This is a genomic window from Paenibacillus tritici, from assembly GCF_018207515.1.
In the GTDB taxonomy this organism is placed as follows: domain Bacteria; phylum Bacillota; class Bacilli; order Paenibacillales; family Paenibacillaceae; genus Paenibacillus_AQ; species Paenibacillus_AQ tritici.
Map to the genome: position 1 here is coordinate 1,672,148 of NZ_CP073365.1, position 57,671 is coordinate 1,729,818.

38 protein-coding genes and 1 pseudogene (2 of these 39 running past the window's edge) are annotated in these 57,671 nt (G+C 45.0%); 38 read left to right on the forward strand and 1 reads right to left on the reverse strand.

Going from position 1 to position 57,671, the window contains the following annotated elements:
- The 17 genes from KDC22_RS07205 to KDC22_RS07285 all read left to right on the forward strand — a co-directional run.
- Window positions 1–122, forward strand: the 3' end of a protein-coding gene (locus KDC22_RS07205) for a carbohydrate ABC transporter permease (RefSeq protein ID WP_246553360.1). 715 nt of this gene lie to the left of the window's left edge; the window shows 122 of its 837 coding nt (coding positions 716–837); its start codon lies beyond the left edge, outside the window; the stop codon is at window positions 120–122.
- 49 nt (window positions 123–171) lie between these two features.
- Window positions 172–1,875 (forward strand): ABC transporter substrate-binding protein, encoded by a 1,704-nt coding sequence (locus KDC22_RS07210; RefSeq protein WP_211722533.1) that lies wholly within the window; start codon window positions 172–174, stop codon window positions 1,873–1,875.
- A 137-nt stretch (window positions 1,876–2,012) separates the two neighbouring features.
- Window positions 2,013–2,564, forward strand: coding sequence for a CBM35 domain-containing protein (locus KDC22_RS07215; protein WP_211722534.1), 552 nt, complete (start codon window positions 2,013–2,015; stop codon window positions 2,562–2,564).
- Between the two features lie 51 nt (window positions 2,565–2,615).
- Window positions 2,616–5,132, forward strand: coding sequence for a glycosyl hydrolase (locus KDC22_RS07220; RefSeq protein WP_281425111.1), 2,517 nt, complete (start codon window positions 2,616–2,618; stop codon window positions 5,130–5,132).
- 40 nt (window positions 5,133–5,172) lie between these two features.
- Window positions 5,173–6,147, forward strand: coding sequence for a glycosyl hydrolase (locus KDC22_RS07225; protein WP_211722536.1), 975 nt, complete (start codon window positions 5,173–5,175; stop codon window positions 6,145–6,147).
- Window positions 6,148–7,177: 1,030 nt separating this feature from the next.
- On the forward strand, window positions 7,178–8,149 hold the full coding sequence (gene sbnA, locus KDC22_RS07230) for a 2,3-diaminopropionate biosynthesis protein SbnA (RefSeq protein ID WP_173130886.1): 972 nt from the start codon (window positions 7,178–7,180) through the stop codon (window positions 8,147–8,149).
- 7 nt (window positions 8,150–8,156) lie between these two features.
- Window positions 8,157–8,621: a glycoside hydrolase family 88 protein gene (locus KDC22_RS07235; protein WP_211722537.1), complete on the forward strand. Its 465-nt coding sequence runs from the start codon at window positions 8,157–8,159 to the stop codon at window positions 8,619–8,621.
- Window positions 8,618–9,280 carry a glycoside hydrolase family 88 protein gene (locus tag KDC22_RS07240; RefSeq protein ID WP_211722538.1) on the forward strand — a complete coding sequence of 221 codons (663 nt, stop codon included), beginning with the start codon at window positions 8,618–8,620 and terminating at the stop codon, window positions 9,278–9,280. The genes KDC22_RS07235 and KDC22_RS07240 overlap by 4 nt, the downstream gene beginning before the upstream one ends.
- Entirely contained in the window at window positions 9,280–9,552 is a 273-nt protein-coding gene (locus KDC22_RS07245; protein WP_173130892.1) for a hypothetical protein, read from the forward strand. Before KDC22_RS07240 ends, KDC22_RS07245 begins: the two co-directional genes overlap by 1 nt.
- A complete protein-coding gene (locus KDC22_RS07250) occupies window positions 9,549–10,277 on the forward strand; it encodes an HpcH/HpaI aldolase/citrate lyase family protein (RefSeq protein ID WP_211722539.1) in 729 nt (242 codons plus the stop codon). Before KDC22_RS07245 ends, KDC22_RS07250 begins: the two co-directional genes overlap by 4 nt.
- A gap of 9 nt (window positions 10,278–10,286) precedes the next feature.
- Window positions 10,287–11,528 (forward strand): hypothetical protein, encoded by a 1,242-nt coding sequence (locus KDC22_RS07255; RefSeq protein WP_211722540.1) that lies wholly within the window; start codon window positions 10,287–10,289, stop codon window positions 11,526–11,528.
- Window positions 11,525–12,457, forward strand: a complete 933-nt coding sequence (locus KDC22_RS07260) for a triphosphoribosyl-dephospho-CoA synthase (protein WP_211722541.1) — start codon at window positions 11,525–11,527, stop codon at window positions 12,455–12,457. Before KDC22_RS07255 ends, KDC22_RS07260 begins: the two co-directional genes overlap by 4 nt.
- A complete protein-coding gene (citX, locus tag KDC22_RS07265; protein WP_211722542.1) occupies window positions 12,420–12,971 on the forward strand; it encodes a citrate lyase holo-[acyl-carrier protein] synthase in 552 nt (183 codons plus the stop codon). Before KDC22_RS07260 ends, citX begins: the two co-directional genes overlap by 38 nt.
- Window positions 12,968–14,206 carry an MFS transporter gene (locus KDC22_RS07270; protein WP_211722543.1) on the forward strand — a complete coding sequence of 413 codons (1,239 nt, stop codon included), beginning with the start codon at window positions 12,968–12,970 and terminating at the stop codon, window positions 14,204–14,206. Before citX ends, KDC22_RS07270 begins: the two co-directional genes overlap by 4 nt.
- Window positions 14,194–15,426, forward strand: coding sequence for an ATP-grasp domain-containing protein (locus tag KDC22_RS07275; protein ID WP_211722544.1), 1,233 nt, complete (start codon window positions 14,194–14,196; stop codon window positions 15,424–15,426). Before KDC22_RS07270 ends, KDC22_RS07275 begins: the two co-directional genes overlap by 13 nt.
- Window positions 15,398–16,639, forward strand: a complete 1,242-nt coding sequence (locus KDC22_RS07280) for an ATP-grasp domain-containing protein (protein ID WP_211722545.1) — start codon at window positions 15,398–15,400, stop codon at window positions 16,637–16,639. Before KDC22_RS07275 ends, KDC22_RS07280 begins: the two co-directional genes overlap by 29 nt.
- Before the next feature lie 11 nt (window positions 16,640–16,650).
- On the forward strand, window positions 16,651–17,625 hold the full coding sequence (locus KDC22_RS07285; RefSeq protein ID WP_211722546.1) for a 2,3-diaminopropionate biosynthesis protein SbnB: 975 nt from the start codon (window positions 16,651–16,653) through the stop codon (window positions 17,623–17,625).
- Between the two features lie 145 nt (window positions 17,626–17,770).
- Here the strand turns inward: KDC22_RS07285 and KDC22_RS07290 are convergent, their stop codons facing one another.
- The gene (locus KDC22_RS07290; protein ID WP_211722547.1) at window positions 17,771–18,931 is read right to left on the reverse strand and encodes a GBS Bsp-like repeat-containing protein; all 1,161 of its coding nucleotides are present in this window, start codon (window positions 18,929–18,931) and stop codon (window positions 17,771–17,773) included.
- A gap of 478 nt (window positions 18,932–19,409) precedes the next feature.
- On the opposite strand from KDC22_RS07290, the gene KDC22_RS07295 reads away from it, so the two are divergent.
- From KDC22_RS07295 to KDC22_RS07395, 21 genes and pseudogenes are all read left to right on the forward strand, one after another.
- Window positions 19,410–21,620 carry a hypothetical protein gene (locus KDC22_RS07295; RefSeq protein ID WP_211722548.1) on the forward strand — a complete coding sequence of 737 codons (2,211 nt, stop codon included), beginning with the start codon at window positions 19,410–19,412 and terminating at the stop codon, window positions 21,618–21,620.
- 46 nt (window positions 21,621–21,666) lie between these two features.
- Window positions 21,667–23,277 carry a hypothetical protein gene (locus KDC22_RS07300; RefSeq protein WP_211722549.1) on the forward strand — a complete coding sequence of 537 codons (1,611 nt, stop codon included), beginning with the start codon at window positions 21,667–21,669 and terminating at the stop codon, window positions 23,275–23,277.
- Between the two features lie 239 nt (window positions 23,278–23,516).
- Complete coding sequence (locus KDC22_RS07305) at window positions 23,517–23,831, forward strand: hypothetical protein (RefSeq protein WP_211722550.1); 315 nt, start codon at window positions 23,517–23,519, stop codon at window positions 23,829–23,831.
- A 281-nt stretch (window positions 23,832–24,112) separates the two neighbouring features.
- Entirely contained in the window at window positions 24,113–26,101 is a 1,989-nt protein-coding gene (locus KDC22_RS07310) for a PA14 domain-containing protein (RefSeq protein WP_211722551.1), read from the forward strand.
- A gap of 91 nt (window positions 26,102–26,192) precedes the next feature.
- Complete coding sequence (locus KDC22_RS07315; protein WP_211722552.1) at window positions 26,193–27,539, forward strand: FG-GAP-like repeat-containing protein; 1,347 nt, start codon at window positions 26,193–26,195, stop codon at window positions 27,537–27,539.
- Window positions 27,540–27,665: 126 nt separating this feature from the next.
- Window positions 27,666–29,687, forward strand: a complete 2,022-nt coding sequence (locus tag KDC22_RS07320; protein WP_211722553.1) for a carbohydrate binding domain-containing protein — start codon at window positions 27,666–27,668, stop codon at window positions 29,685–29,687.
- Between the two features lie 22 nt (window positions 29,688–29,709).
- Window positions 29,710–30,966, forward strand: coding sequence for an NBR1-Ig-like domain-containing protein (locus KDC22_RS07325; protein ID WP_211722554.1), 1,257 nt, complete (start codon window positions 29,710–29,712; stop codon window positions 30,964–30,966).
- Window positions 30,967–31,024: 58 nt separating this feature from the next.
- On the forward strand, window positions 31,025–36,628 hold the full coding sequence (locus tag KDC22_RS07330; RefSeq protein ID WP_246553681.1) for an RHS repeat domain-containing protein: 5,604 nt from the start codon (window positions 31,025–31,027) through the stop codon (window positions 36,626–36,628).
- Window positions 36,629–36,646: 18 nt separating this feature from the next.
- Window positions 36,647–37,300 (forward strand): hypothetical protein, encoded by a 654-nt coding sequence (locus KDC22_RS07335; protein WP_211722556.1) that lies wholly within the window; start codon window positions 36,647–36,649, stop codon window positions 37,298–37,300.
- Between the two features lie 21 nt (window positions 37,301–37,321).
- On the forward strand, window positions 37,322–37,636 hold the full coding sequence (locus tag KDC22_RS07340) for a hypothetical protein (RefSeq protein WP_211722557.1): 315 nt from the start codon (window positions 37,322–37,324) through the stop codon (window positions 37,634–37,636).
- Window positions 37,637–38,002: 366 nt separating this feature from the next.
- Window positions 38,003–39,892, forward strand: coding sequence for an RHS repeat protein (locus KDC22_RS07345; protein WP_211722558.1), 1,890 nt, complete (start codon window positions 38,003–38,005; stop codon window positions 39,890–39,892).
- Window positions 39,893–39,931: 39 nt separating this feature from the next.
- A complete protein-coding gene (locus tag KDC22_RS07350; RefSeq protein ID WP_211722559.1) occupies window positions 39,932–40,972 on the forward strand; it encodes an RICIN domain-containing protein in 1,041 nt (346 codons plus the stop codon).
- Window positions 40,973–41,029: 57 nt separating this feature from the next.
- Window positions 41,030–46,570, forward strand: coding sequence for an RHS repeat domain-containing protein (locus KDC22_RS07355; protein ID WP_211722560.1), 5,541 nt, complete (start codon window positions 41,030–41,032; stop codon window positions 46,568–46,570).
- Between the two features lie 3 nt (window positions 46,571–46,573).
- Window positions 46,574–47,020 carry a hypothetical protein gene (locus tag KDC22_RS07360; RefSeq protein WP_211722561.1) on the forward strand — a complete coding sequence of 149 codons (447 nt, stop codon included), beginning with the start codon at window positions 46,574–46,576 and terminating at the stop codon, window positions 47,018–47,020.
- A gap of 515 nt (window positions 47,021–47,535) precedes the next feature.
- A complete protein-coding gene (locus tag KDC22_RS07365; protein WP_343222033.1) occupies window positions 47,536–48,390 on the forward strand; it encodes an RICIN domain-containing protein in 855 nt (284 codons plus the stop codon).
- A gap of 101 nt (window positions 48,391–48,491) precedes the next feature.
- On the forward strand, window positions 48,492–50,132 hold the full coding sequence (locus KDC22_RS07370; protein WP_211722563.1) for a hypothetical protein: 1,641 nt from the start codon (window positions 48,492–48,494) through the stop codon (window positions 50,130–50,132).
- Window positions 50,133–50,580: 448 nt separating this feature from the next.
- Window positions 50,581–55,911, forward strand: a complete 5,331-nt coding sequence (locus KDC22_RS07375) for an RHS repeat domain-containing protein (RefSeq protein WP_211722564.1) — start codon at window positions 50,581–50,583, stop codon at window positions 55,909–55,911.
- Between the two features lie 12 nt (window positions 55,912–55,923).
- Complete coding sequence (locus KDC22_RS07380; RefSeq protein WP_211722565.1) at window positions 55,924–56,154, forward strand: hypothetical protein; 231 nt, start codon at window positions 55,924–55,926, stop codon at window positions 56,152–56,154.
- 36 nt (window positions 56,155–56,190) lie between these two features.
- Window positions 56,191–56,400, forward strand: coding sequence for a hypothetical protein (locus tag KDC22_RS07385; protein ID WP_211722566.1), 210 nt, complete (start codon window positions 56,191–56,193; stop codon window positions 56,398–56,400).
- A 534-nt stretch (window positions 56,401–56,934) separates the two neighbouring features.
- Window positions 56,935–57,099 (forward strand): annotated as a pseudogene (locus tag KDC22_RS33980) (transposase); the annotation flags it as partial.
- A 299-nt stretch (window positions 57,100–57,398) separates the two neighbouring features.
- Window positions 57,399–57,671: the beginning of a hypothetical protein gene (locus KDC22_RS07395; RefSeq protein WP_211722568.1), read on the forward strand. 996 nt of this gene lie beyond the right edge of the window; the window shows 273 of its 1,269 coding nt (coding positions 1–273); it begins with the start codon at window positions 57,399–57,401; the stop codon falls past the right edge of the window.

Here is a 57,671-nt window from a genome sequence, read left to right on the forward strand (position 1 = left end):
TTTCACCGGAATCGGTCAAAATGGCAATCACGATTGTCGTCACTGTGCCTATTCTTATCGTCTATCCCTTCCTGCAAAAGTATTTTGTCAAAGGCATGACGCTTGGAGCTGTTAAGAGTTAGACCGTTCTTGTTCCAATAGCATTTATCCATTATCTAGGGGGTTAGCTTCATGAAGCCAGATAAAAAAGGAATGATACTGTCTTCCGTGCTTGCACTGACTTTAGCGACCACGCTTGCCGGTTGCGGAGGGAATAACGGCTCCAGTGCCGGAGAGGACAGTAACAAGGAAGGTGCTTCCGGTTCGGATGTAAAGCCGGTCACGCTCTCCTATTTCTCTGAGGACAGCAGTACCAATTGGAATAACATGCAGGATGAAGTAGGTAAGGTGATTGCCGAAAAAACCGGTGTGACCCTGGATGCCGAGTTTGCAGTGGGTGATCCGGTTCAAAAGATGTCACTGATTGCAGCCACAGGCAATTATCCTGATTTGATCGCGGCAAAAGCGGATGTCGGCAAGCTTGTTGATGCCGGAGCGGTACTCGATTTAACGGAATTGATCGACAAGCATGCCCCTAATATCAAAAAAATGCTCGGTGATAAGCTTGTCCGGACCAAGTACAGCTTGGATGACCAGGCTATCTATGCGATTCCAACCTGGTCCTCCGTAGATGAGAGGAAGTTTAAAGCCGACGGAGGCTTTGAGCTGCAGCACCGTGTTGTCAAAGAAGCGGGTTATCCGGAAATACGTACAGTACAGGATTTTGAAAAGGTCATCCAGGAGTATATCACCAAGCATCCGAAGGACGAAAACGGAAACAAAAATATCGGTCTTTCCCTGAACGGAGACGACTGGCATATGTACCAGGTCACCAATTCGGGATTTCAGACGACCGGAGGGCCGGATGACGGGGAATATTTCATTGATCAGGAAACCCATCAGGCAACGTATCATTTTCGCCGTCCGGAAGAAAAAGAGTATTTCCGCTGGCTGAATCACATGAACGATATCGGTCTGCTTGATCCGGAGAGCTTTGTGCAGAAGACTGACCAGTTCAAGGCGAAGGTCGCCTCCGGCCGGGTTCTGGGTCTGGCTGATCCGGAATGGGATTATGGAGATGCCCAGAATGCGCTAAAGGCTGCCGGAAAATTGGATCAGACCTATGGGCATTATCCGGTCACGATGAGTGAGAAATACAAGGACACCAGCTTCTGGCCGGCCGGCTTTGACGGAGGTTATGGTATTTCAATCTCAAGCAAGTGCAAGGACCCGGTGCGTGCGATTCAGTTCCTCGATTACCTTGCCTCGGAAGAAGGGCAAATCCTGAACAACTGGGGAATAGAAGGGAAGCATTACAGTGTTGAAAATGGTAAACGGAAGGTTATCCCGGCTGTACAGGAACGCATGGACAAGGACAACGCAGCTTTCCAAAAAGAATCCGGTGTCGGGCTCTACTGGAATCTGATGGTCCATTACGGAGACGGTATTAAAGATTCTACCGGAAATTACTTTACCCGCAGTTATCCGGAGCAGCTGACCGCAAGTTACAGCGCACCGGAGAAGGAAACGCTGAAAGCATACGGCGCCGAACATTGGAAGGATCTTTTCCCGTCAGAAGATGAATTTAAGCCCAGAGCTTATGGTGCGGCTTACACGATGTCACTCGCCAGCGACGATCCTGCTGTGATCCTGGGAGCCAAGATGAAGGACATCACCTGGAAGAGAATCCCTGAGGCTATTATGTCCAAGCCGGGAGAGTTCGATCGAATCTGGGATGCCTATATGGCAGATCTGGATAAGGCCGGAGTGAAGGAAATGGAAGAAGCGTATACCCTGCATATTCAGAACCGTATCAAGCTGTGGTCCACTAAGTAAAATTGTTGATCAAGCGGGCTCGTTTCCAGCATGACAAGAGGGGGACGAGCCCGCTGTTCTATAGAGAGAAGCTCATTAGACACAAACGAGTGAGAGAGCACAATATTAATGTAAGCGGTTAATAATGCGGAAAAACCGTGCTGCAATTTAATCTGCCGGGAGGAAAGCTGATGCGGTTATACATCAAAAGAAAGCTAGTAGGCTCGCTGTGTTTAATGATCCTTTTTACTTTACTGACCAACCTGGGTGAGGGTGATTCAAAGGCTGCTGCCTTCACGAATAATGAGCAGCCGAGCGTCATCCAAGCCACTTATGCGGATGCAGTGTTGAACGGTTATGGCATCGAGAAACGCGGTCCTGTCTATGAGGATCATGACCAGCTCTACGACGGTGACGGCTATATTTCCTTCTTTTTCGCGGAAAATGCTTCTTCACCGGAAGAGGCCGGTAATGCAACCTTTAAGGTGAATGCTCCAGAGGCCGGATTATATAAGCTAAGCATAGGCTACTATATCCCCGAAGGCTACGGCGGAAAAGCAACCGGGATACAGGTTAACGGGACTGGTGCTGGAGAACTTATGCTGGATGCGCCTGCGGCAGGCACCGTCCGGGCCGAGAAAATGGTCAGCAAAGTACTGCTTAACGCTGGAGAAAATACAATTAAGATTACCCGGGGCTGGGGCTATTAAGGGATCGAGTTCATCCTGCTTGAACCGGCCAATGCCCAGGCGGCTGGAAACCTGCTTGAGGCAGAGGAAGGTATGATGAGCGGCAGCGTCTCGATAGGGGCTGACGGGTCCGGATATTCGGGAGACGGATACGCGGCCTTTCAGCAATCCGGATCACTGACCCTGAATTATAAAGCTCCTGCTGCCGGAATGTTCGATATTCTCATAAGGTATAGCTCGCCAAATGGCGAGAAGAAGACCAGTATCGTGTTGAACGGGAACACCACTGAAATTACTCTGCCGGAGACGGCCGGTTATAAGGAGATTCCTGCCGGAAAAACATGGCTCAAGGAAGGCGATAACGTCATTGAATTCCTGGCTAACTGGGGTTGGTACAATATCGACTACGTTAAGCTGACGGCTGCGGCTGCGCCGGAGCGGCCCGTTGTGTCAACAACCCTGATTAATCCGGACGCAAGTCCCGAAGCCCGGTCGTTAATGAACTTTCTGGATCGCCAGTATGGCCGGAAATTGATTTCGGGTCAGCAAACGCTGGAGGATGCTGAGTGGATCTTCCGGCAAACCGGGAAATATCCGGCGATACTCGCCACCGATGTTATGGACTACTCCCCCTCGCGTGTCGAGAAGGGGGCTACTTCAACCGAAATTGAGAAAATCATCGCTTGGCACAAGCGCGGCGGAATTATATCGCTGTGCTGGCACTGGAACGCGCCCAAGGGAATTGGCGGGGAAGAGCCAGGTCATGAATGGTATAAAGGATTCTATACGGACTATACGACCTTTGATGTAGAGTATGCGCTCAACCATCCGGATTCCGAGGATTATCAGTTGCTTCTCCGTGATATGGATGCCATTGCGTTCCAGCTGAAACGGCTGCAGGATGCAGGAGTACCGGTGTTGTGGCGGCCGCTTCATGAAGCGGAGGGCGGCTGGTTCTGGTGGGGGGCCAAGGGGCCGGAACCGGCAAAACAGCTATGGAGATTGATGTATGACCGGCTGACTAACCATCACCATCTGAATAACCTCATTTGGGTGTGGAACTCCGAGAAGCCGGAGTGGTATCCGGGAGATGATATCGTGGACATTGCCAGTATTGATATATATAACCCGGCAGGGGATTACAATCCCAGCATCGCAAAGTACGAAAGTCTGGTTTCACTGGTGAACGGCAGAAAGGTCATCGGACTGGCAGAAAACGGGCCGATCCCTGATCCGGAAATGCTGCAGGCTTATAATGCACACTGGAGTTTTTTCACTACCTGGACCGGCAGCTTTATTAAGGATGGAATTACAAATTCACCGGAGCATTTGAAAAAGGTGTATGAGCACGACAATGTGGTCACCCTTGACGAGCTTCCGCCTGATCTGTATTCCTCACAAAAACACGAGCCGGAGAAGGAAGAGCTCCCGGACTGGAAAGCGATAAATCATTCAGGAAGCACCGTGGATAAGGGGAAGGCGGACCCTTCCAAAACGCAGGTTATCCAGGTCGACGGGGCAGCTCTGATTGCCTCACTTAGACAACAGATGAACAAGCCTGCAGAGTCGCAGCTCTTCGTGATTCAGGCAGATAAAAGTGAGGCGGCAGAGTTCAGGTTCCCGGCATCGGCACTCGTACAAGCAGCCGCCATCACGCCGGATGCGGCAATCCTGATCGAGTGGGACACGGCTTCCTACCGTTTCCCGGTTGCCCTGATCAATGCCGCTGAGGCTGCAGAACATCTGGGAGCCCAGACTGCTGATGTGCAGATCTCGCTTCAGATGAGGAAGCTGGGCAGCAGGCAAGCCGAAGAGATCAGTATGCGGGCTAAGGATAAGGGAGTCCGGTTGGACTCTGAGATGTTTGAATTGAAAGTCGTTGCGTATGCTGGAGAACAATCATTCGAGCTTAATCATTTCGGCAGCCGGTATATATCCCATACGTTCACAATTCCCCAATCTGCCGGCAACGGGTTAACAGCAGTAGGGATTGATCCCGCCACAGGAGAGCTGTCCTTTGTGCCCGCTGTAACCCAGTCAGCGAATGGCGCCACGGTTATAACAATTAAACGTAACGGCGGCGGTATTTATACGACAGGCCAACCAGACCGGATGTTTGACGATCTCCGTGGTCACTGGGCCAAGGAGGATATCGAATTCATGGCGAACAAGCTGCTTGTCCATGGGATGGACGCCCATCACTTTGCTCCCGACCAGTATATGACACGGGCTGAGTTTATTATGTTAATGGCAAGAGCTCTGAGTCTCCAGGCTTCCGGGGCAACCGCTCCATTCTCCGATGTTCCGTTAGGCAAGTGGTATACCGGGGCGATTGCCGGTGCTCATGAGGCAGGGCTGATTACCGGTTATCCGGACGGTACCTTCCGGCCGGATGCTTGGATTACACGCCAGCAAATGACGGATCTGATTGACCGCGCTGCGGCATTCGCAGGGCATACCATGGAACCCGCACAGGCTGCCCCTGGCTTAACCCCTGATCAGCTTGCGGTTCAAGACCGGGTAGACCGTGCGCAGGCGGTTGTCATGATAAAGCGTCTGCTGATGCACTTAAATTTGATTAATCCTTAATTAATCGGGATTGAATACAATAATGAATGGAGTCTGGACAATGAATGATAGGATTCATGCAGCACCTTGCAATCCAAATGCAACTCAGGAAGTAAAAAACGTATTGCGCTATTTAAGCGAACTATCCGGCAAGGGGATTATTACGGGACAGCATACTCAGACTACCGTACAGAAAGAGCTGAGGTATATTGAAGAGGTAACCGGAAAACTGCCGGCTCTCTGCGGATTTGAATTGCTTGCATACTCCCCTAATATTAACTATGAGGATGCCAGCGAAGATTGCCTGATTGAGGTGGAGGAAAATAAAAATACGCTGGATCAGGCCTGGGACTGGGTTTTGAATAAACATGGACTTCTTACCTTTACCTGGCACTGGTTCTCACCCTTCGGCAGCCGGGATAAAGGATTCTACACCGAACACACCACATTTGACGCCTCCCGGGCAGTGACTGAAGGAACAGAAGAACATACAATGCTAGTGGCTGATATGGATCATATGGCGGAATTGTTAAAGCCATTCTGTGAGCAACAGATCCCTATTTTATGGCGCCCTTTTCATGAATCGGAGGGAGAATGGTTCTGGTGGGGCGCCAAAGGCCCCAAAGTTGCCCTGCAGTTGTATCGTATGATGTATGAGCGGTATACAAATCATCATGGCTTGAACAACCTGATATGGGTGTGGAATTCACCGCTGCCCGAAGGGTATGTAGGCGACGATGTCTGTGATATTATCTCGCTGGATACCTATCCGCCCAAGTACACTCACACTGACTTGGCGGACGAGTATCATCGGCTGGTACAGATTACACCGGCGAACAAACTAACCGCGCTTGGAGAGATTGGTGTTCTCCCGAGCATCCCCCGCCTGTCGGAGACGCTTATTCCGTGGGTGTGGTATATGACCTGGTCGGGCGACTTCGGCTCTACCGAAGAATGGACGACTAAGGAGGAGCTTCGGCGTGCTTATGAGCATCCCTTCTCGGTTACGTTAGACACGCTGCCGCGGCTGTATTGAAGAAAGTTGATGTGAATGAAGGACGCGAAGTTGGCTACTTTTGAGGTCCGTTGAATAAATTACCTAAAATAACCAATTTGAATCGGAAACGATCGTAATTGGTTATTTTTTTGACATCATATTGTGTCCACAACCTCATGAAGTTCTATCGTGAATTCTATAAAGCTAAGTGGTGAGGGCATACATAAATTAGGAGGTAGAACCGATAAATTGTTAGAAGGATTTGAGAAGGATTAAGAGGAGTAACTCATGGTCATTAGTCTGATTTTTGTTATTTGCAGTGCCGCTTGGGGGGCTGGGATATGGTATTTAATAATCAGGATATTATTATCTTTAGGAGGCGGTTTATTCGTAACTCTTTATGACTCTATATTCTTTTACATTACGATTCTCATAATATGGACTGCAACCGGAATCCTATTTGCAAATCATCTGCAGGAACAAAAACTCGAGCTGTTGTTGTTTACGTGTGGGATAACGGCAATTCTAGCTTTTTTTGTAGCAGCAATGTTTTTTCTTTTGTGATTATTGTTCCAAATTTTAAGTGTGTGAATGGGTATATTACAAAGTATTTGAACAAGTCAGATTCTCAAAGTTCTCAAAAGCATCAAACGTTAAAAACGCAGCGATTCTTCCATTATTGGAGAATCGCTGTTTTCTGTTTTTTGGTCGATTGCTTGATTCAATAGATTATAGATGTTGAAAAAGTGTTTTCGTATCCCGCTTAAACAGCGGAGAGGACGGAACGATTGTGTAAAAGCGGTAGCGGTCGCCTTTGTCCCCGGATTTTCACCGCTAAGGAGAATCAATAAAATCTGGGGACAACAGCGATTGGAACAACGGTCCGTTCACGCAGCGTCCATCCAAGTGCTCACGTTGAACTTACTCTCAACATATATAAAATTTTAATCAAAACGATAAAAAAGTTTGATATATTTACATTTATTAGGATAAAAGGGTATGATGCACATGTATTTATTTTACTTTTTATAGAAAATTATATGAGATTATTCCTTTGGAGGTGAGAGATTTGATCTACGATAATGTGCTGCAATTGATTGGGAACACACCGATTGTTAAATTGAATTATCTTCCACAGCCGCTGGGGGCGCAGGTATTCATTAAGCTGGAGGGACTTAATCCCGGAGGCAGCATGAAGGACCGCACGGCGCTGTACATTATCAGCCAAGCGGAGGAAGCGGGTCTGCTGCAACCCGGCGGCACGATTGTTGAATCTTCCTCCGGGAATCTGGCGATCGGGCTTGCGCTTGTGGCCCGGCAAAAAGGGTACAAGCTGATTTGTGTAGTCGATCCCAAAATAAGCCCGGTCAATCTCAGCATTATCCAGGCTTATGGCGCAGAGACCGTGATGGTGGAGCAGGCTGACGAGTACGGAAACTTTCTTAGAGCGCGCATAGACAAGGTGCAAGCTCTCGTCCAGCAGCTCGGGGCATTCTGGCCGAATCAGTATAATAATCCCAGCAATCCGGAAGCGCACATCCAAACCACCTCACGGGAGATCTATGAAGCCTTCGGCAAGGAGCTTCACTGGGCGGTGATTCCCGCAGGGACCTGTGGCTTAATCACCGGTTGCAGCTTGGGGCTGAAGGAGCATATTCCGCAGATCAAAATAATGGCTGTGGATGCAGTCGGCTCCGTTACCTTTGGAATGCCGCCGGGTGTCCGGTATCAGATCGGCATTGGTTCAGCCATTGTACCGGGCAATATGCGGAGACATTTGTACGATGAGGTTACCCATGTGTCGGATGCGGAGGCCTTCGCTACTACCCGCAGACTGGTGAAGGAGGAAGGGCTGCTGGTTGGAGGTTCTGCAGGTGCGGCGGTGTTCGCTGCGCTTAAGCTTGCAGAGCGCCTGCCCGCTACTGAGAAAGTGCTGGCGATTCTGCCTGACCGGGGAGACCGCTATTACAATACTATTTTCTCGGATGAATGGCTGGAGAAGAACGCGATTGAACTGGATAAACACACTGTCAAAATTTGAGCCGGGGGTGGACCCAATTTCTGTTTCGTTACGCCGCAATGTCGTTGACCGTGCAGTAAGACAGGCCCGACAGCAGCTTACCAGGCTTGCTTCATTACCGCCTTCAGAGGAGATCAGACTTCCCTATGTCACGCATCACGGAAAATATATTCTCGGGGATAAGTGGTCGTCCGGATTTTTTATCGGCTTGCTCTACCGGCTCTACCAGCTGACCGGCGATCCAATCTATCTGGAGGAGGCGGACCACTGGATCGGCCTGATCGAACCCTACAAGAATCAAGGCGATTATCAGGATATTGGATTTCTGTTCTATTATTCTTATGCGCTGGGGTATGAGCTGACCGGTAAGGAAGCCTATAAGGCCACCGCGCTTGAAGCTGCCGATCATCTCTTTGATTCTCAGCTTCCGGGGGGTATCTGGAGTGTAATTGGCTGCCTGAAGGGAAGCATTATGCCGGCATTGACAGTATGATGAATATCCGTTTGTGGTTATGGGCCAGCCGGGTAACCGGTGAGACACGCTACCATACCGCTGCCATGGAATCCGCACGTATTACCAGTGAAGCGATGATGAGGGAAGACGGCTTTACTTATGAATACATGCGAATGAACCCTTTTACGGGAGCTGCAGAGCAGCCCTATAACAAGAATGCAAGATTCGGCACCGAATCGGTCTGGGCCAGAGGTCATACATGGGCATTGTATGGGGCTGTACAGCTATATGTCCTGAACCGTGAAGAGGAGTGGAGACACAAGGTCCAGCAGCTCTCCGCCTTCTACTTATCCCATGTCTGCACAGATGGTGTTCCGGCATGGGATCTGATGTTGTCCGGCGAAGATACAGCCTTGAAGGATGCTTCGGCCGCTGCCATTACCTGCTCTGCATTTTTTCAATTCGCCGCAGCCTTAAGCGATCACGATCCCTTGCGCCAGCCCTTCCTGCAACACGCAGAGCGAATACTGGATACTTTGACTTCTGCGGAATATGCTCCTTCGGGTCCTGACCACGAGGGAGTGCTGGTGCACGCCAGTTCACCCCTGCATATCGTTCAAACCGCAGGAGAATCCCAGATCTGGGGCGATTATTTTCTTCTGGAGGCTCTATATTACGCATTGGAGGTCGGTTCTTAGTGAATGTCAGTGTCGGATCAATAGAATCTAGCGATATTAAAATCGTTATCGAAGAAGGGCATCCTGCGATTCAATTCATCAATATGGTGCCGGAGCTCCCGGACCAGCAGGTCTATGATTATGTCGTCCCTCTATTGGAGCAATATGGACTGGCGGGCAGGTCCCCTCAGATCTGGTTCAATGGAGCCAATGAGTGGGTGGTCCGCAGCCGCTGCGAAGCATTGGCCTACTCTCTGAATCCTGTGAATCAGCGGGAAGGGGTAACGGGATGAGTCTAGCTGCCGAACAACTCGTCTATTTCTATGTTCCGGGATACAAACCGAATTACATAGAGTACGCCATGACCTTCTATCCTATGAATATTATTCTCTGCCTGGAAGACGGCACGCCGGAAGACAAGAAGCTGGAAGCAAGATACGTGGTCAAGAATGCGCTTCAGGAGTTCACGGACTCGGAGCATACTCTCATTGTCCGCATTAACAGTGTTCATACCCCGCACTGGGAGCAGGATCTGGAGGAGGTTGTGCCGCAGCGCCCTGACCGCATCCGCTTGCCAATGGTCAAGACGGCGGATGATCTGCGTCAGATTGAACGCAAGGTGCAGGAGATGTTGCGGGACCTGGGTCTGGACTATACTCCCAGCTATGAAGTCATGATCGAATGCTGTGAGGCTATTGCCAATATCGGCGACATTCACCAGGCCAGCGACAATATTTATGCCTTTACCTTTGGGGGAACAGATTATTTCAATAACTGTGTAGCTAAGGGGCTGTTGGACCCGGCCCGGGAGGTGCTTAGCGCCAAGCAGAAGCTGGGAGCTTACTGCCGGAGTATGGAGCTTCAGTGTTTTGACACGACTTATATGGCCTTCCGCGATCTGGAGGGGTTCCGCGAGGATTGTCTGCTGTCCAGGGAATATGGCTTCACCGGACGTTCAGTCATCCATCCTGACCAGGTTGCCGTTGTCCAAGAGATTTACGGAACTTCATTAGCGTAGGAGGCTGTTATGTTCACAACATACCGATTAGAATTACCTGATCCTGTGACCCTTAATAAGCTGCAGATCCCTGTCTTCACCCATATGTTCCTTCAGCAGGTATCCGCCCATAAAGTCCAGGTCGATCCGATCCAGGGCAAGCGTATCAGCATCACTTATTTGTCCGCCTATCCCAGAGAGCAAATCGAACAGGAAGTAGATGCATTCCTGGAACGCTTCACCCGCAAGCCTAATGAGCATCCCGCAGCTTCCGAGGAAGCCCGGGAGCATACGCTGGATGTGGTTGAGCTGAACGAGCCGCCTCTGGAGTCCCTGTGTTCCTGCTGCAAGCCCAGCAATCTGATGAATATCTCGGATGATCTGGTGGAACAGGGCTGGCTGACTTTGCTGAAGAATCAGGAGCTGGCCTATCATCGTCCGATCATCCGCCTGCTGGAGTATTTTGACCAGAGTTATGTTGATTATGTCGGCCGGAAGATTGGGGACTGCCAGGAACGGCAGTATTCGGTCTTGTTACCTACTGCGTTCGCCGAGAAAATGAACTACTTTCACAGCGCGCCGATGCATTTGCTGCTGGCCACCCATTTAAGCCACGATCAGGAGAAAATGCTCTCCTTCGCAGAGGATGTATCGAGGAGTAACGGCAGGCTGCCGGAGGATAGCGGCCAGTATCTGGAGGCTCCTCCTTATGTACTGCAATCAGCGCCGTGCTACAAGGTCTATCTGGAAATGGAGGATCGTGTCCTTGAGGACAACACCGCTTTTGTACTCAAAGGCCAGTCCTTCCGCAATGAGGGCAAACGCGTCTACTTGCTGGAACGGTTATTGAATTTCACGATGCGGGAATTTGTATTTCTGGGGACTCCCGACTATGTAACCCGGATGCGTGATTTAACCTTGCAGTGGACCATGGAATGGATGGAGACGGTCGGGCTGAAGGGGGAGTGCGCTCTAGCCAATGATCCGTTCTTCCTCCCGGCTAAGGTCAAACAGAATTTCAAAGTTCCCAAGCATGTGAAATACGAGGTCCGTGCGGATATTCCGTATAAAAACGACACGATTTCTATTGCTTCCTATGATACGCATGGTGATTTTTTTGCGAAAACCTTTAACTTTAGACTGAGGGACAATACGGAAACGTGGTCGGGCTGCATCGGGCTTGGACTGGAGCGGGTAGTCTGGAGCTTCCTCCAGCAGTATGGCCTGGATCATGACAACTGGCCTGAGGCGATCCCGGAGAGCGCACAATGACAGCTTCGCAACAGGATACATCCTATTCGCTTGCTGAGGCGATGACTTACAGTGTTCTGGCGGAGGCGGTGAGCTGGCCTTCTCCCGGACTGGTCTCCGCCGTCAGCACGGGTTCTCACGGGGATATGGATATCTACACTTTTCTGCGAAGCGCACTCCGCATTCAGCCGTATTACCAGGCCGCAGCCCGCTTGGGCATAGAAGAATCTGCGGACAGAACCGGCAGGGAAGATCTGTTCAGAATGCTCCAGAAGCTCGGGCGGCGTGCAGAGGCTGGCATGCTGAGGGCTACCGGGGGAGTGAATACCCATAAGGGAACGATCTTCCTGGGGCTGATTCTATGTGCGGCTGCGGGAATAACCAGCCAAGGGCCATCCGGCGGCGCAGAACCACAGGACATCTGCCGGCTTGCCGGAGGGATCGCCGGGAGCCCGCTTCGTAAGCAGCTTACGGACATCCTGAAGGAGACACAGATTACAAGTACTGGCGGACGCGCCTACAAGGAATGGCGGATCAGAGGCATTCGCGGTGAAGTGATCGACGGATTTCCTTCCATTCTCCAGCAGGGTCTGCCTTCCTTCCGTTCTGCGCTTGATCAGGGGGCGGACATGCGAACGGCGGTTATTCATTGCTTGTTCTCCCTGATGTCTGTCGTTCAGGATACAACGCTTCTGAACCGTGACTTTGACAAGGAGCGGATCAGCTATACTCAAGCGTGTGCCTTGGAGGCTCTGGACCGGGGGAGCCTGTTCACCTCTGAGGGCAGGACCTATATCCGCAAGCTGGAGAAGGATTTCCAGCTTCGTTCCTTGTCGCCCGGGGGATCAGCCGATCTTCTGGCCATGACGGTTGCCCTGCACTTGTGGGACGAGCATCAAGGAGGGGAAGTATGTGGAGAACCACTCCGTTATGTCTGCCATTCTTCGTGACCGTGGGCGCCTCCCTGAGCTTAGAGAGGCGAGGGTTCCGGCGGCAGGCTCGCTGATCCAGATCATGATGAATATTCCCGGACCGTGCAAAAGACTGGATTGCACCTATGAATTGTTCGGGCTCTGTATCGGGGCTATGCAGAAAGCGCTGGCTTCATCAGCTTGTGAGATGCTGTCCGTGGAGCGGATAGACTTAAATGTTGGTCCGGTCGCCTATATGCAGGTGTCCTGGGAGGCTACAGCGTTGAAGCGGTTCTGTTTGTTATTCGAACAGGGACATCCGCTGAGCGCCTATTGGGATATTGATATTTACAGTTATTCGGGAAGAGCAGTGGGCAGGAGGGAGATCGGGGCCGCGCCGCGCCCCTGTTATCTGTGCAGCCAATCTGCCAAAGTGTGCGGATCACAGCGTCGCCATTCGCCGGAGGAATTAATAGGCCGCATGACCGCTGATCTGACAGCCTACAGACAGGCGCAGATGGGTGTGCCGATTACAAGGAAGGCAGGGTTATGAAGCTGTTCCACAGGTTAAAGGTGCCCCGGCCGATATTTTCCATCTGTCTGAATACGCTGATTACCCACCTTGGCTTCTACGCCATGACGGCTGTACTGACGGTCTATCTGTCTCAGGTCAAAGGGCTGCCTCTTTCGGTGACCGCCCTCGTTACGATGATCTTCACGGTCTCCTACCGCAGTGCAAGGTTTCTCACCGGCCCGCTGCTGGACAACCTGGACCCGTTCAAATGTATGCTGTTTGGCTGTTATTTAACCGGAATCTCCATTGCCTTGGTAGACTTCTGGGATTCGCCGGTATGGATTACGGCACAGCTTATTATTGCGGGTGTCGGGTACTCGGTAAGGGGGTTATCCTCGAAGGCGGCTGTCTCGCTTGTTGGAAGCAAAGATGGTAATTCTCTGTTTTATTTTGCCAATACCAATATGTATCTGAATGGGGCAGCGATTGCCGGGCCTGTAATCGGCACCTTTCTATTAACTGGTCCCCTGAAGAGCTACACGTTAACGTTTGTTGGCGGGTTCTATGTTCTGGGAGCCCTCCTGTTGAACCTGGTTCCGCCCGGATGTGATCTGCTGGACCGGGAACGGAAGCCGGTAAGCTTCTGGAAGGGATACCGGGCGGTTCTGCTGGATGCAGGCTTCCGTAAAGTGCTGCTGTTCAACACCATCGGCTGTTTTTTCTTCACCCAATTATTTAATTCATTCCCTTATTTAATCGGCACCCATCTGAACGCACCGGAGAAGCTGGGAAGCCTTCTTATGCTGAACGGAATCCTTGTAGTCCTGCTGCAGATTCCTGTCGGGCGCTGGATGAATACCGTTTTATCTGGTCCACGGGAGAGATACCGGCTGATGCTGGCTTTTCTGCTATTCGGGCTATCGTTCACAATCAATGGAGTAGTGGGTTCTATGGGGGGCTACTATGTATTTGTTGCTTTATTCACCCTTGCCGAAATGTTATTCATCCCTACCATAGATGCGTTTGTGTCTACTGCTGCCCGCCCGGATCTGCGCATCACATATTTCAGTGTCATTGGATTGTCAACGGCGCTTGGAGAAGGCATCGGAGTGTATACCGGGCTGCAGCTCATTCAGATGTGGAGTCTGTATGGAATATTGTCTTACTTCTGGTTGTCGTTGGCACTCCTGTCCGGGCTCTCTCTAATCCTGTACGTAATGTTAAACCGGTCACCTGTTCATCACAAGGAGGAAGGGAAACTATGGCGATATTAATTCTGAATCAGAGGAGGCGGGCATTTGCTCCTTATCTGACATGGCTGGAAGACCTTGAAGAAGAGGTATATCTGTATACCTCGGCAGCATATGGTGAGACCACTGAGCCTTATGCCATAATGCAGGTGTTCAACCATTGGACGACGAACGACCGGGTGGAGATTGAGGCGTTGAAGCTGTACGAGGAGCATCCCTACCGCCTAATCATTGCCCTTGACGAGAGTGATCTGATTCGTGCGGCCCGTCTGCGCGAACGGCTGAGCTTACCCGGACAACGGCTGGAGAGTGCTATGGCGTACAGGGATAAAGCATGGATGAAAAGTCTGGCAAGCCAGTCTGTGTTATGCCCGGCATTCCGCAGGCTGGATTCGCCGCTTCACTTGTACGATTTCGTACAGGAGCATGGATTGCCGGTTGTGGTCAAACCGGTGGACGGCATGGGCTCGATGAATACGGACATTATACGGACCCCGGAGCAATTGAACGAGGTGTGGGAACGCGGGCTTGGCGCCGGACTTATGGTTGAAGCCTACATTGAGGGTGAGATGTATGAAATCGACGGACTTATGATGGGGCAGGAGATCCGGTTTGCTTCTGCGGGGAGATACTCTTGCCAACCGGTTGAGATCCTCGGGAAGGAATGTTTTGTTGAGCTGCTAAGCCCCGCCGACCCGATCTTTCAACGGCTGGTCCAGGAAGTCCAACAAGTCATCGAAGCCTTGCCTTCACCGGGGATATCCACCTTTCATTGTGAGTTGTTCCATACCCGGGAGGATGAACTGGTGTTGTGTGAAATTGCCAGCCGCACCGCAGGCGGACGGATCAGCGAATCCGTCAGTGCTATGTACGGTGTTAATCTGAACCGGGAGTGGGTTCGGGCGCAGTGCGGTTTGCCGCTGACCCTGCCGACGTCAAGTCCGCCACGGGTAGCGGGAGTATATCTAATGCCCAAACGTCCGGGGACGGTGAAGAAACTCCCAGAGACACTGCCGTTCGATTGGGTGACAGAATATGTCCCGCGCGTCAAGGCAGGGGAGCTATTGGACGCTGCCCATTCCAGTGTGGATGCAGTGATGACCGTAATCATCGTCGGCGGGGATTCGGTGTCCCTGCAAGCCAGGCTGTCACAGCTCCTGCAGTATCTGGAGAGAGAAGTACAAATTCTGCCTGCACTGAAGGAGGTTGCATGGAGTGAAGCATCTGTTATTGGTAGAAAGTAATGAATCGATCACGGGAATCCAGGCTTGCCGAGAGCTGGGGTATACCGTTACTTTGATTACCCAGGATATCCAGCATTATCTGAAGGGCCAGCCGCTGGCGTCTCATCCGCTTCATAGGGTGGATTACATCCATGAAGTGGACACCTTCAATGAAGAGGCCGTGGTTGGTTTTGTCAAAGAGTACCACAAAGTACATCCGTTAACGGGAGTCATGTCTTTTGCAGAATTCTATGTGGTTCAGGCAACGGCTGCTGCTCATGCTATTGGTGTACCGACCATGCATCCGCTGGCCGCCAAGAATGCCCGGAATAAATATAAATCCAGAGAACTATGCATTCAGAACGGTGTTCCGGTTCCGGTCTCATTGTTGGCAGGCAGCGTTGAGGAAGCTTGTCAGCATGCTCAGGCAATGGGCTATCCCTGCATCATTAAACCCTGCGACGGGGCCATGAGCATTGGCGTGGTATTGGTTAACAATGAGAGAGAACTACGGCAGGCGTACGACAGTTACGTGAACAACAGGAATTATGGGCGGAATCTCTATGGAAGTGCCGATGTGCTCATTGAGGAGTTCGCAGCAGGGCCATTAGTTAGTGTGGAGATGGTTACTTATCAAGGGAAGGATGTTCTGATCGGGATTACGGACCGCCGTCTGGTCGGGTTTCCTTATTTTGTGGAGACAGGGGCGAGCTTCCCGGTTCAATTGAGCAATGAGACAGAGATTGTTGAGGCCGTGAGCCAAGGATTACGTGCGCTTGGGGTTGATTTTGGCCCGACCCATACGGAGGTGGCTCTTACCCCTGAAGGTCCCAAGATCATTGAATTCAATCCCCGGATGGTCGGAGGCCCTGTTCCGGAGATGATTAAGTATGCAACCGGCATCCATCTGCCCGTTGAAGTGCTTCGTATGCATATGGGGGAAGAGCCGAATCTGACGGCAACGGTCTCCCGCGGAGCCGCTTCCCGGGAATTCTGTTCGCCCGTGGACGGGACGTTACTGGAAGTTACCGGGCTTAACGCATTAGAGGGGCGGCCGGATATCCTGAAGTCGCATTTCATTGCTGCCGGGCGCGAGGTATCCTATCCACGGTCTAATTTTGACTGGATTGGCAGGGTTACCGTTGGAGGGGACGATGCAGCGCAGGCTGAGCAGAAATGCAGTGAAATCCAGAATGGGATTGGTCTGCACATTGTAGCCAGACCTTTAAGCTGAGGAGGCTAACGATGTTATACTTAAATACTGCAAATTTACAGAGCATACAGCTGCCCTGGAGCAGAAGTGTCGAGATGATACGGAGAACGGTTCAAGTGATGGCCGCCCATGAATTCTCCCAACCCATTAAGCCGTATTTACTGTTCGATAAAGATCCAAGCAGCCGTATTATTGCGATGCCGGCCTACGTTGGCGGCGATATCGCTATGGCAGGCATCAAATGGATTGCCAGCTTTCCGGGGAACCATGCCCGGCAGATCCCCCGGGCCCACTCGGTGACTATACTGAATGACTCCGATAACGGGAAGCCGCTGGCCGTCATCAACAGTCCGCTGATCTCCGGAATTCGCACGGCATCGGTCAGCGGGCTGATGATCCGGGAATATGAGAAGGTGCGTCCTTTTGCGGATAAAATAGTTGCCGGTATAACCGGATTCGGTCCCATCGGTCAACTGCATCTGTCTATGCTGACTCAGCTTCTCGGAGACCGGCTGGTGGAGATTCGGATATTTGATCCGAATCCGGGTGCTATGGATCATATCCCGGAAGAGCTTGGGACAAGGGTGCGGCCTGTGGATTCATGGGAGGAAGCTTACGAAGGGGCAGATCTGTTCATTACCTGTACGATCTCCAGCTCCGGTTATATTGACCGCAAGCCCACAGAACAGAGTCTCTTGCTGAACGTGTCTCTGCGCGATTTCACCCCGGCTATCTTAAGCTACACCTCTGCCATTATTGTCGATGATTGGGATGAAGTGTGCCGTGCGAATACGGATATTGAACATATGCATAATCAAAGAGGGCTGCGGAAGGAAGACACGACCTCCATAGTCGAGGTGGTCTGCGGCAACGCGCTGGCGAAATTCCCGAAGGAGGAAGCAATCCTGTTCAATCCGATGGGCATGGCTGCCTTTGATATTGCCATCGGCGCCCTTTATTATCAGGAGGCGCTGAATCGCGGGTGTGGTGTGGTGTTGGAGGATTAGGCAACCTAATCGCTCCAACGGTACTCTTGTTGATTCAGCTAGAGTGATTTCTATAATCAGCGACTTGTCTACGGATGAGTTGCTGTTTTTATGCATAACATAGGAGGCATGTAACAGATTTGTATCACTCAGAGCTTGGACGGACTTACTTAGTGATCTCAGTCTGAACCCCGATACCGGTACTGTTTCCGAGTAGATCAGTTGTATAAATATGAGTAGTATAAATACCAGTTTCATTATTATGCTCACTAAGTGGAATGGAGATTTTCCATACACCGGATGATATTTTTTGCCCGCTCATCTGTTTGAGATCATCTTGCCCGTTAGCTTCAGTCCATGTATAGAAAGTTACTTTAGAGATATCATCACGAATACCTTCGACAATGACCTCATAAGAGCCGTCCTTAAAATTTACTTTCGCAGGAATCTGTACATTATTTCTCTTAACAAGAGTATGACTTCCCCCAAAATAAACCCCATCGACCCAAACATCATTATAATAAATTCCGGTTTCGTTATTATGTTTATTGAAGGGAACGACAGCTTTCCAAATGCCATCAGATACTTTTTCGCCAGGCACCAATGGAATAGCCAAATCATCATTTCCATTATAGGCGGTCCAGGTTGGGAAAGTGACATTCAGGGCGTCCCTCTTAACACCATAGGCATAGACAACATAAGAGCCATCTAGCAGATTTGCTTCAGTCGGAGCTTGGATGGACTTAGTGATCTCAGTCTGAACCCCGATACCGGTACTGTTTCCAAGTAAATCAGTTGTATAAATATGAGTAGTATAAATACCAGTTTCATAATTATGCTCACTAAGTGGAATGGAGACTTTCCATACACCGGATGATATTTTTTGCCCGCTCATCTGTTTGAGATCATCTTGCCCGTTTGCCTCAGTCCAGGTATAAAAAGTTACTTTAGAGATATCATCATGAATACCTTCGACAATGACCTCATAAGAGCCGTCTTTAAAATTTACTTTCGCAGGAATCTGTACATTATTTCTCTTAACAAGAGTATGACTTCCCCCAAAATACACCCCATCGACCCAAACATCATTATAATAAATTCTGGTTTCGTTATTATGTTTATTGAAAGGAACGACAGCTTTCCAAATGCCATCAGATACTTTTTCGCCAGGCACCAATGGAATAGCCAAATCATCATTTCCATTATAAGCGGTCCAGGTTGGAAAAGAGACATTCAGGGCATCCCTCTTAACACCATAGGCGTAGACAACATAGGAGCCATCTAACTGACTGGCTTCAATCGGAGCTTGGACAGTTGGCTTCTTCAAGAGTTTTTAGAAGTGAGATTTCCATTTTTATCATAGAAGTAAATGATTATTGTTCCGTCATCATTTACTACACTACGTAACCTGCCATCTGAATTCGAGTAGTTATATTGGATGGCAGAGGATCTTTCTGGTGCTACAACAACACAAAACGATATGACAAATAAAAACAAAATGGTTTTAGCATGAAAATATTTAAGCAATGTTAAAGTCCCCCCAAGTGTAAATCTTAGAGAAATATACACTTAATAATCCATTTTGTATATGCTCTTTATAATTTTGGCGGTCCCACATTAAATTGCAATAGCTTTTTTAGAATCTTCATTTTTATCCGAATATTTTCACTGTTATTTGGAAATTTGACTATTAATAGTTTTATTCGACGAAATAACTATTTGTTCGACAAAATATCACCGTATCAAAAGATGAAATGGTGAATTATGATTGTTGAGGATTGTTTATTTCGAAGAGGAGATGTTCCATGAATTCGAGAATAAGAAAGAAATTTATAGGTTTTCTAATTTTGTGTGTGTTCTTCAATATCGTTGGGATTCTGAAACCAGAATTGATAAGTGCAAATACAAGCATTGGTACTGACAATTTAATTGTTAACCCCGGTTTTGAAGTGATAGCGAACAATAGTAACACAGCGGCAAATTGGAATCACCATGGTGAAGGAAACTTCACAATTATTAGTTCACAAGTCTCAGGAGGAAGTAGGGCTCAGAGGATTTCAATAAGTAGTCTGCCGATGAATCAATTTACTGGTGTTAGCCAATCAATAGCCGTGAAATCTGGACAACCGTACACCATGAATGGAAGATTTTTTGTTGAGAGCATATCCAATGCGAAGGTACAATTATATGCTGATTTTTTTAATGCAGGAGCTTTCGTGGATAGCAAAGTTTTCGATTTGTCAAGTCAGAATACAGGACAATTCGTTACTCTAGGCGGGAAGGGAATCGTTCCTGATGGAGCTACAACTGTTGTTATTTATGCGTTGATCCGTTCTACTTCTGATAATGGATCGGGAATTTTTATAGCTGATAATTTATCTTTAAAATATACCAATGACAGTAATTTGATTGCAAATGCGGATTATGAGAAGTTCTCAGCCGCCTCCACTAATTCGGAAGACTGGGACTACGCTGCCTCTTATAATTCTGCATTCAGTTCAGTTCCTTATCCATCGTTAAGTGGAGCCAGAGCACAAAGAATTAGTGTCTCATCCCTTCCTGTTAATGGTTATGTAGGAGTCTTTCAAAAAATAAAGGTGGATTCAGGAAAAAAATTTCATACAAGTGGAGCTTTGTTAATAGAGAGTTTATCTAATGCCAAGGCTCAATTATATATTGATTTTGTGAACTCAGCGGGCCATTATCTGGGGACGACTATTATTGAATATGCCAAACCAACCAATGGTACATATATGACATTATCTGACACCGGACAAATTCCAAAGGATACAGCTTTCGCTGTTGTATATGTAATGATTCGTGGTACTGGCTTAAATGGTTCTGGAACAATCTATGCAGATTCTTTAGATTTTCATTATACAAATGAAGCCAATCTTTTTAATAATGGAGACTTTGAAGCGCAAAGTGCAGCCTCGTTAGGAAATGGTTGGTTGCCAAGTTACGCGAATGATATCCATAGTTATCAATTAGTTTCAGATAACTATGGGAATACGATACAGAAAATCGAAGCATCCAATATTAAAGTGAACGAATATGTTGGGATAAGTCAGTTAATGAAAGTTGTACCTAATCAAAAATATACAATGAGCGGACGATTCAAAGTGGATAGTATTAGCAACGCTAAAGTGCAGCTGTATGCTGATTTTTTTGCAGAAACAGGTGTCTTTCTTGGAGCTAATATAGTAGAACTGCCGGCTACTACTCAAGGGGCATATGTAACAACTTCTAATACAGGAATAGTACCTATTAATGCTGCTTATGCCCGTATTTACGCGATTATTCGGGCGGTTGGGGGAAGCGGGGCGGCAAGTATTTTTGTAGATGATATGAGGTTTAGTTATACGACTAATTTATTGAGTAATGCTGGTTTTGAAGTGAATAATTTCGGATCTGAAACACCGTATAACTGGACCTTACATAAACAATCAGGAGCAGGGGAAGTGATCCAGTTAGTTGAGAACACATCAATTAAAGCTGGGGTCAAAAACTCTTATTCGGCATCAGGCCGCCTGCTTAACCAGACCTATAGTAAGGGAACCCAGACCTCTAATACTCTTTTTAAATATGACCTAAACGGAAATCTAACGAAGAAGTTAACGATAATGGGCACATTGCAGGATGATCGTGTATTCGCTGAACAGAAGTCATTGGAAATTAGTGGTTACTGGATACCTAATAATTATTTTGTGGGTGTTTCTCAAGATCTGCGTGTAATTCCTGACAAGTCTTTCAATATTTCAGGGAACATTAATATAAATATGCTGCATCAAGCGAAAGTACAGGTGTATATTGACTTTTACGATATAGATGGGTCATTTATATCTAGCACGATTAAAGACACTACTGAAGCGAATGGGAAGTATACGTTATTGGCTAATCAAGGAATCATTCCGAATAAAGCTGTAATTGCAACTGTGTATTTCCTAATCAGATCCACAGGAGATTTTGGGGCAGGAGCAGTTTACCTTGACTCAGTATCATTTAATTATAATTAGGAAGAATCAAAGAGATATAAGTATATAAATAGAGGAGAAGTCCGTAGTGGTAAAAAATAAAGTAATCATTTCTGTGTTCCTTGCACTCTTTTTTGTATATTTGGTCCCTTACATAACTCATACGTATGCAGCTAACCCATCCATTCAGTATTTTTATGATGCGTCTGGTAGATTAGATAAGCAATGTCAGACTACTTTAAGCTGTCAGTTATTTAAGTATGATCAAAATGGGAATTTGTTAACCAGTGGGAAAGCTCGTTCAATGTCTTTTCCTAATGGTGATTTTGAGAATGGAATGGAGGGTTGGTTCATAAATAATGCAGTAGGAGGAGGGGCGACAATAGACAATACAGTCTATTATTCTGGTATCCATTCTCTAAAGGTTAAAGTAGCATCTTCGGGAGATCAATATCAGTTTAAAGGCGCGAGCTATGGTACAGATATAAGTGGGAGACAGTTCTCGATCTCTGCATATATCAAAACCTCAGGAATGACTGCAGGCGGTGTGAAGATACTAACTTATTGGTCGGATGCAAATGGCAGCTTGATATGGGCAAATATCCGGCCCTCGAATTCAATTAAGGGTACGACTGAATGGATTCGTGTAGAATCAACCGCAATAGCTCCATATGGTGCTCAGAGCCTAGTCATACTTGTTCAGCCAACGGTGGGGAGCCAAGGCTATTATTGGTTGGATAAAGTTGAAGTGAGTGAACTTGCTTCACCTGCAATCATGCCACCAAACCCTAGCTTTGAAGAGGAAGCGGACAACTGGGTTATTAATAATGCGATTGGTGGAGCTTCTGCGATCGTCAGTACAGAGAAGCACACCGGTAGTCATTCACTAAAAGTTAAGGTAGCATCTTCGGGAGATCAATATCAATATATCAGTAAGGATTTTAATACGGATATTACGGGCCGCCAATTTACAATCTCGGCTTTTATCAAAACTGAAGCATTATCGGGAGATGGAGTGAAAATATTAACCTATTGGCAGGATGAGAGTGGCTGGATCTGGAGTAATATTCTCCCCTCCAATAAGATCTCAGGTACAACGGATTGGAGCAAGGTATCCGTAACTTCAATTGCTCCTTATGGAGCGAAAACGCTAACGGTATTAATTTTGCCCACCATTAATGGTCAAGGATCGTATTGGGTAGATAGTATCGAAATGTCAGAGTCCAAGTCACCAGCCTTTAAATTACCGAATCCTAGCTTTGAGGAAGGGAAGGGGGGATGGGTAATTAATGATGCCAATGGAGGGGATTCACTTATTGACTCCACATCCAGAATTACCGGGGTGCAGTCTTTAAAAGTTAAGGTGGCTTCTTCTGGAGATCAATTTCAGTATAATACCTATGATTTTGGCAGAGATATTAGCGGCACACCCTTTACAATCTCAGCTTATGTAAGGACGGAGGGCCTGTCAGGGAATGGGGTCAAGATTCTGACTTATTGGCAAGATGAGAACGGTTGGATCTGGAGTAACCACTCCTCCTCTAGCTCGCTCACTGGCACTTCAGATTGGAGAAAACTTGAAACAACTGGGATTGCACCAGCAGGAGCTAGAAAAATATCAGTACTTGTACAACCTACCATTAATGGACTGGGTTATTATTGGGTGGATAATGTAGAAGTTAAACAGGCTGTGAATTGACTGAATAATCGGTTGAAATTAACAATGACAGGAGAAACTTAATATGAAGTTTCATTCCACACTTCATCGTTGGCTGGCTATTATTATATCTATCGCTCTATTGCAATGCTATTACAAAGGAGGGATTATTAGAGTTTAGAAAACCTGTTGACAATGAAAACGATAGAAAAGCTAAAGAAAATTTATTTAATAAGGCTCAGAACCAGCCTCATATTTAAAAAAAATTAGTGGGGTGCTCCATGGACAGAAGTGGAAATGGGAATAGCTCAAAGTTAGGAAATGATTTTAAAGAAGATGTCCTTTTTATCGTTGATTCCCTTGAGACCTGCATTGATAAATTCGGGTTTTCTGAAGAGCTAAGGAAAGAAATAAATGCTTTTTTTGAACAAAATCATAGTAAACAAGAAGAAGAAATTGAAAAGAAAATAGCAAGTATTTATATGGAGTTCTTAGGGAAAACAAATTTTAAAAATAAGAATGCTGCAACAAATAAAGAGTTATTTAGTCAACTGAAAAAAGAGATTGATGAAGTTAGAAACTTAGTAGCAGAATGATTATAAGAGACGTAGCTTCTGAAAAGTTAGAAGATGCACTTAAAACTGAATTGACGAATGATTCAAAGACCTTGAGGATGTTCTCCCTCAAGGTCTTTCTTTTACCCAGTGCTCCAAATGAATGGGGCATTTAAATTTATATTTTAAAATGTGACAAATCTATTACGCAGTCGACAAAAGTAGTTATATTTCGACAAAATACAACCGTTTTAAAGGCTAAGCGAGTCACTTATGATGGTTGAGGAAGTAAGTAGAACCTTCATAATATTATAATGAGGAGAATGGACAATTTGAAGTTTCTAATACGCTTGTTGTCATCATTGATTATATTAGCGCTCACTCAAAATGTATGGGGGAGCTATACTCTTCAACCCTCGTTAAATTCTTCGATAAAAAATCATTCAATCGTTGACGCTGCTGGTAGTAAAGGGCTTAAGGGAGAATACTATGACAATTCCAATCTTACTGGGCTCAAGCTGACACGGACGGATACGAATGTGAATTTCAACTGGGGATTAGGTTCTCCTGATGCTTTAATTGGAGTGGATACGTTCTCCGTAAGATGGACGGGATCTATTCAACCTCAATATAGTGAAGTGTACACCTTTTATACAACGGCGGATGATGGTGTCAGGCTTTGGATTAATGGCCGATTGTTGATAGACAAATGGATACCCCAAGCAAGTGAGCTAACGAGTCAACCGATTACACTGACAGCAGGACAAAGCTATGATATCCGGCTTGAATATTTTGAGGACGGGGGCGGTGCAGCGGCGATTTTGCAATGGTCGAGTCCCAGTCAAGTTAAACAGGTTGTTCCGCAATCGCAATTCACCCCACCCGTTGAATCCGCCCGAGTTGGACTCAAAGGAGAGTATTATGACAATTCAGACCTAAGCGGGCTTAAGTTGACCCGAACGGATGCGAATGTGGATTTCAACTGGGGATTGGGTTCTCCTGATCCCTCCATTGGACAAGACACATTCTCTGTGAGATGGACAGGGACAATTCAACCTAAATTCAGTGAAAGGTATACCTTTTATACCGTTGCCGATGATGGGGTTAGGCTATGGGTTGACGGCCGCTTGATTATTGATCAATGGATGACCCAAGCCGGTGAACTAACGAGTCAGTCTATCACACTGATTGCCGGACAAAACTATGATATACGTCTCGAATACTTTGAGAATGGTGGAGGAGCCACAGCAATCCTGCAATGGTCAAGTGTCAGTCAGGCCAAACAGACCGTTTCTCCAAGTAAATTGCATCTTCCGGCGGATGTGCAGGGAGTAGGTCTGAAAGCAGAGTATTACGACAATCTGGAGATGAACGGGCTAATACGGACACGTACAGATGCGACTGTGAATTTTAACTGGGTAGAAGGTTCACCGGACAGCCTGATCGAGCCGGATACCTTTTCAGTTCGCTGGACGGGAACGATCAAGCCCAAATATAGTGAACCCTATACATTTTATCTCAATGCGGATGATGGGGTGCGTGTATGGATAGACGGAAAACTCATTCTAAACCGTTGGGTCAACCAGTCCGATCAATTTCAAAGCAGTACCGTGCAATTCGTAGCTGGAAATCAATACGACATTCAAATTGAGTATTTTGAAAATCTGGGTGGAGCAGCTATCGGACTTCTGTGGGCAAGTCCTACTCAAGCGAAAGAGTTCGTTCCCCAAAGTCAATTGTATCCACCCGTTGAGGTTCCTGGAGTGGGCCTAAAGGGAGAATACTATGACAATATGGAATTGACTGATCTGAAATTCACGCGCACAGATGCTAATCTGAATTTTGGCTGGGGAGAACGATCTCCAGATGCGAGCATTGGAGCAGATACATTCTCTGTGAGATGGCAGGGGGTAATCCGTCCCAAATCTAGTGGAACATATACGTTCTACGCGAATTCAGATGATGGTGTTCGTCTATGGGTAGATGGGCAACTCCTACTGGATAAATGGATTCCACAGGCCAGTGAATTAACCAGTCTTCCCATCCATCTGATAGAAGGGCAGAATTATGAGCTCCATATCGAATATTTCGAAAATACCGGAGGTGCGTCCTTTGGATTGTCTTGGTCCAGTGACAGCCAAGTGAAAGAGATTGTTCCACAATCGCAGTTGTATTTGCCATATAAAACATATATGCCAGTAGAATATCACTATGATTCCAATGGGAGGTTGGAGTCAGCACTTCTCTCAGACGGGAGCGTTATACGCTATGACTATGATGAAAATGGGAATCTGATAAGGGTGGGTAAATGATAGACTTATAAGTCTAAATAGAATGAGAGAGGAATTATTACACATGCTTATGCGTAGTCCAAAGAAATGTAGCCTAGCAGTCCTAATAATTATGCTTATTTATTCCCTAAGTATGCCATCCTTAAATACTGCGGCTGCTGCAGGAACATCCAGTCAGAATAAGCTCAGCGGTTACCTTCCATGGACATGGAGTACAGCAAGCCGAATGATAGATGATAGTAGTTCGATGTGGTTTGCGGATGTGAATGGAGATGGGAAGAACGATCTGATCTCCAAAGGTGAAGCCGGGGCATGGAATGCCGGAGTGGTATATGTGTCATTAAGTACGGGGAATGGCTTCCAACCTTGGACGTGGAATTCCGGATCCCGAATGATTGATGACAATAGTACGATGTGGTTGGTCGATGTGAATGGAGATGGTAAGGCAGATCTGATCACCAAAGGTGAAGCCGGGGCATGGAATGCCGGGGTTGTGTACGTGTCATTAAGTACGGGGAATGGCTTCCAACCTTGGACGTGGGATTCCGGATCCCGAATGATTGATGACAATAGTCCAATGTGGTTGGAAGATGTAAATGGAGATGGTAAGGCGGATTTAATATCCATAGGGCAAGCGGGGGCGTGGAATGAAGGAAGGATATACGTATCTTTAAGTACCGGAACGGGGTATCAGCCCTGGACATGGACATCGGAGTTTAAGATGCTTAATGCGAAGGATACCCCCTGGTTTGTAGATGTGAATGGAGATGGCAAGATGGATCTGGTTGCTAAAGGGCAGCCCCATGCAACTAATGCCGGACAGTTATATGTCTCTTTGAGTACCGGGAGCGGTTATAATCCATGGACCTGGACTTCGGGATTCCGAATGGTTAATGACAATGATGTTCAGTGGTTTGCGGATGTGAATGGAGACGGCAAGGCGGATTTGATCTCCAAAGGTCAACCCGGCATAGCCAATGCAGGATATGTCTTCGTCTCATTAAGTAACGGGGCAGGCTATACATCCTGGACGTGGAACAGCGGTAGACGAATGATTGACGATAGCGGGTCCATGTGGTTTTCAGATATTAATGGAGACGGTAAGGAAGATATGCTATCTGTCGGTCAAAATGTCGGGTATAACGAAGGCTGGTTGTATGCTTCTCTAAGTACCGGGATTGGCTATCAACCGTGGACTTGGAATTCTGGCAGTAAAATCATTGAAAGCAATAATATTTGGTTCAGCGATGTGAATGGTGATAGAAGAGGAGATTTAATCCTTAAGGGAAGCGGGCGAGATGCAGGTTTTGTTCGGGTTGCAATCAGCAAGGAACTCAATCAGGTTCAGCATGAGTATAATGCAGCAGGTCAACTCATAGTGACTATCTTGCCGGATGGATCGAAAGTTGACTATACATATGATATGAACGGGAATTTATTGAAAATTCACAAGAGATGATTATTACATGAGAAATAGGGGAGTGAATTTATAATCAAAATGGAAACCTAGAGTTTGATGCTACCCAATGGAATCCATCTATTACCTATAATATGATGCAAACGGGAAGGTGAGTCGGTGGTAAGGATGAGAAGTATAACATTAATTATTTTAACCTTTGTTTTAATAGCTGTTTTGCCCCACAATGCCTACGCCAGTGATTACGAATATTTTTATAATAAAAACGGTCAATTAGAATCAGTGAAATCAATTAATCATGCGGTTGATTACTATTATGATTTAAACGGGAATTTAATAAGGAAGAATTCAAATGGTAATTTTATAAAAAATGGAAATTTCGAATTGTCTGATGAGAGTGGCGGAATTGCCCAATATTGGAACACGTACAATGGTTCTGGCTTTCAACAGCCTAAAGGAGAAATGGAGGTAACGACAGTTGCAAGTGGAAAACAAGCCCAAAAAATAATAACTACCGGCATAGGAGGGTTATATCAGGATATCAAAGTAGTTGAGGAAACCTCATATGATATAAGAGGGCAAATCAACCTAAGCCTCATTAATAGTGGAACGGTGATGCTGAAGGTGGATTATTATAATGCTTCGGGTGATTTCATCGGCGGTGAGAATCTGGCAGAAATAGGTGTTCAAAACACTTGGACAACTATCGGAGGGACTGTAAAAACTCCAAAAGGAACGGTTATAACAAGGATTCATTTTCACGTGACTTCGTCATCTGGAGCTACCTTATTCATAGATATGGTTTCCATGTATAAAAGTACATACGGAAATATGCTGGAAAATGGAGATTTCGAGTTGTCTCATATTAATGGTGCAGCGGATGGCTGGAGAAAATACGGAGCCTTCGGTGAATATGAACTCGTATCCTCCAATGTGACTTCTGGAGCACAATCTCAAAAGCTTGCGATGACTAATATAGGAGGATTGTATCAGGATGTAGTTGTAAATGGGAATACGCTATATGACTTGAACGGTCGAATAAACACTGAGAGCTTGATAAGTGGAAAGGTTCAATTCATCGTTAATTATTTCACTGCTTCAGGAGAAATGCTCAGTGGTGCTAGCGTGGCAGAGGTGAGAGCATCACAAAAATGGACTACTGCTGGCGAGACTCTAAAAACACCATTGAATGCTCGGATAGCACGTGTCCATATTCAAGTAGATTCTTCTTCTGGTCGTGCGGTGTTAGTAGATATGTTTACTATGAAAAAAAGTGTAGACGGAAATGTGTTAGCCAATGGGGATTTTGAAGCATCCCAGATCGCTGGTGTTGCTGATGGATGGGCGAAATATGGGGCTTCAGGAGAATATCGGCTTTTAACGTCGATGGTTACTTCAGGTAGACAATCTCAAAGTATCTTGATGACGGGTACTGGTGGATTGTATCAAGATGTAATGGTTAGCGGGAATACCTTGTATGATTTAATTGGCCGTGTAAACATAAGAGATTTGAAGGCTGGATCGGTGAAGCTAATCGTAGATTATTTTGATAACTCAGGGAAGGCCATCAGTGGGACGAGTCTTGGAGAAATCAATACTTTAAATGTATGGACAACCGTTGGTGGTACTGTTAAAACTCCAAATGGAGCCGTAGTAGCGAGAATACATGTTCATACAACATCCCTTCAAGGGAGCGATTTCGTAGTAGACATGATGAATTTTAAAAGGAGTAAAGATGGAAATCTGCTGGCTAACGGGGATTTCGAGGGATCTCAAATGGGTGGTGTAGCGGATGGTTGGGAAAAATATGGAGCTTATGGTGATTATCAATTGACCACCTTGACTGTAGCCTCAGGGATTCAAGCTCAAAAAGCTGTTATGACTGGTATAGGTGGAATATATCAGGAAGTAGCTATAGTACCAGGTTCAAATTACAAGTTAAATGGTCTTATTAATATTATTGACTTACCAGGCAACACCGTAAAAACAATCGTAAACTATTACGATGCGTCAGGAAAGTTGATCAGCGGAGTGACACTGACAGAGGTAAGTAGTTTAAATGCATGGCGTACAATAAGCGGAACTTTGAAACCACCCGTAGGATCAGTGTCCGCGAGAATCCATTTTCACGTTGATTCTTCTTCTGGTGGCACATTTGTAGTTGATAAGGTTACTTTTACTAAAGAATGAAGTGGTTAAAGGCGGAGGTAATATGCAAAAGTATTGGAATAAAATCAGTCTGTTGTTCATCTTGCTGCTTAGCTTCCCGGCAGTAGTTGCTCCTTCAATCATTCACGCTTCAGGTAGAGGAGCGACAATCCTGTCACATACCATTCCCTCAATGATGCAAGCAGGGGTTACTTACCCGGTTACTGTCACTGTTCGTAATGACGGAACTGAAATTTGGTCAGAACAGAATGTATTCCGGCTGGGGGATGTGGGGGACAGTGATCCGCTTTCTTATGGGAGGAAGTTTATCCCTAATGGACAAATTATCTCTCCAGGACAATCCATCACCTTTTCGTTCAACATGACAGCTCCAACTACAACGGGAAGTTACATCACGGATTGGAGAATGTTGAAGGAGGATGTCGAGTGGTTTGGAGACACCCTGACCGTGAATGTCTCTGTTGTCTCATCGATTTCATCCAGCTCAGCCACACTGATGCATGAGAATATCCCATCTGTTATGGCCAAAGGTCATAAGTATCCAGTCACTCTGACCTTCCGCAACGATGGCGGAGATACGTGGTCACCAGAGGAGTGGTACCGTCTAGGGGGTGCAGGGGATCAAGATCCGTTTGCCAACACCCGTCAAGTCATTCCTGATGGAAGAAGAGTGAAGCCGGGAGAGGTACAAAGCTTTTCTTTTATTATGCAGGCGCCGACTGAGACAGGAACGTATATGACCGATTGGGGAATGGTTCATGACGGGGTAACCTGGTTTGGTCAGACGTTGACGAAAAATGTCCAAGTTGTAGAGGGGACTCGTAACGCGAGGGTGATCACGCATACGATTCCTTCTATCATGGAAGTAGGTCAATCCTATAACGTGACTGTAACTATGCGAAACGAGGGCGAGACATCCTGGTATGAAGAGGGAACCGCAACGGGAATGTACCGCTTGGGTGCGGCAGGAGACAATGACCCGTTTGCACAAGGGCGTTATTATTTGCCTTCCGGCATCATTATTAAACCGGGTGAAGATTACACTTTTGTTTTTACAATGTCAGCTCCTGCTGTACCAGGAACCTATATAACCGATTGGGGGATGCTTCAGGAATACGTTACCTGGTTTGGCGAAACGCTCGTGAAGCCGGTTACGGTTATTGATCCTTCTAAAACGAATACATATACTTATGATTCCTCCGGAAGACTTCAATCGGTAAAACTTACTTCAGGGCAAACCGTTTACTATGAATATGACGCGAATGGAAATCTGATTAAAAAACGGGTTCGAACGAATTAATTACTGCACAAACTATTATTTCTATTTCATATTGACAGGAGAGTTTATATTGAAATTCATGAAAAAAATCAAGCCCTTCCTAACCATTCTACTGGCCATCGTCATGCTTCTATCCTGTATTCCTCCTATGAATTCAACGGTGGCTGCAGAGGGAGCCAGCAGTCGTTCCAAAGAGAAAACGGTCTCACAAGAAAGTCACACCCCAAGCCCAAGTGCTTCGCCAGTGCCAAGTTCCATCAGTGAACGTTCTGCTGAGCTTGAACCCACAGCGAGACCAACAGAGCTTTCGTCAAAACCACCGTTATTCCCGGAAACTCCTCCGGTTGAGGCGAAACTTCCGGTAGTCCAGGATGTTTACAGCCCGGAGCAAATGTCTGTCATCCCCCTTCTTAAACTGCAAACCTTAGAGAAACAGGGGATATTGGATACTTCCTTCCTGCTCCAGTCGCCCACTCTTCAAAAGCAGATGCAGCAGAAAAGCCTGACCTCTTCATCCAAGGATTTAAGTCAAAAAGATATTGAACAATTGATAGCAGCCGGAGCTTCAAAGGAAGATGTATATTGGATCAATCTGCTTCAACTGGATCGTCCAGACCTGACGCCACTTGCGCTTTTGAAGCAGCATCAGGAAGGAACGGCGTGGGAAGAGATCCAGTCTGAACTCTACCGCAACCCTAGGGGATTCTCCTCCGAGCACACTGGAGTATCGGATGCCGTATATCTGCAAGAGCGCATTTTGTTCCCCCAAACGTATCGTACAGTAACCGAAGAAGTATATCGTGACGAACCAGAAAAAGCGGCAAAATTCAGTAAAGACCAGCTCGAATGGGCTGCCTCTACCGTTACCGCCTTTGACAGGGCTTATTCAGGTGTGATTGAGGCCTACAAAATGGCGCAAATTAATCAAAGCAATAAACGCCAGTATGAAGACCGGAGTAGCACCACGGAAGTGGTTGACCCGATCTCAGGATCTTTAACCTGGAAACAGAATCAAATCCATTTACCGGGCCGGGATGGGCTCGATTTAGATATTGGGCTCATGTATAAATCGAATCAAACCCCTGTGTTCGAATGGGTAACTAGTACGACAGCAAACCCCTATTTATTGGTAAAAGATTATTATTCCAGTAAATTCAATTTAGGAACAGGCTGGGCTCTTCAGTTCCCTTCCATACAAGCAGATAATGGGAGAAGATACTATCATGACGGCAAAGGCAGTGTGTTCCTGACCTCAGGTCCAGCCGAGGAGATGTATGGACTTACTCCGTATACAGGATTCGTGAACTATTATGGAAGAAATATGCGTTACTCCACTAATTCTACACAACATTCATTCAGTAATGGTCAAACGGAATCAAGTCAGTGGGTTGAATATCTGGATGGGCGGCGGGAGTACTTTTCCATCAGCGGGGATATCCTCGGTATTGAAGACCGCTTTGGCAATACCATTACCTTCAACTATAATCAACAGGATCAGCTGATCTCTTCCATTACGGATAGTGTCGGCCGGAAAGTAACCTTTAGCTATGAGCACAATTTGAATACAACAGATGTATTTACTGGAGAAGATGTTGTTATCCGTGTTCTGGACGGCGAGCGAGAAGTCGAAAAAGTAACCCTGAAAAAGTGGCGGGTATCCCAACCTGTGAACTGGACAGGTGAAAAAATTGACCCTGTAATGATGCCTTATTTATCGTCCGTAGAGAATCAGGCGGGAGAGTACACCACCTTTGATTATGATGTCGAATTTACACAGTATAAACCGGATAGCGGCTATTCTGGCCCGCAAAAACTAAACTATTATGCAATGTTGAAAAATATTAAATATCCCCGTTCTTCGACGGCCTATGAATATAAATACACGACTAGAAATTACGCGCCATATGATACTGTAGGAGATTACCAAGTAAAGTCTAAAAAAGACATGATCGGCAGTAAAACGTATAATCAAGTGGACTACCAGTATAATGGAAATTATACGGGGAATACCCCTGAACAATATCCAGGGAACTTACCTGATGATTTTCGTTATGGGACCACCGCCAAAATCATCAGTACTACCCCGAGCAATAACATGGCTACAACCCAAACCTTTGACCGGGATGGAAGATTAGTGCTGACCGAAACAGCCGCGGCGAATGGAGAGCGGAAGGAGGTTCAGAACACGGCGTTTGATACCACCTTTATCTATTCTCCGACGAAGTCGACAATTACCGAATACGGTGCAGGCGGGGCAGCCAACAGCCTCTATTCCGAGACAGTGTATAACGACTATGGACTGGTTGCTTCCCAGACGGGGCCACTTACCGCAGGACAAGCGGGCAATCCATCACTGAAACAGCATTACAGCACCACATACACGTATGAACCAAATTATCAATTTCCGGCATCCAAATCGTGGTACCAGGACGAAAGCGATGCAGCTCCGCTGATAGAGTCTTACACATATACTGCGCAAGGACGTCCAGCAACGGTAATCAATGCTAAGAATGAGCAAATGTCCTTTTCTTATAGTTACGTGAAGACTGATAACCAAGACAAGCTGGAACAAACAACTGCTGAAACGCGGGTGGACAATCGTCTTATAGCTAAGTCGGTGGTGCGGTATGGCAGCGAAAATAACTATGCCTACCCCACAGAGCAACAGCAGTGGTTCAATATCGGTACTGCTGACGAAAAGGCTGTTACCACCAAAACGGTCTACAATAAAGGCAATGGTCAAGTCATCCAGAAAACCGAGGCCAACAACCAGACTGTTGCCTATGAATACGATGGTGCAGGGCGGTTAAAAAAAGAAACGTATCCAATAAAGACGAACACCAAGGGTCAGCAGATTCAGGAGATTGTGGACTACAATTACTACAATCAGTCTTCACCGAATTTCGATGCGACAAATGCAGGAACACAAGTATTAAAGGTAGATTCCATTACGACGGTCACCAACATAACCAGTGGCACTAGCATGAAAACCTACAGGAATGTGCTGTATGACGGATTAGGTCTCACCTTGCTGGAAGAGCATTATGACGAGAACGTGAACAAATGGGTTTTTACCCAATATCATTATGACGATCAGGGTCGTCCGGTGTACTCCATCAATCCTGCTGGAAATATACTGACCGCCAGCTATGATGCCTGGGGCCGACAGAACCGGGCCACGACACCGAGCGGGGATGTGATGGTCAGCGACTACGATCTGGGATCTCGCACGGCCACCAGTTATATCCAGGACCAGGCTACTGGCCAGGCCCTGAACTATGTCCAGGAGAGCTACGATTCTAAGGGGAATAAGTTGTCTGCTTCCACCTACAAAGACTGGCCGACGAAGCAGCAGCCTATTAGCGAATCATATCGCTACAATATTGCCGGACAGGTGATAGGATATACTGATCCCAACCATAATTTGAACGAGGATGGGGTGACAAACAGTTACCGATATGACGCCTTAGGCCGGTTGACTGCCCTGAAGGATGCGTTGAATCAGACGACGAACTACAGCTATGATGGGAACGGCCAAGTAAGCAAGGTTACGATTCAAGCCAAAGGCGGTACTCCGCAAACCCTAAATACAAAGACCTATAACGAACTGGGTCTGCCTAGCGTTAAGCAGGACGGCTCCTCTCAAAGTGAGAGCTACACGTATAACAGCGCCGGGCAGTTAGCCGACAAGACGGACCGCAATGGCAGCAGCTTTACCTATACGTATGATGAAGCGGGCCAGATGAAGACCAGCACCATTCGTGGAATTCTTAATAATGTAGAGCAAACACAGGAAACCAAAATGATTACCGGCGATGGCAGCCCGGATAAACAAACGATCCTAACCTTTACCAATGGGATACAGACTGCTTCACATACCCAAACCCAGAACAGTCTGGGTCAGCTACGCAGTACGTTTTCGGAATCGGGTGGGCATACAGCATGGGTCGGAAATCAGCTGGATGTGTTGGGAAGAATGACGCAGATCAGTGACCAGTACATGAGCTTTTTCACCAACTATACGTACCAGCAGCAGCGGCTGACCCAGGTGCAGACGAACGGGAGTGCAGTGGTAACAGGTTCAGCAACTGCCAACGCGCAGTACACCTATTTCGGCAATGACAGCGTGAAGTCGATTACGTATCCGACGCTGACAGATGGAAGCCAATTGATCACGACCTATACGTACAACAAAGCACTGGGCTGGACAGAAAGGATGGAGAATACCAAGGGAGGGGGTAGCCTATCCAGTTACTCCTACAGCTATGACAACAACGGGAACCGGATCGCGGTCAGTGAGTCGCGAAACGAAGGCGCTGAGCAAAGGACGAATTACGGCTATGACGCACTGAACCGGTTGATCTCGATTAGCCGCCCGGACGGTGGCCAAACCACGTATACGTATGACGTGCGGGGTAACCGCCTAACATTGTCCGATACGAGCACGGTAAGCCTGGATGCTGCGGATACCAGCTATACGTATGATCTGCAGAATACCTTGACGAGTGTGACCAAGGGCGGAGCCAGCACCAGCTTCAAGTACTATGCCGACGGAATGCGGTCCATGAAAACCAAGGGCAATACTCAGACTCAGGTCAATTACGACTTCCAGGGCCAAGTGATCTCGGAAGAGAAAATCGTCAATGGTGATTATGTAGAGCAAGCGAATTTTGTGCGCGGCGATCGGGTATTGGTGAAGAAGGATAAGAAAGCGGCTAAGGATTATTACTACTTGTACAATGGCCACGGTGACGTCGTCCAGATCGTAGATACCAACGGAAAAGTCGTGAATAACTACACCTACGATGAGTGGGGCAACATCACCAGCCAGAAAGAGGAAATCTCTAATTCCTTCAAGTACACGGGAGAAGTGTATGACGAGGAGACGGGACTGTACTACCTGCGTGCGCGATACTATGACCCAAGTATGGGACGGTTCTTGAATGAGGATACGGTTGAGGGGCAGATTGATAATCCACTGAGTCAGAATTTGTATACGTATGTGCATAATAATCCGTTGATTTATACAGACCCCACGGGGATGTGTGTTGCTGGAAAAGATTCAGGTTGTTATTTAGATTCATTTAGTGGTGTTGACGGATTGATTGACAATCCTGGATTCTCAAACAACACAAGCATGTGGGGGGAACTTCAGAGATATATTAACAATTACTGTAGCAATGCTTCTTGTGTAGCTAAGCAACAGGCAAAACAAAAAACATTAGAAAAAGCGAATGATGCAATTCGCAATAATGTTTGTAGCTACGTTGATTGTTCCATAGGAGAAGCAAGCTTTATTCTTGAAAACAACAAGGCAATTGGAGTAAGAATAAAAGTTGAGATTGCTGATCTTGAGCCTGGCTTTTGGGGAGGGCTTGGAAATTATATAATGCCAACCGCCTATGCTTCTGAGTTACCGCCTAAGACGCTAGGAAGTAGTAGTTTTGGTTATATTGAGCATTATTACAAAAGTGGTGATCATGCACCTGCTCATGTCCATGTTATTGATAATAAAGGAAATGTTGTGAGAGTAGGGCAAAATGGTAAACCTCTTGAAGGTGAACCAGAATTAAACCGGGCACAGCAAATGCTTGTGACCCAATATAGACCACAGATTAGAAGCTCAGTGTCTCGAATTATGAAATGGTATAGATACAACAATCCTAATAAATATGAAAAATAGTTTTAGAGAGGAGCTAATATGCACGAAAGCACACTTATTTCCATTAAAAGAGTTTTGGAAAAAGATAACTCTAATATGGATAAAATGGTAGAAGAGTTAAATAATTATATTTCTCGACTTGAAGTTGGGGAGCAGGCAGAATTGCATGGGGAACTATCTAAACATCAATTAACTAGCCTTTATAAAGTGCTAAACTCAATTGTTATATCACCTTCAGCCAAAGAGCATATTACTTGGTTGTACTTTAGACTTAAATGTGAAGATAACAGTTTGGAATTCTTAAATACAGAATTAGTCAACGAGATGATTGTTAGCTATAAACAACATAAATATTTAGGGATTGAAAGTCTTATTATAGATGCTATAAAGTCAGAAAAAATAAATCCACAGTTACTTCTACCATTGGAAATGGAATTCACCAGTAAGGCGTTTAAGAAAGAACTAGCAACTTATAAATGTAGAGAAACAGTAAGAAAAGGCGGCAGACTGAATAAAGAACAAGTTGTAAAATTGCTGGAATATAGATCTTACAGGTCACTTGAGTATGCTTTAGATTGCAATGCTATTACAAAGGAGGGATTATTAGAGTTTAGAAAACCTGTTGACAATGAAAACGATAGAAAAGCTAAAGAAAATTTATTTAATAAGGCTCAGAACCAGCCTCATATTTAAAAAAAATTAGTGGGGTGCTCCATGGACAGAAGTGAAAATGGGAATGGTTCGAATTTAGGAAATGATTTTAAAGAAGATGCCCTTTTTATCGTTGATTCCCTTGAGATCTGCATTGACAAATTCGGGTTTTCTGAAGAGCTAAGGGAAGAAATAAATGCTTTTTCTGAACAAAATCATAGTAAACAAGAAGAAGAAATTGAAAAGAAAATAGCAAGTATTTATATGGAGTTCTTAGGGAAAACAAATTTTAAAAATAAGAATGCTGCAACAAATAAAGAGTTATTTAGTCAATTGAAAAAAGAGATTGATGAAGTTAGAAACTTAGTAGCAGAATGATATATAAGAGACTTAGCTCCTAAAAAGTTAGAAGCACTTATACTGAATTGACGAATGACTCAAAGACCTTGAGGGAGGCTGCCTCAAGGTCTTTCTTTTACCCAGTGCTCCAAATGAATGGGGCATTTAAATTTATATTTTAAAATGTGACAAATCTATTACGTAGTCGACAAAAGTAGTTATATTTCGACAAAATACAACCGTTTTAAAGGCTAAGCGAGTCACTTATGATGGTTGAGGAACTTATTGGGGGAGAGTGGAATGAATTGAAAAGAACTAAATGTTCTGTCTGTTGGATACACATCTGTCTTATAGTCATACTGTTTGCATTGGGTCAGAGTAAGGTCTCGGCTGAGGAAAATATACTTGTGGACTAAGGAAACCTTTGAAAATGGATCTTATACAGGTACGCGTTATCTGCCCATTCAAGGAACGATCACAAGCGATCCGCAAAAAGTGGTTAGAGGGAGGTATTCAACGCTGTTAAGTTCTCTTTCGTCAGAGGTGTGGAAAGAGTTTAACTATACGGATTCGGTTACCGTCAAATTCGAAAAAAATACTACATGCTCAGTAACCTTCGCCTATAAATCCATTGATATGAATTCTATGGATGCCAACCGTTTTTTCTATTTTCTTGCCCGCAGCACGGATGGTCAAGAGGACAAGAGTTTTACCTCCTGGAAGGATGCAAGCGGAAGTACGGGAATAAGAACAATGACGTTTACCACTGGAAATAAAGAGAACTATTACTTAATCTGGGGGATTCATGCGGGCGGTAGTTTAGCTATCGACGATATTCAGATTGTAAAAGCAACCTCATCCCGTAGCGAAGGCTTTGAAAAAGGGTCCTACAGTCAAACGGATTTCTTGCCTGGTTCCGGGAGTATTACCGAGGATCCGAACCACATTGTGAGTGGACAATATTCTGCTTTTCTGAGCTCATCACCAACGGAAGACTGGAAAGAGTTCTCATATACGGATCCCAATAAAGTGAAGTTCGAAAAAAACACGACCTACCAAGTGACTTTTTCATATCAATCCATTGAGATGGTGCCCACAGGCAATCATCGTTATTTTTATTTTTTGGCAAGGAGTACAGATCATACAGAAGATAAGGGGTGGAGGGACTGGAATACGATTAGCGGGACTAGGGGGAGTCAAGTTGTAACATTTACGACCGGAAATAAAGAAAACTATTATCTGATTTGGGGAATCCATTCAGGAGGGGCACTTTCAATTGATGAAATTGAGATTACAAAGGTAAGTGAGTCTTTCGAGATCGGTACATTTACAGACACCCAGTTTACGGCAGGCTCTGGTGTGCTTACAAAGGACCCGGCAAAAGTTATAAGCGGGCAGTACTCGGCCTATCTTGTGTCTCAATTAAATGAAGACTGGAAAGCATTCGCTTTTTCAGATCCCAACAAAATTAAATTTGAGGGGAATACGACGTACACTGTTAGCTTTTCCTATAAATCTTTAGATATGAACCCGCTTCAGAATACCCGTTATTTTTACTTTTTGGCGAGAAGCACAGATGACCAGGAGGAAAAGGGCTGGACCACTTGGAATGAAAGCAGCGGGAATCAAGGCAAGAAAAGCGTAACGTTCACGACCGGAAATAAAGAAAATTATGTTCTGATTTGGGGGATCCATAACGGAGGGGCTCTTTCCCTCGATGATGTGACCATCCATAAAGATAGTGAATCTTTTGAGAGAGGGACCTATAGCGGGACGAAATATATCCCGGATTCAGGAATTCTTACCAGTGAGCCATCTAAAGTAGTGAATGGGTTGTATTCGGCTTACTTAAGTTCGCCAACCACCACGGAATGGTCAAATGTCGCGGTAAGTGATAGTGACACCATGAAGTTCCAAAGGAATACCACGTATAACGTACGTTTTGCTTATAAATCTGTGGAAATGCAACCGGAAGATCCTAACCGACATTTTTATTTTTTTGTCAGGGGGATGGATAATGTCGAAGTCATGGGTTGGACCAGTTGGAATGAATCGAATGGAACGCGTGGAGTGAAGACGATCACATTCACGACCGGAGAGCAGGAGAATTATTACTTAATCTGGGGCATTCGGAATGGCGGCGCTCTTTCATTAGATGATATCAGCGTTCAGCAATTAACGACGTATCAATATGATTCGAATGGACGGCTAGTTCAGGTCCGATATCCGGACAATAGAGTGGTTCGATACTCATATGACAGGAATGGGAATTTAATGAAATCTGCAGAGATTTGAAGAAATATAGCACATGATTTTATCAGAGGAGATGATCCGGTGAAGGGATATATGTCAATGATATGTATACTCATTTTGGTTTTGGCCAATTCCCAGACGGCTGCCGCTATGAAATATACATATTCTAAAACAGGAGGGTTAAGTCTAGTCAAACTAACCGAAGGGACCTATCTGAATTTTCAGTATGACAACAATGGTAACTTAATCGGGAAGAAAAACTTAAATTGTAAGCCGTCCGAATATAAATTACTGAATTTGAATAGCAATAAGGCGCTTGATGTCTATGCAGGAAATACTACCAATGGGACTAAAGTTCAAATAGAAACAGATAACGGAACAGATGCACAGCGGTGGTTGCTTTGTCACGCAATGAACGACTCTTTTAAGTTGATCAATGTGAATAGTGGGAAGGCACTCGACGTAGCGGGTGAAGCAACATCGAACGGGACTAGAGTCCAAATATGGAATGATAACGGAACCGAAGCTCAAGCCTGGCGAGTAATTGATCATGGAGACAGTTCTTATGAGCTTGTGAATATACATAGCAATAAAGTTCTCGATGTCGCAAACGGAGACACAACAAATGGAACGCCTGTGCAGATATGGACCGGAAATGGGACAGCGGCTCAGAAGTGGAGACTCGTTAAGGCGATTTCAAATGGAGCAGAATACAGGATACTAAATGCTGGGAATGGAAAAGCCTTGGATGTCACCGGAGGAAACACTGCAGATGGAACACCTATACAGATTTGGACTGATAATCATACCCCTTCTCAAAGATGGCAAGTGTATGATTTGGGTGCAAATAAGTATAAATTGATCAATGTAAATAGCGGAAAAGCGCTCGAAGTGTCAGGTGGGGGAATAACGAATGGATCTGCTGTTCAGATATGGATGGATAATGGAACAACCGCTCAGCAATGGATATTTAGAGAGAACCCGGACGGAACTATCAGCCTAATCAATGTTAACAGTAATAAATTACTTGATATTCCCGGAGGAAGTACTGTAAACGGTACCCACCTGCAAATATACACGGATAACGGGACAAGTTCTCAACAATGGGAATTGATTAACTAAATAGCACTAGGTTTTAAGATATCATCCCATCCTTAAACTGTAGAAGGAGCGTTAATATTGAACTCGAAAATAATAAAAAGTAAACTGCTAATTTGGCTGTTGTGTGTAAGTATTATAGGAGGAAGTTTTTCTGGAAACATCTCAATAGTGCAGGCAAAAACGGATACCAAGAGACAAGATACGATCTCGTTGAATCGTTCAGAGGAGAAAAGTTATCCTGAGCCGGTGCCAACTACTTCACCTCCTGTTACCAGTAACTATGAAGCAAGACCTATATCAGAACTGTCATCGCCGTTATCTTCACGAACGAATGCACCAACTGTTCAATCAGATACATACATAGAGGAATCGTCTAAGCCTGCCGATGGGTTAAAGATCCTGGAAGACCCTGCCATTAAGGAGCTGTCGGCGAAATATGTCACTCGATTCGGAACAAAAAATCCTTATTTAAGCAAAGAACAAATTGAGGCGTTATTCTCTCAGGGTGCTGAGTTTACAGATGTCTATGCAATTGCATTATTACAGGACCTGTATCATACAGAAGCGCTTGAGCTTTTAAAAATGAAACAGACGCGGAAGGTTACCTGGTTAGAGCTGGACAGTCTATTGAGTCTAGCAGAATCAACTGAAAGTGAACGCTCTGAAAAGGTATCTACGAACGTATACAGAAACCTATTTATCGATCCTCTGATAACTTCGGAAATAGCTACACCGTTCACTGTGTCTGACGCAGTCTACATGAATGCAAACCTAGAATCCACCGTTCAAGAGAAACTCAATTCTGCATTTGCTCTTTTAAGTGCCACGATTAGTTCTGTCATTCAAAGCTCCACAATGTCACAGATTAACCAAACCTTTAAGGAACAGTACTCTGATCACTATGGAACTAGCGAAACCATCGATCCAGTGACGGGCTCCTTAACCTGGAAGGATAATCAGATCAGTCTTCCCGGTAGAGACGGATTAGATTTAAACGTGGGTGTAATCTATCAATCCAATCAAGCTGCATCCGGCGGCCCTTTTAGCTCCTATGAACAAGGTGTCTTTTATAATAATAAATCAGGCTATAACTATGGTGATCTTAAAAGTTATTTAGGGTTAGGCTGGTCCTTTCGTTTTCCGTCCCTTGAATTAAGCAATGATTATAATAAATTCAATTATCATGATGGCGAAGGCGGGGCATATGAGGCCGAAAAACTAACTGATTTCTCGTGGAGATTAAAAGATTATCCTACAGATGATATTGTAATTAATATTAACGACGCAGGTATATATACTGTCGAGCATATCGATGGAAAGATTGAATACTATTCGCCGAAAGGTGATTTAACCAAGATTCGTGACCGGTTTGGAAATGAGATCCAATTCAACTATCTAACCTTGGATAATTTTAGCTATGATAAACAAGTCCTTCAAAGTATCACCGATTCCTTAGGGAGAAAAATCATCTTTACTTATGTTCGCCCTACCCCGAATAACCATGAAGGTGAGAAAGTTAAACTGGAAGTATTTAATGCGGATAACCAATTTGTTCAACGTGTCATCTATCTCAAACATATCAGTAATTACGCAAGGCTTCCCATATTAAAGAGTATTGAGGTTGAGGATGGTGATCAAACCTCGTTTGAATATGACACGGTTCAATCTAAATTCGACTTTTATCATACCGATTATTATGAAGGAGTCACTAATTTCTTGCCTTATCAATTTTTGAAGAAGATCAAGTTCAATCAAACCTCTGAGGTGAATTTCACGCATGAAAGTGCCAAGCATTCTTTTCAGTGGGAAGGTTACATTGAACAAGAACGTATCACCCGACGGTATGATTTGATCATGAAAAGCAACGCAGCACCCCAGATCGTTAATCAGGTCAGCTATTCCTATGAGGCGGAATATAGCAATTATCCTCAGCCGTTTGGAAGACCTGATGAACCTCTGCCTGCTGGTTATCAATATTCAAGCTCGGCTACCCAGATCGGGAGTAATGGACAGCCTGAGAAGATTACGAAAACAACGTTCAACAATCTAAAAAAGACAGAATCGGTCGAAACAAGAGTATTAAGTGGGGCGCAGACCGGCGAGCGAAAAACGGTGCTGTACTCAAACTATCATCCCAAATTCAAGTATAATCCAACCACTATCGAGAGTCGTGAGTATAGCAGTGATGCAGACAGCAATCCCAATTCATTATTCACAGATGTAACTTATGATGATAGCGGGTATGTGATTGCACAAACTGCAGCGCTAACTCCAGCACAACGAAACAATACGAATGTGCGGGCCAAATACACGACAAGCTATACCTATAATCCAACCTTTCATTTCATTAGCACACAATCCGGATATCAAAATGAGAGTGATGGCGCACCGTTGACGACAAGCTTAACCTATAATGCGCAAGGGAGAATCCTGAGCTCGGTTAACGTGCTGGGTGAGGTGACAACCTATACATATGAGAATGCGCCAGATGGGTCGGGCAAGCTATATCGAGCCACTGAAGAGAAAACTGTCAACGGGAAAGTGGTCTCCAAATCGGTAACAACGTATGGTGGAGAAACTCGGTATGCTTACCCTACCAAGCAGGAGATCTATTCCAATATAGGCCAGAGCAATCCACAGATCCTGAGCAAGACCATGGCCTATGATATGGACAGAGGCAGTTTACTTAGTGAAACGGACGGTAATAATCAAACGACTAGTTATACTTATGATGCGCTCGGCAGGTTGCTGAAGGTCACGAAACCCAATTTTACCAATGCAAATGGTACAAGCTATAGTGAAACGGAGGAATATAAATACACATACAATCAAGTTTCTACGAATTATGATGCCGTTAATGCCGGAACGCTCAGTTTCGTTGTAGACACTATTCACAGCCTGACTCAAATATCTAACGGAAGCTCGGTAAAGTCATATGGCATTGTGTTTTACAATGGTCTGGGACAAGCCCTCTTGGAAGAACGTTATGATCCGAATGTTCAAAGGTATACTCAGACCCAGTATCATTATGATGAGTGGAGCCGTCCGGTGTATTCTATCGATCCCGCTGGGAACACTCTCACCGCCAGCTACGACGGATGGGGACGACAGAACCGGGCTACCAATGCCAATAGCGATCAGATGCTCAGTGACTATGATTTCAAATCACGTATTAGCACTAGTTATATCAAGGACCATACCACCGGCGAGGTGCTGAACTATGTCCAGCACAGTTATGATCCGTGGGGGAACAAACTGTCGGCGTCCACCTACAAGGATTGGCCCACCAAGCAACAGCGGATGGAGGAAACGTACCGGTACGATATCCTGGGAAATGTAACGGGCTATACCGATCCCAACCGTAACCTGAATGAAGACGGGGTGACGACTTCCTACGCCTACGATGCCTTGGGCCGACTAACCAGTCTGAAAGATGCTTTGAACCAAACGACGAACTACAGCTATGATGGGAATGGCCAAGTAACCAAGGTTACGATTCAAACCAAAGGCGGTGCTCCGCAAACCCTAAACACCAAAACCTATAACGAACTGGGTCTGCCTAGTGTCAAGCAGGACGGTGCCTCGCAAAGTGAGAGCTACACGTATAACAATCTGGGCCAACTAGCAGAGAAAACCGATCGTAACGGCAGTTCATTCGGATATGTATACGATGAAAGAGGCCAGCTGAAGACCAGCACCATTCGTGGAAGCATTAATAATGTAGAGCAAACGCAGGAAACCAAAATGATTACCGGCGATGAGGGACCACAGCAGCAGACCATTCAAACCTTTACCAATGGGGTGCGGACCGCTTCACATAAGCAAACCCTGAACAGTCTGGGTCAGCTACGCAGTACGTATTCGGAATCGGGTGGGCATACGGCATGGATCGGAAATCAGCTGGATGTATTAGGGCGAATGACCAAGATAACAGATAACTATATGGGTTTCACAGCGAATTACCAATACCAGAAGGAACGGCTGGACAAAGTCCAGACCAACGGAAGCTCCGCTCTCAATAGCGACCCCTCTGTAAATGCCCAGTACAGCTATGAAGCGAATAACCAGATTCAGCGGATTGTTTATCCGACCCTGACGGACGGAAGCCAACTGGTAACGACTTATACGTACAACAAAGCACTGGGCTGGACAGAGACGATGGCGAATACCAAGGGAGGCGGTAGCCTATCCAGTTACTCTTACAGCTATGACAACAATGGGAACCGGATCGCAGTCAGTGAGTCGCGAAACGAAAGCGCTGAGCAAAGGACGAATTACGGCTATGACGCACTGAACCGGCTGATCTCGATCAGTCGCCCGGACGGCAGTCAAACCACTTACACCTATGATGTGCGGGGCAATCGTCTGACCTTGTCCGATACGAGCACCACAAACCTGGATGCTGCGGATACCAGCTACACCTATGATCTGCAGAATACCTTGACGAGTGTGACCAAGGGCGGAGCCAGCACCAGCTTCAAATACTATGCCGACGGAATGCGGTCTATGAAAACCAAGGGCAATATCCAGACCCAGGTCAACTACGACTTCCAAGGCCAAGTGATCTCGGAAGAAAAAGTCGTCAATGGTGATTATGTAGAACAAGCGAATTTTGTGCGCGGCGATCGGGTATTGGTGAAGAAGGATAAGAAAGCGGCTAAGGATTATTACTATTTGTATAATGGACATGGCGATGTGGTGCAGATCGTAGATACCACGGGTAAGGTCGTAAACAATTATACCTATGATGAGTGGGGAAATATTACTGGCCAGAAGGAGGAAATCTCTAATTCCTTCAAGTACACGGGAGAAGTGTATGACGAGGAGACGGGACTGTACTACCTGCGTGCGCGGTACTATGACCCAAGTATGGGGCGGTTCTTAAATGAGGATACGGTTGAGGGGCAGATTGATAATCCGCTGAGTCAGAATTTGTATACGTATGTTGAGAACAATCCTTTAAAATACATTGATCCCTCAGGTCATTCAGCAATGGCGGCAGGAGGACTGTATTTAATTCCTGGGTTTGGAGAGGTACTGGCTGTTGTTACTGGTGCAGGTATTGTATTTTATGGAGGGTATAAGATTTATCAGTGGGCTACTGCTCCAAAAGAGGCACCGAGTGTATCTATTCCAAAAAAACCAGAACTAAAAGTAATTCCAGGTGGTAATAATAGCAACAAACCAGAATCAAATCCTAGACCAAAAGTTTCGCCTGTATCTCAACCAAATAATGACAAACAAAGAAAAGAACCGACAAAAATCTATAGACTAGGGAGTGATAGTCCATGGAACTTGACACCTAGAGAAAAAGATGGAACAACAGGGTTGTCATTTTTATTAACTCGCCCTACCTCTGGCTCTTATATTGAAACAACAGTCGAAGATGTTAATAATTCTGGATTACTTGTAGCAATTATTGACGGGAAGAATCACGTTTCAGTTGTGCCTTCAGATGGGAGACTTACTTATTGGGCTTCACAAAGACCAAATACTGGAGATGCTGCACGAGATTCGTACAATTATAACATCCAAGGAAGTTGGAATGCTTATACTACCGAAATGTTAAAAATATTTGGTTCTTATGATAAGTGGGTGCAAAAGAAAGGAGGATTGTAATACATGAAAAATTACAATGATTTAGATATTGCAACTATGATTGTAACACTGGATGATTTACAAAATTCTCAACTAATATCAGAAGCGCTAGAAATTCAAAAAAGACTTATTGAAATAAGAGACGGTATTATCCCGTTTCTTAAACTATCAAAGAAGGACTCGAGCTTTATACATTATTTTTCTGCATTTTTCATCCCAGCATGTGATAAAGAATTTTTGGGAATGATGAAACAAGAGTTATTTGCAGTTATAGATAACATGGATCTTACTGAATATGTAGATTTACTGATTGCCGAAAGTTTGATTAGAAAACAGGTTTTTGTTGAAGAATTGAAGAAAAAATTACTTGAAAAACAAGAACATGTTCAATATTTTTATAATTATTCAAATATGAATAAATTTGTGCTAGGTGATTATTTGGATAAATTATCCTTTTTGTTAAACATATAAAACTCTCTTTTTAAATGGTGTATAGAATAGAAGTGCCACTTTTAGACCCTATGTAAGTTACATGGGGTTCTTTATTTTATTCAGGGCCTTGAATGAAATGAGTGATTTTGTCTAAATGAATGATAACCCTCGCAAGACCTTATAAAAGAGATTTGCTTTCAAGTTTATGATTGAATCCATATTTTAAATTGTGACAAATATATTACAGGCTCGACAAAAGAAGTTATATTTCGACAAAATAAAACCGTTTTAAAGGCTAAGCGAGTCACTTATGATGGTTGAGGAACTTATTGGGGGAGAGTGGAATGAATTGAAAAGAACTAAATGTTCTGTCTGTTGGATACACATCTGTTTTATAGTCATACTGTTTGCATTGGGTCAGAGTAAGGTCTCGGCTGAGGGAAATATACTTGTGACTAATGAAACCTTTGAAAATGGATCTTATACAGGTACGCGTTATCTGCCCATTCAAGGAACGATCACAAGCGATCCGCTAAAAGTGGTGAGGGGGAGGTATTCGACGCTCCGAATATAAATTACTGAATTTGAATAGCAATAAGGCACTTGATGTCTATGCAGGAAATACTACCAATGGGACTAAAGTTCAAATAGAAACAGATAACGGAACAGATGCACAGCGGTGGTTGCTTTGTCACGTAATGAACGACTCTTTTAAGCTGATCAATGTGAATAGTGGAAAGGCACTCGACGTAGCGGGTGGAGTAACATCGAACGGGACTAGAGTCCAAATATGGAATGATAACGGAACCGAAGCCCAAGCCTGGCGAGTAATTGATCATGAAGATAGTTCTTATGAGCTTGTGAATGTACATAGCAATAAAGTTCTCGATGTCGCCAACGGAGACACAACAAATGGAACGCCTGTGCAGATATGGACCGGAAATGGAACAGCGGCTCAGAAGTGGAGACTTGTTAAGGCGATTTCAAATGGAGCAGAATACAGGATATTAAATGCTGGGAATGGAAAAGCCTTGGATGTCACTGGAGGAAACACTGCAGATGGAACACCCATACAGATTTGGACTGATAATCATACCCCTTCTCAAAAATGGCAAGTGTATGATTTGGGTGCAAATAAGTATAAATTGATCAATGTGAATAGCGGGAAGGCGCTCGAAGTGTCAGGTGGGGGAATAACGAACGGATCTGCTGTTCAGATATGGACGGATAATGGAACAACCGCTCAGCAATGGATATTTAGAGAGAACCCGGACGGAACTATCAGCCTAATAAATGTTAACAGTAATAAATTACTTGATATTCCCGGAGGAAGTACTGTAAACGGTACCCACCTGCAAATATACACGGATAACGGGACAAGTTCACAACAATGGGAATTGTTTAACTAGAGGGGGAGTCATCCCACAGTTGCACATATTCATATAAAAAAGAATAGGCGGGGACTTTTTTGAAAAAGATAGCATATTTGTTCATTTGCTCGCTACTGTCAATGATATTAATTCTACCGAATGTAGAGGCAAACTCTAGAACGAAATATATTTATAACAAAAATGGACAGCTAATTGAATTGAACAACTCCACTAGTAATTATGAATTTGAATATGATAGAAATGGTAATTTAATTAATAGGTCAAAAAGCAATAATCTATTATCTAATTCAGGGTATGAAAATTATTCAGGTACTGAGAATGTTGCAGATAGCTGGAATCCATCTATAGGGTCAGGGGTCCAAGGAACTTATGAAATTTTAACCACAGGAGCAACCGAAGGAAAACGAGCCCAGAAGCTAACCGTAAGCTCCTTTCCGAACTCTGGTGATGGGGCGAATATCTGGCAAGAAATGTTTATTAAGGGTAATCAAAGTTACAACATAAAAGGGATGTTGAAGCTGAATGACATGAAGAATGCGAAGTTCGAGGTGATCGTCTTCTTTTATGATGCGAACAATCAATACGTCGGAGGTCAAACTCCATTTACGTACAATCGCAATACTGTAGATTGGGTGGCATTCGCTGGGAATATAACGACTCCAGCTCATGCAACATCCGCACGTGTGCATTTGCATTTAAGCTCAACGGCAAGTCAAGGGAAAGGGACTGTATTTCTTGATGGAATAACCGCTACATTACAGGAAGATAGTAATCTGGCATTTAATAATGGATTTGAATCGGACAAAAGAAGTGATGGAGTAGCAGATGGCTGGAATTCATATTTAGAGTCAGGGGTTCAAGGGACTTATGAAATTTTAACCACAGGAGCAACCGAAGGAAAACGAGCCCAGAAGCTAACCGTAAGCTCCTTTCCGAACTCTGGTGATGGGGCGAATATCTGGCAAGAAATGTTTATTAAGGGTAATCAAAGTTACAACATAAAAGGGATGTTGAAGCTGAATGACATGAAGAATGCGAAGTTCGAGGTGATCGTCTTCTTTTATGATGCGAACAATCAATACGTCGGAGGTCAAACTCCATTTACGTACAATCGCAATACTGTAGATTGGGTGGCATTCGCTGGAAATATAACGGCTCCGGCTCATGCCACATCCGCACGTGTGCATCTGCATTTAAGCTCAACGGCAAGTCAAGGAAAAGGAACTGTGTTTCTTGATGGAATAACCGCTACATCACAGGAAGATAGTAATCTGGCATTTAATAATGGATTTGAAACGGACAAAAGAAATAATGGAGTAGCAGATGGTTGGAATTCATATTTAGAGTCAGGGGTACAAGGGACTTATGAAATTTTAACCACAGGGGCAACCGAAGGAAAACAAGCCCAGAAGCTAACCGTAAGCACCTTTCCGAACTCTGGTGATGGAGCGAATATCTGGCAAGAAATGTTTGTTAAGAGTAATCAAAGTTACAACATAAAAGGGATGTTAAAACTTACAGATATGAAGAATGCGAAGTTCGAGGTAATTGTCTTCTTTTATGATATGAACAATCAATTCGTTGGAGGTCAAACTCCATTCACGTACAATCGCAATAGTATAGATTGGGTGGCATTCGCTGGAAATATAACGGCTCCGGCTCATGCCACATCCGCACGTGTGCATTTGCATTTAAGCTCAACGGCAAATCAAGGAACAGGGACTGTGTTTCTTGATGATGTCTCACTTAAGAGCTTTTAAATTTTACGGCTGGAGATTCTCTTTATTTTAAAGTCAATCAAAATGGAAACCAAATTATATTTGGTGATAGCTTCAGTCCCAAATAAGATAATTTGTACATGGTTTGCTATGTTTAGATAAGTTCTATTCGGAGGGTATATGCGGATAGAAAGTAAGAACCTCTTTTCTAATGTTTTATCCGATCTGGACTCCGGCAACCGATCGGATGATGTGGAGTGGAGTTTTAGAAGGGATTATATTTCCTGTAGTGATTCAACATTTATTAAGAAGATAACAGACATTGACGGGAGAGCTATTCATGAGAATTTCAGAATTATCTAAAAAAATTATATTGTTCCTAATGTGTTTTATTTTAATTTTGCCAAATGAACCCTTACTGGCGCAAGGAATTAAACCAACGATAGAACAGAAATCCGGACAGACACAAGACATTGATCCATGGGACACAATGAGAAATCCCAAAATGCCTGTAGATAGCGGTCAACCATTGACCACGCAGGATATTGAAGAACAGACGCCCCTTGATCTGCCTGAGCTTAAGGATGATTCGTTGACCGAGGCGATAAATCCGGCATTGCGGAAAAACTCTGTTGTAGCAGATACCTATGGAGCGGCGGAGCCAGTGGAGCATGAGATTCTGAAGCTAAAAGAAATGACGCTTGAAAAGCAAGGTCTCATTCCCACTACTGGCGCTTCCATGCAGCGGGGGTTGAACGATCTGAACATCTCCACGGCGTCCGATAAGAACTTATCCATCGAAGTGATCAAGGAATTGGATCTGCGGGGGGCTACCAAGCTAGAATTTTACTGGATGAACCTGTTGTTTCAAGACCACCCGGATTGGAATCTGACCGAGGTATGGGATTGGAAGCAAGAGTCCGGTTATGATTGGGAGGCCATCTATGACAACCCGGCCGTATTCACACCTTCTTCCCCACTTCAATTGAAACGAAATGTGACCTCTCAGGTATATCAAGAAGAGGCACAGGATTGGAGCCCGGCAAGCGTAACCTCAGAGGTATACCGTCCGCTGGAAGTGTCCAAGAACAGTTCAAGTTTTGCGGCAGCTAGCATGAGAGCCTTCGATAATAATGTGGACAACGTCACCAAAAATCGCTTGCAGGCTCAAATTAATCAGACCGGCAAGCCTCAATATGGAGACCGTTACAATGCGGGAGAATTCGTCGACCCCGTTACCGGCTCCCTGAGTTGGAAGCAGAATCAGATTCATCTGCCGGGAAGAGACGGCCTGGATCTGGATATCGGAATTAAGTATAGCTCCAACGAAGCCATGGCCTTCTATACGTCCAGCAGCTATAACCCGAACTTCAACAGCTATGATGTGACCACTAGCCTATATAATCAGTCCGTTCTAGGAGCAGGCTGGTCCTTCCAGTTCCCGTATATTCAGAAGGTTGGGGATTATAGCTATTACTATCACGATAGCAACGGAAGTGTCTACCCTATCGGTGATGAGGGAGGACTATCGAGTTACACCCAATTAAGAAATTATGAAGGCAAGGACAAGCGCTATGTCTGGGAAACTGCGGTGTGGGAGCATGAATTCAGCAACGGTCAAATCGGCTCCAAGCACTATATTGAATATGCCGACAAAAGAAAAGAGTACTTCGACCGTGATGGAAAGTTATTGGGCATTAAAGACCGGTTCGGCAATACCATTACCTTCAAATATGAAGGTCCAAATTCCTGGCAGATGTCCTCGATTGTGGATTCTGTAGGCAGAGAAGTCAGATTTACCTATGATGATAACCTGATGAACAGCAATTTTAATGGGGAGAACGTAGTTATTCAGGTGTTCGAGACAGGTCGCCAAACCGAGCAGGTTGTGCTCACCAAAGGCCGGCAAGCCATCAAAGTCAACGAACTTCAGACCTATGTTCCTTTTCTGCAAAAAGCAACTAATCAGAACGGGGATAACGTCTATTTTGAGTATCAGCACGAGTTAGCCAGATACAATCCGATGGGTATCAACCGCAATTATGAGAACAAGAATTACTATGCACTCTTGAAGAAAATTCAATTCCCGAATTCAAGCTCGGAATATAGCTATGACAATGTTGTGCGCAATCTTCCGTATGAAGATTCGGTACAAGAATTCCGAATTCATTCCCGGAGCGACCATACCGGATCCAAAGCCTATAACCAGTATAATTACACTTATTGGAAAGATTATACCGGGGAGCATTTCACGCAATGGCCGGGGCATCTGCCTGACGGTTATCAATTCACCACCAGTGTCATCCAGGTCAGCGGTACAGCAAGCAATGGAACGACAGCACTGAGAGTCTTCGATAAAGACAACAAACTGCTACGGACCGAGACTCAAGCACCGAATGAAGAAAAGAAAGTAGTCAGCCACACCGCGTTCGATCCTACCTTTGTTCATCGGCCGGTGAAGACCACACTATCCGATTACGGAGTAGGCGACAGTGAGCAAACGGCGAATCACCTGTATACTGAAACGATCTACAATGAGTGGGGTTCAGTCCAAAAGGAGACCTTACCGTTAACCTGGGAACAGATGAACAACGCAGCCGTGAAAGAACATTACACCACTACGTATGAATATGAGCCTAATTATCAATTTGTCCGCGCCAAGACGTGGTATCAGAATGCATCCGATGCAGCGCCGCGCAGCGAGACGTATACATACACCGGAGACGGACGTCTAGCCAAGATCGTTAATGCCTTGGGGGAAGAAACCCGTTATAGCTATAGCTATGACTCGAACAAGGTCGTAGAGGTACAAGCGGAAATCTGGGCGGGCGGCCAGCGTGTCGCGGCTACCGTCACCCGGTATGGACCGGAAAGCAACAACGCGTATCCCACCGAACAGCGTCAAGTGCAAAATCCCGGAGCGGAAGGCAGCCAAGAAGTCATCACCAAGATGAGCTATGATATGGGAACCGGATTGCTGAGGACAAAGACAGATGGATTGAACCACGTTACGACGTATGAATATGATAAGCTTGGCCGTCCGACCAAGATCACTTATCCCGAAGCCGTGAACGGCAATGGCAGCCGCTATACACGGACGGAAGATTTAAGCTACATGTACTACAGTCCAGACGGGCTAGATGCATTCAATGCAGGTACGCCCACCCTGCGGGTAGGAACCAGCACCCATCTGACCGAAGTGGCGACCGGCAAGCAGTCCTTCATGAGTGGAGAAACGTATTACAATGGGCTGGGACTGCCAATTCTCGAGAGTAACTGGGATGCCTTTGGCGGAGTGTCCCTCATGAAACAATATCACTACGATGATCAAGGACGTCCGGTATACATGATGGACCCGGAAGGAAATACCGTAACCGTGGGCTATGATGCCTGGGGCCGTCCAAACGTATCTACGGATGCCTTTGGTAACCGGATGATTGCAGAGTATCAGTTGAAGGCGCGTCAGGATGCCAGCTACCTGATTCCAGCCGATGGCAGCGGCAACCTTAATTATATTCTTCAGCAGTATGACCCCTTAGGCCATGTAACCCAGCAAGTGACGTATAAAGACTGGCCGCAGAAGACACAGCCTCTGACTGAAGATTATCAATACGATTTGGACGGGAATATTACAGCGTACACCGACCCGAATCGAAACCGGAACAACGAAGGGGTAACCACTTCCTACCGGTATGATGTGCTGGGAAGGTTAACATCCGTTAAAGATGCGCTTAACCAGACCACTCAATACACCTATGACGGGACCGGACAAATTAAGGAGACGTCGATCCAGGCATCTGGAGGCGCCGCCCAGAAGATGTTCAGCAAGGCATTCAACGGGCTAGGCCAGATGACAATGAAAGAGGATCCCTCTTCTCAAAAGGAGAGCCTGACATATAATGAACTCGGGCAGCTTGCCACCCGTACCGACCGGAATGGAACGTCGTTCACTTATGATTATGATGAGTGGGGACAAGCCAAATCAGTGAAATTGGCGGGCACTGGAGCAGCAGCACAGCAAAGTCTGGAGACCAAGTTCCGCATTAGTGGCAGCAGCATCTGGGATACCGTCACCGAAAAAAATGGCGGGACGGTAAAAGCGACACATACGCAATGGAATGACAGCCTGAACCGGACCCGGGCCATGTATGAAGAAGTGAACTGGAACGGTGCCGTTCATAATGCGAACATCACGAACACCCTAGACCGCTTGGGCCGATACACGCAGGTGAAGGATGCCAATCTCTCGTTCTCTACCAACTACCAGTACGAGCGGAGCCGGTTGCTGAAGGTACAGACCAATGGTGCGGCTGCAGTCAATGGAGCGGCGTCAGCGAACGCAGAGTACCGGTATTATCCGAATGGACTGGTGGAATCCATTACGTATCCGACGCTGGCAGATGGCAGCCGCCTGGTCACGCGATATACGTACAACAAGGCACTGAACTGGGTCGAATCGGTAACGAACGAGAAGAGCGGTGTGGTCCTGTCGAAGTTCGATTACGATTATGACAACAATGGCAACATCATAAACGTAACAGAGAAGCGGCTGAATGAGGATAAACGGACGACCGCCTATACCTACGATGCGCTGAACCGTCTGTTGACCTTAGGTCAATCCAATGGGGCGCGCGAGGCCTATACGTATGATGTGCGCGGGAACCGCTTGACACTGGAAAGCAGCGCCACGCTGAGCGCGGAATCAACGGAGACCAGTTATCAGTACGATTTGGAGAATACGTTGACTGGACTGACCCAAGGAGCACAGAAGACCGAGTTCGCCTATTATGCCAATGGGCTGCGTGTAGCCAAAGCGGCCGGTGCCAAGAAAACAGAGTACAACTACAATTTCAACGGTGAAGTGATCTCGGAAGTGAAGAGTGGTAACGGAGCCTCGGAACGGTCCCATTACGTGCGCGGCGATCGGGTGCTGGTCAAGAAAGAACAGAAGACAGGCAAAGATTATTACTACCTGTACAATGGGCATGGCGATGTCGTCCAGATCGTGGATACCACGGGTAAGATCGTGAACAACTATGTGTACGATGAGTGGGGCAACATCACCAGCCAGAAGGAAGAAATCTCGAATTCCTTCAAGTACTCAGGCGAGATCTATGACGAAGAGACAGGCCTCTATTACTTGCGGGCGCGATATTATGACCCAAGCATGGGGCGGTTTTTGAATGAGGATACGGTTGAGGGGCAGATTGATAATCCGCTGAGTTTGAATTTGTATACTTACGTTGAAAACAACCCTATGATGTTTAAGGATCCAAGTGGTAATATTAAAATGAGGGTAGATGGAAATCTAGCACTTGAACTTTTGGGTATAACGTTTTCAGATTATCATCCAGATAATACTCTAGTATGCAGGGGGATTTTGACATATAAGAGTAGGCAACAGAGGAAAGATTTAAAAGAACAAGAGAGATATGTTGTTAATCTCCTTCTTGAAATGGGGAAAGATGTTTATTTGAACCCCGAAGCTAAGGGTGACACAGGACAGTATGATTTTAAAATAAACGAATATTATAAAGTCGAGCTAAAAACTGCCTTTCCTGAAAATAAAAAATTTAATGAGGGTAGTGCACTTAAAGCAATTAAATATGCGATTGAAAAGCAAAAAGCAGAGGTTGTTATATATGATTTAACTTTTAAGAATGTGGACTATGAATTGACAGATATTACTAGTCTGTCTTCAAAATTGTATAATTATTATAAAGATACCACATATATGTATGATATTCAGGTTTGGACAAATGAAGGTATATATTATTTTGATTGGCGTGGAGGAGATAAAAATCTGCTTAGTAAAACTTAGGAGGTTCTAAAAATGGATAAGCAAGAAATTTTTATGAAAGGGTATTTAAATGGAGGAATAAAAGTTACATTCTTGGATAATTTATTTGTAATAGGTACTTATATTAATTACTATAATAATAATGTAATTGTTATATTACCTATAGGGGGACCTGTTGATAGACATCTTTTTATTCCGCTTAGTGCAATAAAAACTATAGGACCATGGTCCATTAATACCTATGATTATTTGGAAGATGATTAATTTGAGTCGAAATAAAAACTAGGTTAGGAGGCCGTTATGGAACAAGAAGTGATTTTTATGAATGAGTATTTATATAAAGATATTAAGATAACATTTCTTGATAATTTACATGTATTGGGAATGTATATGGGTTATTACTCTTTCAACAACACTATAGTGATAATGCCTGAGGAAGATCATGATGATACACGCCTGTTAATTCCGTTAAGTGCAGTAAAAACCATTGAGCCATGGCCGATTGATTAGTGAGATTTTATATTGATGAATATAAAATAATTTAAGTTAGGCCACATGTGATTAATTTACCATGTGGTCTCTCTTTTTTATGACTTCATTGGTTACTGAATGTACTTACACCACTCCTTCATATTAATTCCGTTCACTTTTGAAAAGTAGCCAAATCTGTTGCTGATAATAAAATATGGGAAAATTTGAGTCCGACTTACTAATTGAAAACTAGGGTAAGGAATTCGCTACCGTATGTCGAAGTAGTGAAGTAGTTTAGACAATAACTCTCAGACAGGTAGGGGGAATAATTTGGACAAAATTGCTTCTTTTCTAGAGATCGGAACCGTAATGAAATAAGCCCAAAAGCGACGGATGCGAAGGCTATAATGTTAAAAACCGTGAAAGGTTACATTGAAGCGTATGAAACAGGAGGACTTCAAAGTCTTGATACTTCGAATTATCAAGACTACAGGTAAACATACGGTGTGAAATTACTGGTAACCGTAGATTATGAAACAAGGAAAAATTGTATGCTAGGAAGATGAGCAGTATACAGCAGAAACCTGTTTGAACTTTTTGGAAAAAGTTACGCAAGCGTATCCGACAGGCAATATTGTTATGGTTTGGGACAATGCACGGACTCACCATGCCAAACTGCTAGAACCGCTGCTTCTGGAGATGAAAGAACGACTAGAACTGATTTTCCGGCCTCCTTAAATCCCACAATTGAATGCCGTTGAAGGTTTGTGGAAGTGGCTAAAATCGGACGTAATCAATAATGTCTTCTACCACACGGTTGCTGAAATTCGGGCCAACTTACACCAATTTATGGAGGAAATCATGATAACGCCTTTGGACATTATTGACTGACTTTGTGTGAGGTTCTAGTCTGTTGTTTCTTTATTGTATTACGAATTGTTTGCGACTCTAAAGCTACGGGAACAGCTTATGTGGACAAAGTACAATTATTAAAAGTTCCATAGTCTATATAAAATATTATTTTTTGTGGAGGTTATATGCGTATTTTTAAGATTAGCATAGCTGCATTTTTTATATTTTGTTACTCCTTTTCTCCTGTATTTGCACAAGCAAATTATGCATATATTTATAATACAGCAGGAAAGCACCTTTATACTTCTGATATTTTGAATAATAGATTTATACAATATTATTATGATTCTAATGGAAATAATGTAGAAAAAAGGGTTTGGGGCTCCCAATCTTATAGGGACATGTCTAGTTTACTGCTAAATAATACTGGGAATTTCGAAAATGATAGCAACTTTGAT

Bases quoted from the DNA above. Each gene is read 5' to 3' on its own strand.
- KDC22_RS07210 (WP_211722533.1), top strand. From the start codon at position 172: ATGAAGCCAGATAAAAAAGGAATGATACTGTCTTCCGTGCTTGCACTG.
- KDC22_RS07225 (WP_211722536.1), top strand. From the start codon at position 5,173: ATGAATGATAGGATTCATGCAGCACCTTGCAATCCAAATGCAACTCAG.
- KDC22_RS07240 (WP_211722538.1), top strand. From the start codon at position 8,618: ATGATGAATATCCGTTTGTGGTTATGGGCCAGCCGGGTAACCGGTGAG.
- KDC22_RS07250 (WP_211722539.1), top strand. From the start codon at position 9,549: ATGAGTCTAGCTGCCGAACAACTCGTCTATTTCTATGTTCCGGGATAC.
- KDC22_RS07255 (WP_211722540.1), top strand. From the start codon at position 10,287: ATGTTCACAACATACCGATTAGAATTACCTGATCCTGTGACCCTTAAT.
- KDC22_RS07260 (WP_211722541.1), top strand. From the start codon at position 11,525: ATGACAGCTTCGCAACAGGATACATCCTATTCGCTTGCTGAGGCGATG.
- KDC22_RS07270 (WP_211722543.1), top strand. From the start codon at position 12,968: ATGAAGCTGTTCCACAGGTTAAAGGTGCCCCGGCCGATATTTTCCATC.
- KDC22_RS07275 (WP_211722544.1), top strand. From the start codon at position 14,194: ATGGCGATATTAATTCTGAATCAGAGGAGGCGGGCATTTGCTCCTTAT.
- KDC22_RS07285 (WP_211722546.1), top strand. From the start codon at position 16,651: ATGTTATACTTAAATACTGCAAATTTACAGAGCATACAGCTGCCCTGG.
- KDC22_RS07295 (WP_211722548.1), top strand. From the start codon at position 19,410: ATGAATTCGAGAATAAGAAAGAAATTTATAGGTTTTCTAATTTTGTGT.
- KDC22_RS07305 (WP_211722550.1), top strand. From the start codon at position 23,517: ATGGACAGAAGTGGAAATGGGAATAGCTCAAAGTTAGGAAATGATTTT.
- KDC22_RS07310 (WP_211722551.1), top strand. From the start codon at position 24,113: ATGGACAATTTGAAGTTTCTAATACGCTTGTTGTCATCATTGATTATA.
- KDC22_RS07315 (WP_211722552.1), top strand. From the start codon at position 26,193: ATGCTTATTTATTCCCTAAGTATGCCATCCTTAAATACTGCGGCTGCT.
- KDC22_RS07320 (WP_211722553.1), top strand. From the start codon at position 27,666: ATGAGAAGTATAACATTAATTATTTTAACCTTTGTTTTAATAGCTGTT.
- KDC22_RS07325 (WP_211722554.1), top strand. From the start codon at position 29,710: ATGCAAAAGTATTGGAATAAAATCAGTCTGTTGTTCATCTTGCTGCTT.
- KDC22_RS07330 (WP_246553681.1), top strand. From the start codon at position 31,025: ATGAAAAAAATCAAGCCCTTCCTAACCATTCTACTGGCCATCGTCATG.
- KDC22_RS07335 (WP_211722556.1), top strand. From the start codon at position 36,647: ATGCACGAAAGCACACTTATTTCCATTAAAAGAGTTTTGGAAAAAGAT.
- KDC22_RS07340 (WP_211722557.1), top strand. From the start codon at position 37,322: ATGGACAGAAGTGAAAATGGGAATGGTTCGAATTTAGGAAATGATTTT.
- KDC22_RS07360 (WP_211722561.1), top strand. From the start codon at position 46,574: ATGAAAAATTACAATGATTTAGATATTGCAACTATGATTGTAACACTG.
- KDC22_RS07370 (WP_211722563.1), top strand. From the start codon at position 48,492: ATGATATTAATTCTACCGAATGTAGAGGCAAACTCTAGAACGAAATAT.
- KDC22_RS07375 (WP_211722564.1), top strand. From the start codon at position 50,581: ATGAGAAATCCCAAAATGCCTGTAGATAGCGGTCAACCATTGACCACG.
- KDC22_RS07380 (WP_211722565.1), top strand. From the start codon at position 55,924: ATGGATAAGCAAGAAATTTTTATGAAAGGGTATTTAAATGGAGGAATA.
- KDC22_RS07385 (WP_211722566.1), top strand. From the start codon at position 56,191: ATGGAACAAGAAGTGATTTTTATGAATGAGTATTTATATAAAGATATT.